Genomic DNA, 44,848 nt, shown 5'->3' with positions numbered 1-44,848 from the left:
GGGGTCGCCATCCCGCTTTCGCGGCCGATTCATCCATAGTCCGACAGGCTCCTAGGGGCCGCTCCTACGGAGTGTCGTGCCACACAATAATCCATAACATTCTAGGAAAAAGGGGACCCTCCCCAACCGGGCGCGCACCAGCGCGCCCGGTTGGGGAGGGTCCCCTTTCTCCTAGACGAGGATGAGATTGTCGCGGTGGATCAGCTCCGCCTCGTCCACGTAGCCGAGGCGCGCCTCGATCTCGCTGCTCGGGTGGCCGATGATGCAGCGGGTCTCCATCGCGCTGTAGTTGACCAGGCCGCGGGCCAGTTCGCGGCCGTCGGGGTCGAGGCAGGCGACCAGCTCGCCGCGGCGGAACTCCCCCAGCGCCTCCAGCACCCCCACCGGCAGCAGGCTCTTGCCCGACTCGCGCAGCACCCGCGCGGCGCCGTGGTCGAGGACCAGCCGGCCCTGCACGTGGAGCTGGCCGGCCAGCCACTGCTTGCGGGCGGCCAGCGGCTCGCTGGAGGGCTGAAACAGGGTGCCGATCTCTTCGCCGCGGGCGATCCGCGCCAGCACCTGCGGCTCACGCCCCGAGGCGATCACGGTGGCGGTGCCGGAGCGGGCGGCGCGCGCCGCCGCCCGTACCTTGGTGAGCATGCCGCCGCGGCCGAGTACGCCGCCGCCGCCGGCCATCCCCTCCAGCGCGGGGTCGCCCGCCCGCACTTCGTGCAGCAGTTTGGCCTCGGGGTTGTGGCGGGGGTCGCCGTCGAACATGCCGATCTGGTCGGTGAGCAGCACCAGCAGGTCCGCCTCCACCAGATTGCCGACCAGCGCGCCGAGGGTGTCGTTGTCACCGAGCTGGATCTCCTCCACCGCCACCGTGTCGTTCTCGTTGACCACCGGCACCACCCCCATCTCCAGCAGGGTGCGCAGGGTCGAGCGGGCGTTGAGGTAGCGCTGGCGATCCTTCAGGTCGTCGTGGGTGAGCAGTACCTGGGCGGCGTGGATGCCGTGGCGCTGAAAGGTGGATTCGTAGGCCTGCACCAGCCCCATCTGGCCCACCGCCGCGGCCGCCTGGAGTTCGTGGACCGCGTGGGGACGGCGCGCCCAGCCGAGGCGCTTCATCCCCTCGGCCACCGCACCGGAGGAGACCAGCACGATCTCGTGGCCCTGCGCGCGCAGGTGGGCGACCTCCTCGGCCCACGCCTCGATGGCGGCGAGGTCGAGGCCGCGCCCCTCGGCGGTGACCAGGGCACTGCCGATCTTCACCACCCAGCGGCGGGAGCGGCCCAGTTGTTCGCGGGACTTCGTCATATCATTTATGGGGACGGCGCACCAAGGCGAAAGGGCGCTAGATTACTACAGCGGGGGAGGTTCTTCATGCGTGACGAATGGATGGCCGAGGCGGTGCGCCTGGCGCTGGAATCAGTGGCGGCGGGCGGTGGGCCGTTCGGGGCGGTGGTGGTTCGCGATGGCGTGGTCATCGGCCGTGGCCAGAACCGGGTGACCCTCGATCACGATCCCTCCGCCCACGCCGAGGTGGTGGCGATCCGCGAGGCCTGTCGCACGCTCGGTACCCATGATCTGGCGGGTTGCGAGCTCTACGCCAGTTGCGAGCCCTGCGCGATGTGTCTCGCCGCGATCCACTGGGCGCACCTCGACCGCCTGTGGTATGCCGCCGGTGAGCAAGATGCCGCCGAGGCCGGTTTCGACGACGCTAGGATTCGCCATGCGCTTTGCGCGGGCGCGGAGCGAAGCGTGCCGGCCGCCCGTCTTGCGCCGGAGGGCGCGCGCGCGCCTTTCGAGGCGTGGCGGAATAAGGTGGACAAGACCCTGTATTGAGGTCGTCACCGGCAGGAAAGACGCGTGCTGCAAGCGCGTATCGCTCGTCAATGAATTCACTATTGCTTGTAGGTAAATTGCCCGAGTGCCGAGTTGTGTTGTCCGGGCGGCGATAAAATGCCGACGAGCGGCCGTTCCGGCGCCGTTCAAGGTCATCTTGCTGTGCTAGTTTCCCAAACGTAGGCCCACACAAAACAAACAAACGGCCGGTAGATGAGCGGGGCCGCCCGCCGGCCCTTCTGGAACCTCAAGGCATGGATGAATCATTCCCCCGACTTCTCCACCTTTTTCCCCTCGAACCCGATGTGGCCCGTGCGTCCTGTCGACCGACTGGTCGAGACCGAGTTCGCCACGACAAGGAGATCTTCATGAAGGCTCGTTTCAATCCCAACGCATCGCTACTGATGCTGCTCTTTCTGGCCCTGCTGTTGCCGTTCAGCGGCACGGCATCCGCGGCGGATCAAGCCACGCCGGTGGTGATCCCGTTACCCGGTGGTGTGTCGGCGGTGGCCGTCGAGGTGGGCTCCGGTAGCAGCTTGGTCTCCGCCGGCGACGGCCAGTTATACACCTGGGGTCTCAATATGAACGGTCGCCTCGGGGACGGGGCCACCGACAACCGCTCCTCTCCGGGGGTGGCGGCCCTGCCGGGGGGGGTATCCGCCACCTCTCAGCTCTCTTCCGCCAGCCACGGGCTGTTGCTCGGCGGCGACAACCAAGTCTACAGCTGGGGTGACAACAACAGCGGCCAGCTCGGTGACGGCACCACCGAGGATCACTGGACCCCTGCCGCGGTGACCCTCGCCAGCGGGGTGACGGCGCGGGCGGTGGCCGCCGGCGGTTACTTCAGCCTGGCCATCGGCAGCGACGGGCAGGTCTACAGCTGGGGCAACAACAGCTCGGGCCGCCTCGGTGACGGCACCACCGATCACCACCGCGCGACGCCCGCGGCGATTACTTTGGCAGAGGGGGTGACCGCGGCAGCGATTGCGGCGGGCGACGTCCATGCGCTGGCCATCGGCAGTGATGGTCAGCTCTACGCCTGGGGTGACAACTCCGCCGGACAGATCGGTGACGGCAGCCGGACCAAGCACCTGACGCCGGTGCAGGTGACCCTTGCCTCCGGCGTGACGCCGACGGCGGTCGCCGCCGGCGGTTACCACAGCTTGGCCATCGGCAGCGACGGAAGGCTCTACGCCTGGGGCTGGAACACCAAAGGCCAGTTGGGTGACGGTGCCACCGGGGATCGCCTGACGCCGCAGGTGGTGGAGCTGCCTGGTGGGGTATCGCCCGCCCTGATTGCCGCCGGGTACAGCCACAGCTTGGCGGTGGGCAGTGACGGCCGGCTCTACAGCTGGGGTTGGAACAACCACGGCCAGCTGGGTGACGGCTCGACCATCGACCGCCTGACCCCGGTGGCGGCGAAGGTGCCCACCGGTATCACCTCCATCTCCGCCGGCTTCTCCCACAGCATGGCGGCCGGCAGCGATGGCCGGGCGTACGGCTGGGGCGAGGACGGTTACGGCCAGGCGAGCGGCGGCAGCACCACGGTGGCGCTCAATCCGCCCACCGCGGTGGCCGGCGTGACCCCGCTCAGCGGCCGCGCGCCACTGACCGTGAGCCTCGACGGCAGCGCCTCGAGCGATGAGGACGGCTCCATCGCCAGCTACGCCTGGCACTCCTCGGACGGTCAGGATGCGAGCGGCGCGAGCGCCGAGCTGGTGTTCCAGAGCGGCGGCGAGTACACCATCACCCTGACGGTCACCGACAACGACGGGGCGACCGACAGCGCCAGTCAGACGATCACCGTGGGGGCCGCCAACCAGTTGCCGCAGGCGCAGTTCACGGCGACCCCCGAGAGCGGCCGCGCGCCGCTCACCGTGGCCCTCGATGCCGGTCAGTCGAGTGACCCCGACGGGCAGATCGAGGGTTATCTCTGGAGCCTCTCCGACGGTCGCACGGCGAACGGCGCGAGCACCGAGCTGACATTCACCCAGGCGGGCCAGTACGGCGTCACCCTGACCGTCACCGACAACGACGGCGGTACCGCGAGCGCCACCCGGACGATCACCGTGCAGTCCCCCTACGGGGCCCCCGAAGCGGTGATCGAGGCGACCCCGACGAGCGGCACGGCGCCGCTGGTGGTGAGCCTGGACGGTAGCGGCTCCAGTGCCGAAGAGGGGGCGATCAGCGCCTATCAGTGGCTCGCCAGCGATGGCCAGTCCGCCAGCGGGTCGAGCGCGACCCTGACCTTCGACGAGGCGGGAAGCTACACCGTAACCCTGACCGTCACCGACGAACGCGGCGCCCAGGGAACGGCCAGCCGGCAGATCGCGGTCCGCGAGGCCGACAACGAGGAGCCGGTGGCGGTGATCAGCGCCACCCCGGCGGCCGGCGAGACGCCGCTCACCGTGAGCGTCGACGGCGGCGCTTCCAGCGACCCCGACGGCCACATCGTGGAGTATCTCTGGAGCACCTCCGACGGGCAGAGCGCCCAGGGGGCCGAGAGTTCCTTCCAGTTCCTCTCCGCCGGGACCTACGTGGTGACCCTGGAGGTCACCGACGATGGCGGGGCGAGCGCCAGCGCATCGTACACGATCCGCGCCTACGCGCCCTTGAAGGTTGCCCCGGCGCAGTTGGAGATGGGGGTCGGCGAGGACGCGGTGCTGAGCGCCAGCGGCGGCGTCGAGCCTTATCAATGGAGCGCCAGCGCCGGTGAACTGCTCACCATCAACAGTCGTCAGGCACGCTACGTGGCGCCGTCGGAGGCGTGCCCGAGTGCCGGTCCCTGCTACACCGTGACGGTGACCGATAGCCTTGGCAACACCAAGGAGGTCGGCGTGGCGGTCACCTCCATGCTGCGGGTGACCCCCGAGACGGTCAGCGTGACGCTGAGCGGCGGGCAGGTGAAGCCGGTGCGGCTGGAGGCGGGCGGCGGCGTCGAGCCCTACCGTTGGGAGGCCGACGGGGGGCGGGTCAGCGGCCACGGTTCGTGGGTCAACTACACCCCGCCGGCGGAGGTGGGAAGCTGGCAGGTCATCGTCACCGATGCCCAGGAGAGCCAGGCGACGGCCCGCGTCGAGGTGGTGGAACTGCCGGTGATCAACCCCGATGCGGTCACCCTCAGCACCGGCGAGACGGTGACGCTGGAGCTCAGCGGCGGCGTCGATCCGGTGAGCTGGATCGTCAGCGGTGGTGAACTCTCCCCGACCTCCGGGCGCACCGTTACCTATACCGCGCCGCAGACTCCGGGGCGCTACCGGGTGATCGCCACCGACGGCGACGGCCGGACCGCCCGGGCGCTGGTGTCGGTAGCCGGTGACCTGCGGATCTCGCCGGCCGAGGCGACCGTGGGGGTCGGCGAGCCGCTGCACTTTGCGGCGGCCCGTGGCGAGCCCCCCTACACCTGGCCCGATGGACGCCATGGGCGGAGCTGGAATACCCGCTTCGACACGGTGGGCAGCCAGCAGGTGGAGGTCACCGACTCCACGGGTGCCACCGCCGTGGCGGAGGTGCGGGTGGTCAATGAGGGGCTGGAGGTGACCCCCGCCCACGCCGCGGTGCCGCCGGGTGACGTGGTGAAGCTCAGCGTCGCCGGTGGCGAGCCTCCCTACCGCTGGAGCGCCGACGCCGGCAGCCTGAACGCAGAGGAGGGGAGCGAAGTGACCCTGGTGGCGCCGTTCGGGCGCGGTGAGTACGCGGTGACGGCGACCGACAGCGCCGGGATCTCCGGTGTGGCACGGGTCCGGGTGACCGCGGCGATGGTGGAGAATCCGGCCTGTGCACCGCAGTGCGGCAGCATCGAAAGCGACATCAGCATCGACGGGGTGGAGCGTCCGGAAGGGGAGAGCCGTGCCGACGAGGACGCCGATCTGGATATCGGCTTCCGGGTCGAGGCACCGGACGACGGTCATCGCCACAAGGTCTACGCCGCCCTGGTGTGGAGCCTTCCCGACGGTCAGGTGCTGACCTTCTTCCACACCGGGGACCCGGAGCACCCGCTGCAACTTTGGGAGGGCGGCGAAATGCCGGCCTACGGAGAGAGCGGCGGGGGGGAGAGCACCGACGTGGAGTTCTACCAGGGGGGCGGATCGGGGCTGCACGGGGTGTTCGACTTCTTCGTCGGTCTCGCCCCTGCGGATGATCCGGGTGGTCTCTCCTACAACCAGCACCCCTACCGGGTGGAGCTGGAGTAGCATCGACGCCGACGGGGGGGCGATCCGGGCGGGGTCCCTACGCGGGGCCCCGCTCTTTTCGTCTGCGGCGGGGGTGGTTGCGAAGCGGCCAGCGAGTCCATACCCTTGCCGGAGTTCCCCCGTATTCGACCCCAGACGGTGCGCCCGCCCATGCTGACCCAGTTCGATCGCCTGCCGGAAGGCCTCCTTGATGTGACGTCGGAGGCGCTGTGCCGCCGCCTTCCCGGCCCGTCGCTGATTCACTTGGCGGGACGTCAGGAGCGACCGCTGTTCGTCTCGGTCCTCCTGCACGGCAACGAGCAGACCGGTCTGCAGGCGGTGCAGGCGCTGCTGCGCAAATACGCCGGGCGGGAGTTGCCGCGGGCGTTGTCGATCTTCGTCGGCAACGTCGCCGCGGCGGCGCAGGGGCATCGGCTGCTGGAGGGGCAGCCGGACTACAACCGGGTGTGGCCCGGTGGTGAGGGGCTCGATTCGCCGGAGGGGCGGATGATGGCGCAGGTGGTGGAGGAGATGGCGAGGCGGCGTCCCTTCGCCAGCGTCGACGTCCACAACAACACCGGCATCAACCCCCACTACGGCTGCGTCAACCGGCTGGAGCCGGCCTACCTCCATCTGGCCAACCTGTTCAGCCGCACGGTGGTCTACTTCCTCCGCCCAAAGGGGGTCTCCTCCATGGCGATGGCGGAACTCTGTCCGGCGGTGACCGTGGAGTGCGGCCAGCCGGGTCAGCCCCACGGCCGTGACCACGCCGCCGACTATCTCGACGGCTGCCTCCATCTCAGCGCCTTTCCGGAGCGCCATCCGGTCCACCACCAGGACATCGACCTTTTCCACACCGTGGCCACGGTGAAGGTGCCCGAAGAGGTCCGCTTCACCTTCGGTGGGGCGGAGGGGGGCGCGGCGATCGACTTCGTGCGTGACCTCGACCACCTCAATTTCCGCGAACTTCCGGCCGGCACCTTCCTCGGCCGTCTCGACGGCGGTCGGCTGGAGGCGTGGAGCGAGGCGGGGGACGAGGTGGCCAGGCGCTACTTCGACCAGCGTGACGGCGAGCTGCGCACCCGCATCCCGGTGATGCCGTCGATGTTCACCCTCAACGAGGAGGTGATCCGTCAGGACTGTCTGGGGTATCTGATGGAGCGCTATCCGTTGCCCAGCGGGGTGGAGTAGGCGCGATCTCCTCCAGCGCGGTGACCCGCACCCGCCCCCCCTCCATCCGCCACTTCACGTCGAGGTCGTAGAGGCGCATGCCGTAATCGCGGGGCGTCGCGTCGTCGCGGTAGGCGGGGCGGGGATCGAGGCGGAGCAGCCGTTCGATCAAGGCCCGCAGCTCGGGGTAGCGGGCCGTTTCCAGTTCGGTGCAGCGGTCTGCTGCGGCCTCACTGAAGATCACTTCCAACGTCTCCGTCGGCGGCTCCGGCGCGAAGCCCCCGCGGGCCCCCGGCAGGCAGTCGGCATAGGGCACGTAGGGCTTGATGTCGAGCACCGGGGTGCCGTCGAGCAGGTCGCCTCCGCGCACCTCCAGCAGCAGACGCCGCCCCTCCCGCCGCACCCCGACCAGCTCCACCACCGACAGCCCGATGGGGTTGGGGCGGAAGTTGGAGCGGCTGGCGAAGACCCCCACCCGCCGGTTCCCCCCCAGCCGCGGCGGCCGCACCATCGGCCTCCAGCCCTGCTTGGCGGTGCGGTCGAAGAGAAACAGCAGCCACAGGTGGGAGAACGCCTCGATCCCGCGTAGCGCCTCCTCCCGGTCATAGGGGGCGAGCAGCTCCACCGTCGCCCGCGCCTCCGGCACCAGCCCCGGCTGACGGGGCACCCCGAATTTGTCGGTGAACGGCGAACGGACGACGGCGACGGGCTCCAGGGTGATCTTGTTCATTGGGGAGCGTTGTTTACCACGACGGGTTTAATGGGCTGGGGCGGTTGTGGGGCGGTGGCGTCCGCTGCCATTCGTTTGGCGGCGGTGCTTTGGCCGGGCGGTGATTATTTAACACGAAGGGCACGAAGGAAGAGGCACGAAGAACACGAATCGCATTAAAAAATCGGCATTCGAAAGGGCCGTATCGTGGACGGTCTGCGCGGCCTCCTAAATCCCGTTCACCGCCGGACGCACCGGCGTGAAGGCCCAGCCGAAGGCGAGGGGCAGCAGGAAGGCGGGGGCGACGGCGTAGAGGTCGCCGGGGCCGTAGAGGCTCCACAGGTAGAAGGTGGCGGCACCGAGCACCAGGGTGGCGATGGAGACCCGCTCCGACGGCCGGCGGCCGAGGGCGAGCAGGGTGAGCAGCGGGCCGAAGGCGGCGGCGAGCACCCCCCAGGCGTCCATCACCAGGTCGAACACGCTGTGGTTGTCGGAGAGGGCGATGGCCAGCGCCATGGCGGTCACCGCCACAGTGCCGAATTTGGTCACCAGGTAGTGGTCCACCTTCTGGTGGTGGAAGTCGCGGGTGAGCGAGGCGGCGCAACTGAGGATCAGCGAGTCCGCCGTCGAGATGGTGGCGGCGAAGATCCCCGCCAGCACCAGCCCCACCAGCACCCCCGGCAACAGCTCCCGGGCCAGCGTGGGCAGCGCCAGCTCGGCGTCGAACTGGCTCGATTCCGGCAGCAGCACCCGCGCGGCCAGCGCGGTGAGGATGCCCAGCGTCCAGAACAGGGTGAACCAGCCGTAGTAGTAGATGCGCACCGCCCGCATCTGGTCGGGGGACTCCATGGCCATGAAGCGGATCATGATGTGGGGCTGGCCGACTACCCCGTAGCCGGCCACCAGCCAGCCGAGCAGGAAGCCGGCGCCGCCGAGCCATGGCCCCCAGGCGAAATCGCCGGGGAACCAGTCCATGTAGTGGGGGCCCACCCCGTGGAGCGCGGCGGTGAAGCCGCCCCAGCCCCCCAACTGATCGACCCCGATCCACATCATCAACCCCATGGCGAGGATCATCACCACCGCCTGGGCGGCATCGGTCCAGATCGAGGCGCGGATGCCGCCGGCGAAGGAGTAGGCGAGCACGATCACCGCGCCGATCACCGCCCCCGCCCACTGCGGCCAGCCGAACAGCACGCCGAGGGCCTTGGAGCCGGCGGTGAGCTGGGCGGCGGCGTAGGTGCCGAGAAAGAGCAGGGTGAAGACACCGGCGAGGCGGCGCAGCCAGGCGTGGTTGGCGTCGTGCCAGTGGGAGAGCAGGCCGCCGAAGGTGTGCACCCCGTTGCGCTCGCTCATCTCCCGCACCTTGCGGTGGACCAGCAGCGAGGCGACGAAGTCGCCGAGGATCCAGCCCACCGCCATCCAGATCGCCGACAGCCCGGCGGCGTAGGTGTAGCCGACCATGCCGATGAACATGTAACCGCTGTTGTTGGTGGCCACCGCCGAGAGCGCCACCAGCCAGGGGCGTACCGACTGGCCGGCGAGCAGGTAGTCGAGGCTCTCGCGGCGGCTCTTGCGCACCGCGCTGAGACCGATCACCACGAAAAGCAGGAGAAAAGCGAGGAAACTGACGAGCATTGGGACTTCCCGTTGGAGGACAACGGCGATTCACCCTACAGGGGGCGGTGGGGGCGGTGCAACCGGTGAGGGGGATTACGGCGGGAGGGGCGAAATAGTCCTCCCGGTTACGACGCCTTGCGTCGTAACCGGCTCCGTGGACGCTCTGCGTCCCTAGGAGCCTAGGCTGAGTCGGGCACGGTGGCGGCGGAGCCTTCGTTCGGCACGACGCGGAGCGTCGAAGAGAGACGTTTCCACGCAGCGCGTGGAAATGAGGGGGCAGCCCTTTCCGACGGGCGCGTCTCCTATCGTCGGCACGCACCCTACCCGGCTTTCATCATCCGGGGTGACTCACACGGCGCTACCGAAGGCGACCAGGGCGTCTTCGCGCAGGTCGGCGATCTCGTCGACGGAGAGCTTCAGTTCGGTGAGGATCTCCGGGTAGCGCTCCGCCCACTCGGCGGGGCTCAGCGGATCGGTCTCCAGGGTGCCGTCGCTCAGGCTGATGTACTCGGCGAGGATCAGCACCGCCTTGATCATCCGTGCCAGCGGATCGCTGTGCATGTCGAGACCGGGGTCGTGGTGGAACCAGATCGCCTCGGTGACCGCGTCGGGGAGTTTCCAGTTGCGGGCCACCAGGTGACCGACCACGCAGTGGTTGGTTTGGTAGCGCCGCTCCTCCTCCTCGACGCTCCATCCCCCCTGGGTGAGGTCGCCGACGAAGAGGTCCTCGTAGTCGGCGAAGCGCTGGCGAAAGAGCGGTACGGCGCAGTCGTGGAACAGCCCGGCGAGGTAGGCCGGGCTGGCGAATTCGCTCATCACCAGCACCTGGCGGGCGATCAGTTCGGCGCTGCGCGCGACCATCAGCGAGTGGCTCCAGAACTTCTCGTTGAGGGCGTCGCTCTCCTCGACCACCGCCTCCTGGAGGGCGCCGGTGATGATCAGGTCGCTGAGCTTGGTGATGCCGAGGGTGGCGATGGCGTGCTTGACCGACTCGACCCGGTGGGGGAGGTTGAACAGCGCCGAGTTGGCCAGCTTGAGGGTGCGTGCGGTGAGCGCGGGGTCGCTGGAGATGAGCTTGGCGATCTCGTCGAAATCGGGGTCGGGCATCGCCAGTTCGAAGTTGATGTCCACCACCACCTGGGGCTGAATCGGCACGCCGACGTTGGCGAGCAGGCGCTCGGCCTGTTCCACCAGGTCGCCCGAATCGGCGATGGCTGTCTGACTCTGCATGGGATCGATCTCTCGGTTGGGCCGGCATCCGTGCGCGGCGAGGATATCGGAATCCTAGAGGATTCCGCCTGTCGGGTCCACTGCGAAAATATCCGTGAAGCGCCCTCAATGAGAAGTAAAATTATTGAAAAACAAAGGGTAATGAGGGTTAGTGGGCCTCGTCCCAATTCGCCCCCACGCCGCTTTCGATTACCAGCGGGACCTTCAGTTCGGCCGCCCCCTCCATCAGCCCGGGGAGTGCCCCGAGGAGTTCGTCGAGGGCCTCCTCGCGCACCTCGAAGACCAGTTCGTCGTGGACCTGCATGATCATCCGCACGGCGGCGTCCCCCGCTTCGCAGGGGCCACCGAAGCGCTCGCCGATCCAGCGGTCCACGGCGAGCATGGCGCGCTTGATGATGTCGGCGGCGGTGCCCTGCATCGGCGCGTTGATCGCCGAGCGTTCGGCATACTGGCGCCGCGCGCCGTTGCGCGAGTGGATCTCGGGGAGGTGGAGGCGGCGGCCGAACACCGTCTCCACGTAGCCGTCGCTCTTCGCCTGCTCGCGGGTCCGCTCCATGTAGGCGGCGACCCCGGGGTAGCGTTCGAAGTAGCGCTCGATGTACTGCTGGGCGGTGCCCCGCTCGACGCCGAGCTGCTTCGCCAGACCGAAGGCGGACATGCCGTAGATCAGGCCGAAGTTGACTGCCTTGGCGGCGCGGCGCTGCTCCTTGGTCACCGCCTCGGTGGCCACGTTGAACACCTCGGCGGCGGTGGCGGCGTGGATGTCGAGGCCGGCGGCAAAGGCGCGCAACAGCCCCGCGTCGTCGGAGAGGTGGGCCATGATCCGCAGCTCGATCTGCGAGTAGTCGGCGGCGACCAGTTTGCTCCCGTCGGCGGCGATGAAGGCCTGGCGGATGCGCCGACCCGCTTCTGTGCGCACCGGGATGTTCTGCAGATTGGGATCGCTGGAGGAGAGGCGGCCGGTGGCGGCCACCGCCTGGTGGTAGGAGGTGTGGACCCGGCCGGTGACGGGGTTGATCTGGCCCGGGAGCTTGTCGGTGTAGGTGGACTTGAGCTTGGCCAGTCCGCGGTGCTCCATGATCAGCCGCGGCAGCTCGTACTCCAGGGCCAGCTCCTGGAGCACCCCCTCGGCGGTGGAGGGCTGCCCCTTGGGGGTCTTGCTCAGCACCGGTAGCCCCATCTCCTCGAACAGGATCTGCTGGAGCTGCTTCGGCGAGGAGAGGTTGAACGCCTTGCCGGCCACCTGGTGGGCCTCCGCCTCCAGGGATTGCAGGCGGGTGGCGATCTCCATGCTCTGCTCGGCGAGCATGCCGGCATCGACGCGCACGCCGTTGCGCTCGATGCGCGCGATCACCTCCAGCAGCGGTCGCTCGATCTCCTCGAACAGCGCGCGCAGCCTCGGCTCGGCGGCGACCCTCGGCCAGATCGCGTGGTGCAGCCGCAGGGTCACCTCGGCGTCCTCGGCGGCGTAGGGGGTGGCCCGTTCCAGCTCGATGCGGTTGAAGGTCTGCTGCTTCACCCCCTTGCCGGCGACCTCCTCGTAGGTGATGGTTTTGTGTTGCAGGTACTTCTCGGCCAGGGTGTCCATGTCGTGGCGGCCGGTGGAATCGGCGACGTAGGATTCCAGCATGGTGTCGTAGGCGATGCCGCGCAGCTCGATCCCGTGGTGCAGCAACACGCTGAGGTCGTATTTCAGGTTCTGGCCGACCTTGGGGCGCTCGGCGGATTCGAGGATCGGGCGCAGGCGGTCGAGGGTCTCGCGCAGCGGGAGTTGCGCTGGGGCCCCTGCGTAGTCGTGGCCCAGCGGCAGGTAGGCCGCCTCGCCGGGCTCCACGGCGAAGGAGAGCCCCACCAGGTTGGCCCTCATGTAGTCGAGGCTGTCGGTCTCGCTGTCCACCGCGATCAGCTCGGCGCGCGCCATCTTTTCGATCCAGCGGTCGAGGTCGGCCGCGTTGAGGATCGTCTCGTAGCGGGGTTCGGCGGTGGCGGGGACGTCGTCTTCCGGTGCGGGGGCGGTCTCGCCCGCCTCGCCCAGTTGGGCGAGCCAGCTCCTGAACTCCAGGCGGGTGAACCAATCGCGCAGCGCCTCGGTGTCGGGGGCGGTGATGGCGAGCTCGTGCGGGCCCTGTTCCAGCGCCACCTCGGTGTGGATGGTGACCAGCCGGCGCGACAGCGCCAACTGTTCCAGGGAGGCGCGCAGGTTCTCCCCCACCTTGCCCTTGATCTCCTCCGCGTGTTCCACGATGCCGTCCACCGAGCCGTACTCGGCGAGCCACTTCACCGCGGTCTTCGGCCCCACCTTGGGCACCCCCGGGACGTTGTCGGAGGCGTCGCCGACCAGCGCCAGCAGGTCGATGATCCGCTCCGGCGGCACGCCGAACTTGTCGACCACCCCCTGACGGTCGAGCAGGGTGTCGGTCATGGTGTTGATCAGGGTCACCCGCTCGCTGACCAACTGGGCCAGATCCTTGTCGCCGGTGGAGATGAGGCAGGCGATGCCGGCGGCGTCGGCCCGCCGGGCCAGGGTGCCGATGACGTCATCCGCCTCCACCCCTTCGACGCAGAGCAGAGGCAGGCCGAGGGCGCGGACGATGGCGTGGAGCGGCTCGATCTGGGCGCGCAGCTCATCGGGCATCGGCGGGCGGTGGGCCTTGTACTCGGCGTAGAGCTCGTCGCGGAAGGTGGGGCCCTTGGCGTCGAAGACCACCGCCATATGGCGGGGCTGCTCGTCGCGCAGCAGCTTCTTCAGCATGTTGACCACCCCGTAGACCGCGCCGGTGGGCATCCCTGCGGAGTTGGTCAGGTCCTTCATCACGTGGAAGGCGCGGTAGAGGTAGGAGGAGCCGTCCACCAGGATCAGCCGATCGGGTGTGGTCATGGGTTTTTGCCGCCGTCGAGGTAGGGAGTGGGGATGGTAATTCAGGGAGCGGGGCTCTTCCAGGGCGTCGGGGGGGCGGCAAAAACCCAAATTGTTTAATCAGGGATTGCGCCTGCGGGGCGCTGTGCTTGGTGGGTGGGAATGTGGTAAAAAGGCCGCTTTCCGCGGGGTTGTCCCGCGTCCCCAACCGACAGGTCCCGCCATGCGCTACTCGATGCTGGTTCTGCTGTTTGCCGCGGCCCCGCTGTTCGCCGCCGAAGATCCCGGCCCGATGGTCGCGCCGCCGCCGCCGGGGATGGCCGAGGGCGCCGCGCCGGCCGATGGGGGTTCCTCCCCCGCCTCCCGGCAGGAGGAGCTCACCGTCCGCGAGAACGCCGACGGTTCCACCACCATCACCCTGCCCGGAGGCGAGACCCTGGAGCCGGAGGTGACCATCCGCGAGAAGGGGGAGAAGACGATCACCGAGTACCGGGTCGCCGGCCGGCTCTACATGATCAAGGTCAAGCCCGCGGTGGGGCCCGCCTACTACCTCTCCGACACCGATGGCGACGGCAACCTGGAGACCCGCCAGAGCGAGCTCGATCCCGGTTTCATGATCCCCAAGTGGATCCTTTTTCAGTGGTGAGGGCCCGCGAGCCCTAGACCCGCGATCCCTAGGCCCGCGAGCCCTCAACGCCTTCTTCACCCCGACCCCAGCGAGTCACCATGTCCGTCTATACCGCCGTCGAGCGCGATGAGCTGGAGGCGTTCCTCGCCGACTACACCCTGGGCGAGCTGGACGACTACCAGGGGATCAGCGCCGGCATCGAGAACACCAACTTCTTCGTCACCACCACCCGCGGGCGCTACGTCCTCACCCTGTTCGAGCAGCTGCTGCCGCGGGAGATCCCCTTCTTCCTGGAGTTGACCCACTTCCTTTCGGAGGGGGGGATCCCGGCGGCCAATCCCCAGCGCAACCGCAGCGGGCGTTTCCTCTCCACCCTCAACGGCAAACCCGCCGCCCTGGTGGAGCGGCTCTCGGGGGCCAGCGTCGAGGCGCCCAACGAGGCCCAGTGCGCGGCCATCGGCGAGGGGCTGGCGCGGCTCCACGTGGTGGGGGCGGAGTTCGCCCGCAACCGCCACCGGGTCAACGATCGCGGTCCACGCTGGTGGAAGGTCACCGCCGAGCGGGTGATGCCGCAGATCCCGGCGGAGGAGGCGGAGCTGATCCGCGAGGAGATGCGCTTCCAGGCGGATCACCACTTCCCGGAGCTGCCCCGCAGCATCATCCACGCCGACCTGTTCCGCGACAACGCGCTGTTCGAGGGCGATACCCTCAGCGGCATCATCGACTTCTACTACGCCTGCAACAGCCTGCTGCTCTATGATCTGGCGGTGCTGGTCAACGACTGGTGCATCGCGGCCGACGGGACCCTCGACCCCGGCCGCTTGCGCGCGCTGCTCCAGGCCTATCATGGGATACGCCCGTTGAGCGCCGTCGAGCGGCAGGCGTGGCCGGTGATGCTGCGTGCCGCCGCGCTGCGTTTCTGGCTCTCCCGGCTGCAGGATGCCTGCTTCCCCCGCCCGGGAGAGATGACCCACATCAAGGACCCCGGTGCCTTCCGCGACATCCTCCGCGACCGTATCGCCCAACGGGAGTGGCTCCTCGCCGAGTGGGTCTGAGGCGGGGGCTCGTTCCGGCCGTTAACCACGGAGTGTTTTTTGGGGCGATCTCTTCGGCCCGCGGGGTGTACGGCGGTTCTGCCGCGGAGGCTTCGTTCGGCGGCAATTCTCTTTGGAACCACCGTTCGGTTCGTCGATAGGTGTCTTTACGCCTTTCCTTTACCCGGCTCGGGGCGTTTAATTACTCGATATCACGTCATTTGCTAGTGTCACGGTCATGCGCAAGGTCAAAGAGGATGAGGTCCTGGTGGGGCGTCCGCTGCTGTGGGCGGTCTACGACGCCGGCGGGGTGATGCTCGCCCCGGAAGGGAAGGTGTTCGAGGACCCCGAGGAGCTGGAGGCGTTCCGCGTCCGCGGCCTCTACACCCTCGGCGAGACCCGCGAGCAGCGCATCGCCCGGCTCAAGAGCGACAAGGAGCAGGCCGACGAGCGGGCCCATGTGGCGGTCTTCGACAAGGTGGCGGCGCTCCCCGCGCGGCTCAACCAGATCAACCGCACGCTGCTCGATGATGCCGGCGAGGACGTGACGATGCGGGTCGTCCGCCTCGCCGAAGAGATCCAGGTGCTCTGCGCCGAGGATTCCGACGCGGTGCTCGCCGCCCTCCACGTGCGCTACGACGAGGCCCTCGGGGTGGTGGAGACCCTCCACGCCGCGGCGCTGTGCGAGCTGCTCGCCGCCGCCAAGGGGCTCAACAAGGCGCAGCGCCTGCCGATCCTCTGCGGCGCGTTGACCCACGACGTCGGCTTCACCCGGCTGGCCTCCTCCCTCCATCGCCAGACCTCGCCGCTCACCGATGCCCAGTGGGCCGACGTGCGCGAGCACCCGCTGAAGAGCGAGGCGCTGCTGCGCAACGGCGGGGTGACCAACGAGGTGTGGCTCGACGTGGTGCGTCACCACCACGAGCGGCTCGACGGCGGCGGCTACCCCGACAAGCTGGCGGGGGAGGCGATCTCCCTGCCCACCCGCATCCTCGCCATCGCCGACATCTACGCCGCGATGATCAAGCCGCGGGGCTATCGCGAGGCGATCCTCGGCAAGGACGCGGTGCGCGAGATCTTTCTCGAACGGGGGGCGAGCGTCGACGAGGAGCTGACCCAGCTGTTCGTCCGCCGCATCGGCATCTTCCCGCCCGGCGCGTTCGTCAAGCTGCGCAACGAGGAGATCGGGGTGGTGATCCGTCAGAGCGACAACGCCGCCCACCCGCGCATTTGCTCGGTACTGAGTCCCCGCGGCGTTCCACTGCCCAGGCCACAGTTCCGCGATACCGCCGACAAGTCCTTCTCGGTCGTCGAGATGGTTCCCCACCAGCGCTACCGCTCCATCCTCGGCATGCTCCACGTCCTCTGGCGCAACGCCTGAATCGCGGGAGGGTGGTTTCCCATTCCGGGCGCAGCGCTCGCTCAATGATGAGAATCAACCGCAGATGAGCGCAGATTTCCGCAGATTGGACTGAGCATTCATCTGCGGTTCACGCAGAGGGGCGGGTCGTTGCCTCCGGGAGTTCCTTGGCACCGTCCTTCAAGGCGAGGATCGCCGGCAGCACCCGTTCGAATTCGCTGCGTGCGGCGGCGAGGCGCTCGTTGGCGCCGTCGAGCCGTCCCGCCTCCCCCTGTGCCTCCAGTTCGCGGCTGAGCGACGACAGGGTCCGGGCGCCGAGGGTGGCGCTCTGGGATTTGAGGCTGTGGGCGGCGTGGCGCAGCGCGTCGCTGTCCTGCGCATCGACCGCGGCGGTCAGCTTTTCCAGCGCCCGTTGGGCGTCCTCCAGGTAGGCGTCGACCACCTGCCGCAGCCCGTCGGGGATGCCTGCCAGACTGTCGCGCAGGCTCTCCACGGCCAGCGGGTCTAGCAAGGGGGCGGGCGCGTCGCCGCCACAGCCGCACTCCGCGGCCGGCGAGACGGTGGCAGGGGAGGTGGCCGGGGCGGACCGCGCCGTCGCCGGTGTGTCGACCTTCGGCGGACGCCGGAAGCGGCGGGCGATCAATTCCCGCAGGGCGTTGAACTGGATCGGCTTGGTCAGGTAGTCGTCCATCCCCGCCTCCAGGCACTTCTCGCGGTCGCCGGTCAGGGCGTGGGCGGTGAGGGCGACGATCGGCTGGTGGCCGCCACCCCCCTCGGCCTCGCGGGCCCGTTGGCGGCGGGTCGCCTCCAGCCCGTCGAGCCGCGGCATCTGGATGTCCATCATCACCAGATCGAAGGGGTCGTCGGCCATCCGTGCCAGCGCCGCCAGGCCGTCGCCCGCCTCCTCCACCACACACCCCAGTTGCTTGAGCATCGCCCCGGCCACCATGCGGTTGACCGCGTTGTCCTCCACCAGGAGCACCCTGCGCCGTTCGCCCTGCTCGGCGGCGGGGGGCGTCGGCGGGGACGCCGCGGTGGCGCCCGTGTTGCGGAAGAGGGTGGCGATGGCGTCGAGCAGCCGTGACGGACCGAGCGGCTTGGCGATGGCCAGATCGATGCCGTGATGGTCGAGACTCTCCCGGTCCGGGTGGAGGCCGGAGGTGAGCAGCAGGATCCGCGGTTGATGGATGCCGGGCTCGTCGCGCACCGCTCGGGCGAGCTGCAGGCCGTCGGTGTCGGGCATGTGCAGGTCGAGCAGCAGCAGGTCGAACGGCGCCCCGCGATAAGCGGTGTCGCACAGCCGGCCGAGGGCGGTGGCGGCGTCGGCCGCCGCCTCGTGCTCGACCCCCCAGGTGTCGAGGTAGCTGGCGAGGATCTCCCGGTTGGTGGCGTCGTCGTCGACGATCAGGCAGCGGTGGTCGTGCAGGTCGGCCCCCTTGATTGGGCAGATCCGTGCGGTGGGGGCCAGCGGCACGGTCACGCGGAAGCGGGAGCCCTGGCCGGGACGGCTGTCGGCGTCGATGGTGCCGCCCATCGCCTCCACCAGTTGGCGGCAGATGACCAGACCGAGGCCGGTTCCGCCGAAACGGCGGGTGGTGGAGGCGTCGGCCTGGGTGAAGGGCTGGAACAGCCGTTCCAGCATCTCGGGGGCGATGCCGATGCCGCTGTCCTCCACCGAGAAGCGGGTCGCCCCCCCTGCCTCGGGCTCCACCGCCACCCGGATCGCCCCCGTCTCGGTGAACTTCACCGCGTTGCCGATCAGGTTGGCGAGCACCTGGCGCAGCCGGATGGGATCCCCTTCGACGCAGCAGGGGAGATCGGGGTGGAGGAAGGTGGAGAACTCCAGCCCCTTGCCGTAGGCCTGTTCGGCGAGCAGGGTGCCGGCGGTCTCCACCGCCTCGGCCAGGGGGAACTCGATCCGTTCCAGGACGAGTTTGCCGGCCTCGATCTTGGAGAAGTCGAGGATGTCGTTGATCACCGTCAGCTGGAGATCGGCGGAGTTGAGCGCGGTGTGCAGGAAGTTTCGCTGCTCGTCGCTGAGCGCGGTGTTGTCGAGGATCTGCAGCATGCCGATCACCCCGTTCATCGGGGTGCGGATCTCGTGGCTCATGTTGGCGAGAAAGGCGCTCTTGGCGCGGCTCGCCGCCTCGGCCGCCTCACGCGCCTCGATCAGCGACGCCTCCTTGGCCTGGAGGGTGGCGCGCATCCGCTCGAAACTGCCGATCAGGGCGCCGATCTCATCACCGGAATCGCGCGGCAGGCGGGCGCGGTAGTCGCCGCCGGCGAGCCGCTCGGCGACGCCGGCCAACTGGCGCACCGGGCGGCCGACGATGGCGTCGAGGAACAGCGCGATGAACAGGAAGGCGGCGGTGAAGACGCCGATGAAGACGCCCCCCAGGGTGAGGTTGCGGTGGCGCTGCGCCGCCTCCAGGGCCGTGGCGTCGAAGTCCAGTGCCAGGCGGGCGAAGAGGCGGCCGCGGAACTCGATCGGCTGCTCGAAGTGGTAGAGGGGAGCGGCCTCGTCGCGGTCGGTGGGGAACAGCGGGTAGAGACGTCTGCCGTCGCGGTCGTAGAGGATCAGCCGTCGCCACTGGGGGAGTCGCTCCAGCATCACGTCGAGGGTTTCGTAGACCGCGGCGATCTGGTCCTGGATCAGGTAGGGGAGTAGCGCGTCGCCGAGGGTCACCAGGTGTTCGGCGACGTGGCGCTTCTGCTCCTCGATATCGACGCGCTGCTGGCGGGGGATCCAGCCGAGGAAGATGTAGCCGCCGGCGACCAGCGCCACCATCAGCAGGAAGGCGGTGACGCGGGTGCGCAGGGAACGGGGGATGACGTGGCTCACCAACTAGGGCGCTTCGACGAAATAGCGCTCCAGCCCCCACGCCGTGAGCGGCCGGTAGTCGTCGGCGTCGGCGGCGATCAGCTGCTTGATCGGCACCTTGGCGAGCAGCGCCGCCCCCGCCTCGGTGGCCGCCATGTCGAGGAAGGCGCGGCGCACCGCTTGCCGGTCGGCGGCCGGCACCCGCGGGTGGGCGACCACCGGGTGGGGGGCCATCTCGCGGGTCTTGTAGAGGACGCGCAGGGCGTCCCGCACCTCCGGCTTCTGCTGCCGGAGGGTGGACATCACCCCGCCGCCGGCGGCGGCGCGGCCGAGCAGCACGTTGGTGTAGACCGAGGAGTGGGTCTTCACGTAGAGCGGCTCGACCGCCACCCCGTGGAGCTGCTCCAGGTCGGCGCGTATCAACAGCGAGGCGCCCAGGGCGTTGGGGGCGGGGAAGGCGACGGTGCGCCCCTGGAGTTCGGCGAGCGTGTGGATCGGACTCTCTTTCGGCACCACCAGGATGCCGTAGAGCGACCGCCCGCCGTCGCGTACCAGGGGTTCGTAGCCCTGGGTCTCGGCGGCGACCAGCGAATGGTAGGGGTTCATGTAGGCGAAGTCGAAGCGGCCCCGCCGGAAATCACGCTCGAAATCGGGGATGCGTGGTGAGCCGCTCATCACGAAGTCGAAGCCGGTGCGCCGCTCCAGCTCCTCCAGGATCGGCACCCAGATGGCGGCGAGGTGGCGCGGCTCGAATTGCGGCACCACGCCGAATTGGTACTCGGTCCCGCCGCGGGCGCCGAGGGTGCAGGCGGCAAGGGCCGCAGCCGCCAGGATTTGCACGAGGAATTTCAAGCGTCTTTGCTCCCGTGTCGGATCGTGGGGGAGGATTCCGGTAGCCCCCATACCCCACAGGCTCCAGGCCTCGACACTTCTTTACCCAAGCGGTGACCGGGCCCGGTACACTAGTGTACTGCATCGTCCGGAGCGAACGGCCGCACCACGGGATCGAACGCGCGTTCACGTACCGGGGGCGGTGGGGGGCGATGCGTTAACATACCCTTCCCCTCTGCATGGACCGTGTTCGATGAGTTCCGCGCTGCTCTCCTCGCTCTTCTCCCGCCGCAAATCCTCGCCGGCCGAACCGGCCCCGCGCAAGCGGATCGCCGTGCGGCCGCCTCCGTCGGCGGTTGACGACGGGATGATGGCGCGGCGGCGCGAGGCGGTGCTGCGCATCGTCGCCGACAACCACAACCTCGATTCCGCCATCGTCCGCCTGCGCGAGGAGATCCGCGCCGCCCTCGGCGCCGACAAGTGCATCGTCTATCGCAAGAAGAACAGCATCCTGCTCAACCCCTTTGCCGGCGGAACCAGCGAAGACCCCCGCTTCGAATACAACACCCTGCGCATCGCCGCGGAGTCCGACCTGGCCGGTTTCGTCGCGGTCAACCGTCAGGCCCTGGTGATCCTCAACGTCTACGACAGCGGTGAATTGGCACGGCTCGGTGCCGGGCTGCGCTTCGACGGCCAGTGGGACGAGAAGCACGGGGTACGCACCCGCTCCGCCCTCGTCGCGCCCGCCTTCGCCCCCGACGGCGGGCTGATGGGGGTGGTCCAGGTGCAGAACATGGAGGGCAGCCGCCTCTTCACCAAGGCGGACCTGGAGGTGCTGACGATGCTCGCCGCGGCCCTCGGCGAGGCGCTCTACCTGAAGGTGGGCCAACTGCCGGAATATCTCCGTCACCTGGTGCCGCGGCACATCGAGGAGGAGAAGCTGCGCGCGATGGTGGTCGCCGACAACGACCCGTGGGCCCTCTATGACCTGCTGATGGAGGAACACGGGGTGCCGCTGGAGGCGATCGGCGAGGTGCTCAGCCGTCGCTTCGACTGCCCCTTCGTCGCCTACCGGGCGGGGCGTACGCCGCCGCGGATTGCCGCCATCAACCCCGCCTTTCTGCGCAAGAACCGCTGGGTGCCGGTGGAGGAGGGGGCGGACGGCAGCGTGGTGGTGGCCATCGACGACCCCCGCGACCCCAACCGCACCAGCGAGGTGACCCTGCTGCTGCCGGGACGGCGGGTGGAGTTCCGGGTCGCGCTACGCAGCGATATCCAGCGCTTCATCGACGCCCTCGAAGGGGTCGGTGGCGACGGCGCCCTGCCCCAGGGGGACATCGCCGGTGCCCTGGAGCGGCTGGAGTTCGTCACCGAAGAGGATGAGGAGCGGGCCCAGGGGGAGGACGTTTCGCTCACCGGCCTGGCCAGCGACAGCCCGGCGATCCGGCTGGTGGACTCGATCATCCTCGAAGGGGTGCACAAGAGCGCCTCGGACATCCACATCGAGCCGGTGGAGGTGGAGGAGCGCGGCGCACGCAAGCGGGTGCTGCGGGTGCGCTACCGGATCGACGGCGAGTGCACCAGCGCCACCGTGCTGCCGATCCAGGTGGCGCGCGCGGTGATGGCGCGGCTGAAGATCATGTCGCGCCTCGACACCTCCGAGCGGCGGCTGCCGCAGAGCGGCAAGATCAAGATCAAGGGGATGAACATCGAGCTGCGCATCGAGATCTGCCCGACCAGCCTCGGTGAGGAGAAGGCGGTGCTGCGCATCCTCGCCTCCAAGCTGATCACGCTGGAGAAGCTGATCACCCACGAGGAGCAGTACCGCCGCTTCCGCCGGATCATCCAGCGTCCCCACGGCATCGTCCTGGTGGTCGGCCCCACCGGCTCGGGCAAGACCACCACCCTGCACGCCGCGCTGCACGCGCGCAACGAGCCGGGGGTCAACATCATCACCGCCGAGGACCCGGTGGAGATCACCCAGCCGGGGATCACCCAGGTGCAGGTCAACTACGACATCGACCTCACCTTCCCGGCGATCCTGCGCTCCTTCCTGCGCCAGGACCCGGACATCGTCATGGTCGGCGAGATCCGCGACGGCGAGACCGCGCGCATCGCCTTGGAGGCGGCGCAGACCGGCCACCTGGTGTTCAGCACGCTGCACACCAACAGCGCGCCGGAGACGGTGACCCGGCTGTTCGACCTGGGGCTGGACCCCTACTACTTCGCCTCGGCGATCTCCGGCATCCTCGCCCAGCGGCTGGTGCGGCGGTTGTGCGAGAAGTGCAAGCGGCCGCGGGTGATGGGCGGCGAGGAGCTGGAGGCGATGGCCGGGCAGTTCGGCGAGGAGGAGTTCGCCGCGGTGCTCGCCGGGCACGACGCGCTGAGCGTGTATGAGGCGGTGGGCTGCGAGGCGTGCGGGAAGACCGGCTACAAGGGGCGGCTCGGCATCCACGAGATCCTCGACAAGAGCCCGGCGATCGTCGAACAGATCCAGGGGAAGGCGGCGACGCCGGAGTTGAAGGCGCAGGCGATGCGGGATGGGATGCGGACGTTGTTTCAGGATGGGATGAGGAATGTGATCGAGGGGCTTACCTCCTGGGAGGAGGTGGTGAGGGTTTGTTCTTCGGAGGATTGATTTGGGTATAACCATGGTTATACTTCGGGTCATGAAAACCGCAATCTCCATTCCCGACCCGCTGTTTCAAGCCGCCGAAGAGTTTGCCCACGCTCGTGGCCTGACGCGCAGCCAGCTCTATGCTCGGGCGATGAGCGAGTATTTGGAAGGGCACCGTGACGATCGGGTCACCGAACGGCTTGATTACGTTTACGGGGCAGCCGGCGCCGATTCGTCTGTGGAACCCGAATTGGAGGAGATGCAGCGGCGTTCCATTCCGCAAGATGGCGAATCGTGGTGATTCGGCGTGGCGAGGTCTGGTGGGCCTCCCTGGATGAGCCGCGAGGATCGGAACCGGGTTTTCGCCGGCCCGTAGTGGTGGTACAGGCGGACTCCTTCAATCGAAGCCGCATTCAAACCGTTATCGTCGCCGTCATCACCAGCAATCTCCGTCTTGCCGAAGCGCCCGGTAACTTCCCGTTGTCGAAGCGGGAGTCGGGTCTGCCCAAGGATTCGGTCGTTAACGTTTCCCAGCTTCTTACGCTCGACAAGGGCTATCTCACCGATAAGGTCGGTGGCCTTTCCGGTGACGGTCTGCGCAAGCTGGATGAGGGGATTCGGTTGGTTACGGGGTTGGGTGGTGAATTCTGACGTTGGTATCGATTGAGCGCGCTATCGCGCGGGTGATTGAATCGGGTTCTCGCACCCGAAGGCGAGTTACTTTCTTTTGGCTATGTCTGATTACGTGTTGCGATCGGTCGATAGCGCCGCGGTTCATTGTAGGAGCGGCCCCTAGGCCGCGATCACGACGGAGTGAGGCACCTCGATTTGGCAAGTGGCAGGAACGGACATGGCGCCATCGCGGCCTAGGGGCCGCTCCTACATTCAAGGAATGTCGCAACAGCCAACTCAGGCATGGCCTCTCTTGGTTACTTTTATTTGGCCGCGCAAAGAAAAGTAACTCGCCTTCGGGTGCGAGAACCCGATTAGAATAATTGTGCAATAGCGCAATCCTTAAATTCGATTGGCGGGGAATGTATATGGAAATTCTAGATAGATTGAAGAACGGATGGATTCAGCTTCTTGGTGTTGTATCGTCTTTGTTATTGTTGGTTTTTTGGTTAATGGAAATAGAAAATACCTTCAAAGTAGAGGCAAGAATGGTAGATCTAGTGATAGGAGTGTTGCCAGCTATTGTTTCCCTGTTTACATCTTTTTTTCAGCGATATTGGATTGTCTTTGTTGTCGGATTATGGTTTGTCTTCGCTGGGACTATCGTGAATATTGGGAAAGTCGGAGTGCTCTTCCTATTGTTTTCGTTAATCCTTGTATTGCTACCGTTTTTGAAGATGATTTTTGTAAGGAAAACGTGAACTAAAGCGTCGGAAGCGGGTGCGTTTGAATAGGTGCAAGTTGAGCGATCAGTAAACCTTGTTCTTTTCCCCGAACTCGTAGGGCGGATTAGCGATAGCGTAATCCGCCAGATCGAAGCTGCCTACGGCGGCGGTGCCTCCGATCCGGCGGATTACGCTGCGCTAATCCGCCCTACGAATTCGATGAGTCGTGAAAGAGAGGGGGCTCGTTTCAGCGCCCGCGCTTGGCTCCAATCCGCAGCCGAAGTGCATTCAGCTTGATGAACCCCCCGGCATCCTTCTGATCGTAGGCCCCGGCATCATCCTCGAACGTCGCGATCTTCTCATCGAACAACGAATCGGTCTCGGATTTGCGTCCGGCGATGATCACATTGCCCTTGTAGAGCTTCATCCGCACCACCCCGTTGACCACCTTCTGCGACTCGTCGATCGCCACCTGGAGCATCTTGCGCTCCGGGCTCCACCAGTAGCCGTTGTAGATCAGCTTGGCGTAGCGCGGCATCAGTTCGTCCTTCAGGTGCATCGCCTCGCGGTCGAGGGTCAGCGACTCCATCGCCCGGTGGGCCTTGAGCATGATCGCGCCGGCGGGGGTCTCGTAGCAGCCGCGGGACTTCATGCCGACGTAGCGGTTCTCCACCAGGTCGTCACGGCCGATGCCGTTGGCACCGCCCACCTTGTTCAGATGCTCCATCACCGTGGCGGGGCTCATCGGCTGGCCGTCGATGGCGACGATGTCGCCCTGCTCGAAGGTCAGCTCGACGTAGGTGGGCTGGTCGGGGGCCTTCTCCGGGGAGACGGTCCAGCGCCACATCCCCTCCTCTTCGGGCTCGCTCCACGGATCTTCGAGCAGGTCGCCCTCGTAGGAGATGTGCAGCAGGTTGGCGTCCATCGAGTAGGGGGACTTCTTGCTCTGCTTGGCGAAGTCCACCGGGATGCCGTGCTCTTCGGCGTATTTCATCAGCTTCTCGCGGGAGAGCAGGTCCCATTCGCGCCACGGGGCGATGATCTTGACGTCGGGCATCAGGGCGTAGGCGCCCAGCTCGAAGCGCACCTGGTCGTTGCCCTTGCCGGTGGCGCCGTGGGAGATGGCATCGGCGCCGGTGGCCTTGGCGATCTCCACCAGGCGCTTGGCGATCAGCGGGCGGGCGATCGAGGTGCCGAGGCGGTATTCGCCTTCGTAGAGGGCGTTGGCGCGGAACATCGGGTAGACGTAGTCGCGGGCGAACTCCTCGCGCAGGTCCTCGATGTAGATCTCCTTGATGCCCATGGCCTCGGCCTTGGCGCGAGCCGGTTCCACCTCTTCGCCCTGGCCGATGTCGGCGGTGAAGGTGACCACCTCGCAGTGGTAGGTCTCCTGCAGCCACTTGAGGATGACCGAGGTGTCGAGGCCGCCGGAGTAGGCGAGGACCACTTTTTTCACGTCAGACATGGTTCGCTCCATTGAGGATGAGGGTTGGGCGTCGGGCGCCGCGGGACCGGGAATTCTGCCACCGCGCTCAGGGGCGTGTCGAGGGGTGGGGGAGAGATCACGCAGAGCTCGCAGCGGAGCAGAGATCGCGGAGTTTTTTTCTCTCTCGTTTCCACGCTCTGCGTGGAAACGCCGCTCTTCGACGCTCTGCGTCGTGTCGAGCGAGGGCGCAGGGGATTCGGTGTGTCTCCCTCCGCTTGAGGACGCAGAGCGTCCAAGGTGGCCGGTTACGACGCGGAGCGTCGTAACCAGAGGGGGGGGCGGGAGGGGACGGGGCTTGCTCTCGTTTCCACGCTCTGCGTGGAAACGCCGCTCTTCGACGCTCTGCGTCGTGTCGAGCGAGGGCGCAGGGGATTCGGTGTGTTTCCCTCCGCTTGAGGACGCAGAGCGTCCAAGGTGGTCGGTTGAGACGCGGAGCGTCGTAACCAGAGGGGGGGGCGGGAGGGGATGGGGCTCGCTCTCGTTTCCACGCTCTGCGTGGAAACGCTGTTCTTCGACGCTCTGCGTCGTGCCGAGCGAGGGCACCCGGGTTTCGGTGCGGTTCCAAGGACGCAGAGCGTCCAAGGTGGCCGGTTACGACGCGGAGCGTCGTAACCAGAGGGGGGGCGGGAGGGGATAATAGGGCTCTTCATCTGCGCGCTCTGCCCCTCTGCGCGCTCTGCGTGAGCGGTGGGCCCTCAGGTGGGCGGATGGGTCACGCGCATCGCCTCGCCGAGGTCGGCGAGCGGGCGGCCGAGGTGGTAGCCCTGGGCGTAGTCGATGCCGCAGCGGGCCACCGCTTCGAGGATCTCGCCGTCTTCGATGTATTCGGCTACGGTGCGGATGTCCAGCTCGCGCGCCAGGGTGGCGATGGAGTTGACGAAGGCGCGGTCGCGCTCGTCGCGCAGCATGTTGGCGATGAAGTCGCCTTCGATCTTGATGTAGTCGATGGGGAAGCGCTTGATGTAGTGGAACGAGGAGAAGCCGGAGCCGAAATCGTCGATGGCGAACTTGAACCCTTCCATCTGCAGGTTGGCGACGAACTTCTCCAACACCTGGAGGTTGGTGACGGTCTCCCGCTCGGTCAGCTCGAAGACCACGTTGCTCGGCTCGATCCCCTGGTCGCCGACCATCTTGCGCACCTTGGGGAAAAACTCGGAGAGCACCAGGGCGCGCGGCGAGATGTTGATGAACAGCGTCCCCCGGTAGTTCACCGCGCGGGCGGCGGCGAAGGCCTTCTCCATCACCGCGAAGTCGAGGTTGTGGATCAGTCCCATCCGTTCGGCGGCCTCGACGAACTCGCCGGCGGCGGCGACCCGGCCGCCCTCGGTGTGGATGCGCGAGAGCACCTCGCAGGCGTGCAGCTCGCCGCTCTTGGAGCGCAGGATCGGCTGGAAGAAGGGGACCACCCGGCTCTCGTCGAGGGCCTTGGAGACCATGGTGCACTTCTCGGCGATCTCGCGGAAGGCGGTGAGCACGTCCGACTCGCCGGGGAAGGCGGCGCGGTTTTTTCCCTCGGCCTTGGCCCGGTACATCATGTTGTCGGCGAACAGGAAGAGGTCGCGGCCGTTCTGGGCGTGGTCGGGGTAGACGGCGACGCCGACCGAGCTGCTCGCCTTGATCTCGCTGCCGTCGGGGGCGGGCAGCAGCACCGTGCCGGCGGTGCGGACGATGGCGTCGGCCAGCTTGATCACCTCCTCGCCGTCGATCTCCGACATCAGCACGACGAATTCGTCGCCGCCGTAGCGGGCGAGTACGTCACCCTTGCGCAACAGCTCCTTGATCGCGTCGGCGAAGGCGCGCAGCAACTGGTCGCCCATGGCGTGGCCGTGGCTGTCGTTGACCGCCTTGAAGTTGTCGAGGTCGATCACCAGCAGGGCGAATTTGTGGCCGTAGGCCTCGGAGCGGGCTGTCTCGTGGTCCATCAGGTCCCAGAAGACCCGCTGGTTGACCAGGTCGGTGAGCGGGTCGCGGGTGGCGTAGTACTCCAGATCCTTGGTGTACTTGGAGATCGCCTTCACCGAGCCGACCACGTTGAGCAGGGTGGAGAGGATGCTCTCGACCACCAGCAGCTTGACCGAGTCCTCGGTGGTGCCGGCCTGCACGCCGATGCCGACGATGCCGCCGATCTTCGGCGCCTCCACCAGCAGCGACTTGGTCTGCACCCGGATCTCGTCGACGGTGAGGCTGAGTTCGGGGCCGTCGGGGTCGGCGATGTGGTGGTGGATGGTGGCGTCGAGGGCGGGGGTGAGCTCGTTGTGCTGACTGATCTTCTCGCGTACCACCTCCTCGAACAGGCGGACGGTCTCGCGGCTCGGCGGGTGGTGCCAGAACACCTCCAGGTCGAACAGCTCCTCGTCCACCTTGAACATGGAGAAGAGCGAGTAGGCCTCGATCACCGCGTTGATGTCGAGGAGCAGCCGCTTGACGTATTCGCGCCAGTCGCGCACCACTTCGGAGGTGATGACGAAACGCTCCAGCAGGCGGATCTCGAACTCCAGCAGCTCCTTGTCCACGGCGAAGGTGCGCAGCTTCTTCACCAGGGTGGAGACCTCGTCGAGCACCACCTGGAGTTCGCTGAACACCTGGCGGTCCTCGGGCATCTCCAACTGTTGCAGGTCGGAGACCCGGTTGACCCGGGCGATGCCCTGGCGCAGCCGGCCGATGGAGCGATCCAGCCGCCGGTTGATGAACAGCGCCACCAGCAGGGCGACGATGAACGGTGCGGGGGCGATCAGACCGAGGGTGGAGAGGAACTGGCCGCGCGCCTTCTCCAGCATCGGTCGCAGGTCCTGGCGCACCTCGATGACGCCGAGGGTGTCGCCGACCCGGGCGTTGACGTGGCAGCGCAGGCATTCGTCGCGGGCGACCAGCGGATGGAGGTAGCGCAGGCCGCGCTCCTCGGCGATCTTGTGTTCCTTGCCGTCGGCCAGGGCGGTGCGCAGCGGGCTGTCCAGGGGTGGCTGCTCGATCGGCCCGAACAGCGCCTCCACCCGCGGGCCGCGGTAGATCTCCAGCTCGTAGGGGGTGTCGCGGAAGGTCTCGCGCATGGAACCGAGGAAGCCCTCGACGTCCTGGCGCGACCAGCCGCGGCGCATGATCTGGAACATGGCGGTGAAGGTCTGCTGGGCGAGGGCCGAGGAGACCGCCTCGGCGTCGGCGCGGGCGCTGTGGTCGTAGAGGGCTGAGATCACCGCGTAGAGGCCGCCGAAGAGCAGCAGGGAGACCAGCAGGGCGGCGGCGAGGATCAGATGTTTGATGCTGTTGAATCGGGGCATGCGTCGGGGCAGGTCTGGACGGCGATGATGAGCAACAAGCCCCGGGGCCGGGAAGATAGGGAGCATGCTCGGGGTTCTACTTATGGTTCGAGTGTATCCCTACCGGCGGGGGGTTGGAATACCCTCGCCGGCTTGCCGATTGGGTACGCATTCTCCAGCGCTGGAAAATAAGCGCTTGCTAATACTGTTTTTGGGGCCTAGACTGGTTCGCGTCCTCAGGGATACCACCGAAAAACAATCCGAATTACCAAATAGGAAATAGACATGACCAAGATCACCAAGATCCTCGTCGCCGCCGGCGCCCTCGCCATCTCCGCCTCTGCCAACGCTTGGTGGGGCTGGGGTGGTCCTTGGAACAACGGCGGCAATGGTTGGGGCAACGGCAACGGTGTTGGCGACGGCTCCTTCGACATGTCCTTCAGCGGTCGCGGCAACAGCAACATGTACAACGGCTACAACGGCTACGGCTACGGCGCTCCCTACGGCTACGGCTACGGCGCTCCTTACGGCTACGGCGCCCCCTACGGCTACGGTGCCGCCCCCTACGGTGCCGCCCCCGCCCCCTACGGCTACGCCCCCTACGGCGCCGCCCCGGTTGCTCCCGCCGCTCCCGCCGCTCCCGCCGCCAAGTAAGGTGATCGGATAGCGCCTCCCCTTTTCCAAGGGGGGATGCGGACGAAGCCGGTCCAGGTTCTCCTGGGCCGGCTTTTTTTTATTGCCTGTGGAGTGCTCGAGAAGAAGAGTTTTCAACGCAAAGGCGCGAAGACGCAAAGGCCGCAAAGGGGGGGGTGGGGTTTGTTGCGGTGCCGCGCGGCAACCGCCTGCCTCGATTCCTTTGCGTTCTTTGCGCCTTCGCGCCTTTGCGTTGGATGTTCTTCTTCTCCGATCAGCCTTTGAGGCGGTACTCGGCCGAGCGGGCATGGGCGGTGAGGCCTTCGCCGCGGGCCAGCACCGAGGCGGTGCGGCCGAGGTCGTCGGCGCCGTCGGCGGAGCAGAAGATCAGGCTGGAGCGCTTCTGGAAGTCGTAGACCCCGAGCGGCGAGGAGAAGCGTGCGGTACGTGAGGTGGGCAGCACGTGGTTGGGGCCGGCGCAGTAGTCGCCCAGCGCCTCGGCGGTATAGCGGCCCATGAAGATGGCGCCGGCGTGGCGGATCTTCGGCAGCAGCGCCTCCGGGTCCGCCACCGACAGCTCCAGGTGCTCGGGGGCGATGTGGTTGCTCACCTCGGCCGCCTCGTCCAGATCCTTGACGGTGATCAGCGCGGCACGGTCGGTGAGCGACTTTTCGATGATCTCGCGCCGCTCCATGGTGGGCAGCAGCCGGTCGATGCTCTCGCGCACCTTGGCGACGAAGCCGGCATCGGGGCTGACCAGGATCGGTTGGGCGTCCTCGTCGTGCTCGGCCTGGGAGAAGAGGTCCATGGCGATCCAGTCGGGGTCGGTCTGTCCGTCGCAGATCACCAGGATCTCCGAGGGGCCGGCGATCATGTCGATGCCCACTGCGCCGAAGACGTGGCGCTTGGCGGTGGCGACGTAGATGTTGCCGGGGCCGACGACTTTGTCCACCCGGGGCACCGTCTCGGTGCCGTAGGCCAGTGCAGCCACCGCTTGGGCACCGCCCAGGGCGAAGGCGCGGTCGACGCCGGCGATGGCGGCGGCGGCGAGCACCAGCTCGTTCATCTCGCCGCCGGGGGTGGGCACCACCATCACCAGCTCGGGGACGCCGGCCACCTTGGCGGGGATGGCGTTCATCAGCACCGAGGAGGGGTAGGCCGCCTTGCCGCCGGGGACGTAGAGGCCGACCCGGTCGAGGGGGGTGACCTGCTGGCCGAGCAGGGTGCCGTCGGCTTCGGTGTAGGACCACGACTCACTCTTCTGACGTTCGTGGTAGGCGCGCACCCGCTCCGCGGAGTGCTCCAGCGCCTCGCGCTGTTCGGCGGGGATACGGGTCAGGGCCTGTTGCAGTCGCTCCCGGGAGATCTCCAGGTCGGCCATGCTTGCCGCGCTCATGCGGTCGAAGCGGTTGGTGTACTCCACCACCGCGGCATCGCCGCGTTCGCGGATGTTCTTGATCACGTCGAGGACGACGCCGTTGACCGCGTCGTTGGAGACCGACTCCCATGCGAGAAGCTCATCCAATTTTTTCCAAAAATTGGAATTTGAGGAATCGAATGTGCGTATTTCAGTCATGGCGTCGATCTCTGTTGGTTGGGCCCAATGTCGTCAAATCACGCGAGACTCGTTGGGCGTAGGGCGGATTGGCGATGGCGTAATCCGCGGGATCGGAGCCGATTTCGGCGAACGCGCCTTCGTTCCCGGCGGATTACGCTGCGCTAATCCGCCCTACGAGGTTCCGCAGCTACGATTTGGAATCGCGTTCGGATTCAATCGGCGACGGCGTCGCCGATTACGCGAATCAACTCTTTGATTCGCGCATGCTTCATCTTCATGGAGGCCTTGTTGACGATCAGCCGCGAGCTGATGTCCATGATGTGCTCCTGCGGCTCCAGGCCGTTGGCGCGCAGGGTGTTGCCGGTGTCCACCACGTCGACGATGCGGTGCGCGAGTCCTACCAGCGGGGCCAGCTCCATGGAGCCGTAGAGCTTGATCACCTCCACCTGTTCACCCCGCTCGGCGAAATAGCGACGGGTGGTGTGGATGTACTTGGTGGCGATGCGCATGCGCCCCTCCACGGGAGGCGCCTGGGTCGGGTCGGCGTGGCCGGCCACCATCAGCTTGCACTTGGCGATCTTCAGGTCGAGTGGCTCGTAGAGTCCTTCGCCGCCGTGTTCGAGCAGCACGTCCTTGCCGGCGACGCCGAGGTCGGCGGCACCATGCTGGACGTAGGTGGGGACGTCGGAGGCGCGTACCACCAGCAGCTTCACGTCGGGCAGGTTGGTGCCGACGATCAGCTTGCGGCTGCTCCCCGGTGCCTCCTCCGGCTCGATCCCCGCGGCGGCCAGCAGCGGCGCGGTCTCGTCGAAGATCCGGCCTTTGGAGAGGGCGATGATCAGCGGGGTGTTGCCGGTTTCAGCGGAGGTCATGGACGGGGGCCTTTTCGCTATAGGTCGGAACGGTGGTGAAGGATGAGCGCCGGGTAGAGTATGTCTGTGACCAAGGGGAGGTCAAAGGTGAAAGGCAAAAGGTTAAAGGGGGAAGGGCTCTGCCAATCCAATGCCCCCCTGCTCTCCGGCCAACGTGGCATCAGCGATTGGGTGGGCGCCAAACGGAGGCCCTTTGACCTTTTGCCTTTCACCTTCTCTATTCCGGCACCCGCCGGATGCTCGCGCCGAGCTGCGCCAGCTTCTCCTCGATGCACTCGTAGCCGCGATCGATGTGGTAGATGCGGTCCACCTTGGTCTCCCCCTCGGCCACCAGGCCGGCCAGCACCAGGCTGGCCGAGGCGCGCAGATCGGTGGCCATCACCGGGGCGCCGGTCAGTTTGTTGACCCCGGTGGTGATCGCGGTGTTGCCTTCGAGGCGGATGTCGGCGCCCATCCGCTGCATCTCCTGGACGTGCATGAAGCGGTTCTCGAACACCGTCTCGGTGATCGTGCCGGTGCCCTCGGCGACGATGTTGAGGGCGGTGAATTGCGCCTGCATGTCGGTGGGGAAGGCGGGGTAGGGGGCGGTGTGGACGCTCACCGCCCTGGGCCGCCGGCCGCCCATGTCCAGTTCGATCCAGTCCTCGCCGAGGGTGATCTCGGCGCCCGCCTCGCGCAGCTTGGCGAGCACCGCGTCGATGTTCTCCGGGCGGGTGTCCTTCACCTTCACCCGGCCGCCGGTCATCGCCGCGGCGACCAGGAAGGTGCCGGTCTCGATGCGGTCGGGGAGCACCTCGTAGCGGGTGCCGCGCAGCCCCTCCACCCCTTCGATGGTGATGGTGTCGCTGCCGGCGCCGCGCACCTGGGCGCCCATCGCGTTGAGGCAGTTGGCCAGATCCACCACCTCCGGTTCGCGGGCGGCGTTCTCGATCACCGTTTCGCCATCGGCCAGGGCCGCGGCCATCATCAGGTTTTCGGTGCCGGTGACGGTGACCATGTCGAGTACCAGCCGCGCCCCCTTCAGCCGCTTCGCGCGGGCGCGGATGTAGCCCGACTCCACCTCGATCTCGGCGCCTAGCGCCCGCAGTCCCTCCAGGTGGAGGTTGACCGGGCGGGAACCGATGGCGCAGCCGCCGGGTAGCGAGACGTCGGCGCGGCCGTAACGGGCGAGCAGCGGGCCGAGCACCAGGATCGAGGCGCGCATCGTCTTCACCAGTTCGTAGGGGGCGAAGAATTCGCGGATCGAGTCGGCGTCGACCTCGATGTTGAGCCGCTCGTCCACCGTCAGGCCCACCCCCATGCGGCCGAGCAGCTCCATGGTGGTGGTGACGTCGTGGAGATGGGGGACGTTGCCGATGGTCACCGGCCCTTCGGCGAGCAGGGTGGCCGCCATGATGGGGAGGGCGGCGTTTTTCGCCCCGGAGATGCGGATCTCGCCCTGGAGGGGGCGGCCGCCGGTGATCAGCAGTTTGTCCATGCGGTGGGAGCTCTAACCCGTGATTGCGTACGGTGTCGTGGTGTCCGGCGGGGGGGTGTCCGGTCCCGGCGGGGCGGGGAACCGCGCATCATATATAAAAAAGGGGTCTAAGCGCCAGCCTTCGTTTTCCGCCAGGATGGCGGGAATGGGCGGGTGCGGCGAGGGGCGGCATTCATTCGGTTCCGTCAGGCGCCATCGCCGCGGAGGATCTCCGCCACCCCGCTCAGGCGCGCCATCGCCAGCAGTTGCGGCGGGAGGTGGTCGAAACGCAGCTGGCGTCCGCGGCGGCGGGCCTCGCGCAGCCACTCGGTGAACAGCGCCAGGGCGGAGCTGTCGGCCCGCTCCACCCCGGAGAGGTCGACGTGGATCGGGCCTTCGCCGTCGAACAGCCGGTCGTCGATCGCCAGCAGGCGGGGGACGCTGGAGAAGTCGAGGGGGCCGCGCAGCCGCAGTCGGCCCTGTTCGTCCCGTTCCAGCCGCGCTGCGGTGCGGTACACCTAGTTCCCCTGCCGGTTGCGCTCGGAGAGCTTGGTGATGAGACCGTCGACGCTGCTCTCGCGGATCTCGCTGGCGAAGCTGGAGCGGTAGTTGGTGACCAGGCTGAGGCCGTCGATCGCCACGTCGTAGACCTTCCATTCGCCCCCCTCGAGGTGGAGCTTGTAGTCCACCGGTACCGGCAGGCCGCCGGCCACCTCGGCCTCGGTGCGCACGGTCACGTCGTCGGCTTCGCCGGCGGCGCGCAGCGGCAGATAGCTGATGGTGGTATCGGCGTATTCGTTGAGGGCGGTGGCGTAGGTGCGCACCAGCAGGGTGCGGAACTCGTTGGTGAAGCGCTCGCGCTGCCTTTCGTCGGCACGGCGCCAGTGCTTGCCGAGGACCCACTGGGCCATCCGTTTGAAGTCGAAGTGGGGCAGGACGATTTTCTCCACCAGGCCGTAGATTCGCTCCGGCTTGTCCTGGATGGTCTCCTTCTCCGCGCGCAGGGTGGTGAGCATCTGCTCGGAGGTGGAGCGGACCAACTGCTGGGCTTCCTGCGGCGTGGCCGCCCGGACGGTGGTGGCGAGCAGCGCCAGCGCGCCGGCCAGGAGCGCCAGCCAGGGGGTGAAGCGGGACCGGTTGGCGCTCATTCGTAGCCTCCACTGGTATAGAGCAGCTTGGCCACCGCCATGTTGTAGTCGTTGATGGCGGCGAGGTAGTCGGTGTGGGCGAGGACGTAGCCCTGGAAGGCGTCGGCCAGCTTGTTGGCCTCCTCCAGACCGGCCTCGAAGTCGGCGTAGCTGGCGATCATCCAGCGGCGGCCGGAGCGGCTGCCGTCGTACAGGGTCTGCACGCTGTCGTTGAGGGTGGTCGCCTGGTGGTACTGCTCGGCCACCTCGAAGGGGATCCCGCGGCGGGCGAAGGAGGCCTTCTCCACCAGGGCGTTGAGTTCCGACTGGGCGCGGGCCACCCGCGCCGAGGTGACGCCCCCCTCCCAACGCCAGTTGATGCCGACCACCGGCGTGGCGCCGGCATGATCGAAGGGGTCATAGACGTAGGGGCTCTCCAGTCCGTCGCGGCCGGAGCCGGAGACCGAGCCGACCACGCCGGCGTAGAGGTTGGGCATGCCGTCGGCCTTCTTCGCCGCGACCAGGGCGCGGCGGGCGCGCAGGCCGGCCTCCAGCTGGGCCACCTCGGGGCGCTTTTCGAGGGCGGCGGCCTGCAGTTCGGCGAGGCTCTGGGCTGGCATCTCCACCGGGCGGATGTGGCGCTCGGCCACCTCCAGCCCATCGCTCAGCGGAGTCGCGGTGAGCACTTTGAGTCCGTCGAGGGCGATCGCCTCCACCGCCTTGGCGCGGTTGAGGTACTTCACCAGGATGGACCGGCCGGTCTGCAGGGCGAAGAGGTCGGACTGCTTGGCCTTGCCGCGGCCCTTCTTCAGCCAGCGCTCCACCAGGGCCACCGCCTTGTCGGCGCGCTCGACCACGTCCTCCAGCAGGGCGCGGGTGTCGCGGGCGGCGAGATAGCCGTTGTAGGCGCGGACCACCTCCAGGCGGGTGTCGGCACGGCGAATGCGCACGTCGCCCTCCTTCACCTCCACCTGGCCGCGGGCCGCATCGGCGTAGTTTTCGATCTTGCCGAAGGTGTAGAGGGGCTTGATCAGCTTGAATTCGATGTTGCCCCAGGCGCTGACCCCGTCGAGGGAGTCGTCACGATTCACCGAGCAGGGGAGGGTGCTGCAGGTGTGGGTGCCGTTGCTGAAAAAGCCGCCGTTGTCGTCGGGGGCGAGGCCGAGGAAGGCGTTGACGTCGAGGGTCAGGTCGCCGGAGGCCTGCGCCTCCTCCACCAGGGTGCGGGCGGCCTCCACCAGGTGGCGGGTCTCACTGATTCGCGGGTCGGCGGCGAGTGCCTTCTCCACCGCCTGGTCCAGGGAGAGGGCGGCGGCGTCGGCCGCGATCGGGGAGAGCGCGAATCCCCCCAGCAGGAGGCCGGCCATCGCGGCGGCGAACGGTTTCTTGCTCATTTGGAATCACTCCCCTCTTGCGCCTTGCTGAATAGGAATTGCCCCACCACCTGCTCCAGTACCAGGGCGGGCTGGGTCAATTTGATCTCGTTGCCGTCCTTGAGGTAGGCGTCGGCCCCGCCCGGCTCCAGGGCGATGTACTGCTCGCCGAGCAGCCCGGCGGTGTAGATGCTGGCCGAGGTGTCCTTGGGCAGCCGGTCGTAGCCGGGTTCGATGGCCAGCTCCACCACCGCCTCGTAGAGCGTCTGGTCGTAGTCGATCCGTGCCACCCGGCCGATCTTCACCCCACCCATGGTCACCGGCGAGCGCACCTTGAGGCCGCCGACGTTCTCGAAGTGGGCCTTCAACCGGTAGCCCTCGTCGCCGTTCATCTCGCTGAGGTTGCTCACCCGCATGGCCAGCATGAACAGCGCTGCCATGCCGGTGGCGACGAACAGGCCCACCATGATCTCGATGTTTCGTGTGCTGGTCATATTCTACTTGAACATCAGTGCGGTCAGGACGAAATCGAGGCCCAATACCGACAAAGCGGTATGGACCACGGTACGGGTGGTGGCGCGGCTCACCCCCTCGGAGGTGGGGATGGCGTCGTACCCCTCGAAGAGCGCGATCCAGGTGGCGACGAAGCCGAAGACCACGCTCTTGACGACGCCATTGTAGACGTCATCCATCAAATCCACCTTGCTCTGCATCTGCGACCAGAAGGCGCCGTCGTCCACCCCGAGCAGGCCGACGCCGACGAACCAGCCGCCCACCACCCCCACCGCGCTGAAGGTGGCGGCGAGCAGCGGCAGCGAGATCAGTCCGGCGAGGAAGCGCGGTGCGACCACCCGCCGGATCGGGTCCACCGCCATCATCTCCATCCCGGAGAGCTGCTCGGTGGCCTTCATCAGGCCGATCTCGGCGGTCAGCGCCGAGCCGGCCCGGCCGGCGAACAACAGGGCGGCCACCACCGGTCCCAGCTCGCGCACCAGCGACAGCGCCACCACCACCCCGAGCGACTCCTCGGCGCCGAAGTCCACCAGGGTGTTGTAGCCCTGCAAACCCAGCACCATGCCGACGAACAGCCCGGAGACCAGGGTGATCACCAGCGACAGCACGCCGACCGCGTAGAGCTCCTTCACCAGCAGCCCCGGCCGCGGCGCCACCGCCGGCAGACCGCCGAGCACCCGCAGCAGGAACAGGTGTCCCCGCCCGAGCCGTTGGAAGACGTTGAGGGCGTTGTGCCCCCACTGTTGCAGCACGTTCAGCATTTCAATCCCGCCCCGCCAGCAGGTCCTCGGCGTAATCGGGTGCCGGATAGTGGAATGGCGCCGGCCCGTCGGGCAGCCCGCCCATGAACTGGCGGGTCCACTCCGAGCCGCCGCGGCCGAGGGCCTCCGGCGTGCCGTGCTCGACCACCTTGCCCTCGGCGATCAGGTAGACGTAATCGGCGATCGCCGCGGTCTCGGCGACGTCGTGGGAGACCACGATGCTGGTCAGTCCGAGGGCATCGTTGAGGTCGCGGATCAGCTTCACCAACACCCCCATGGAGATCGGGTCCTGGCCGGTGAAGGGCTCGTCGTACATCACCATCGTCGGGTCGAGGGCGATCGCCCGGGCCATCGCCACCCGCCGCGCCATGCCGCCGGAGAGCTCGCTCGGCATCAGCCGCCGCGCCCCGCGCAGCCCCACCGCCTCCAGTTTCATCAGCACCAGGTCGCGAATCATCGACTCCGGCAGCGCGGTGTGTTCGCGCAGCGGGAAGGCGACGTTGTCGAAGACATCCAGGTCGGTGAGCAGCGCACCGCTCTGGAACAGCATCCCCATCCGCCGACGCAGGGCGTAGAGCTCGCTACGGCCGAGGCGGGTCACCTCCTCGCCATCCACCTCGATGGTCCCGGCGTCGGGACGCAACTGGCCGCCGATCAGCTTCAGCAACGTGGTCTTGCCGGTGCCCGAAGGCCCCATCACCGCGGTGACCCCGCGGCGGCGGATGTCGAGGTCGATGCCGTCGAAGATCACGCGCGCGCCCCGCGCGAAGCGCAGCCCACGGATCCTCACCAGCGTTTCGTTGCGATCGACCAAGGGCCACCCGTATCAATATAGTGAATGGAATCCGCGCAGAATTGCGGGCAGTGCCGCCGGGAGTCAACCGGTGACGGGAAAAAAAATTCAGCGCCCTCGGGCACATGATCGAATCTCCAGTGCCGCGAGCCCTCACATCCCCAGCAGATCGCGTAGCGTCACCAGCGTACGCAGGGTCTCGTGGTCCGGTGGGGTTCCCTCCAGAAAGAGGAAACGCTCCCCCTCAGGGGCCTGGGCGATGAAGGGCTCGACCATCCCGCGCAACGCCCGCGGCCCGTGGGGGCCGGCGGGGAGGAGTCCGGCGCGGAGCGGTGCCGGGTGTCGGCCCGGGCGCCATAGCGCCGCCGTTGCCACGAAGCCGCCGAATCGCCCGCCGAGGGCCGCGGCGGCGGCCCGTCGCTGCGCCGCCGGGGCGCCATCGACCTCCAGCACGAAGCGGAAGTCGCCGTGGACCTCCTCCGCCCACCCGGCCAGGTTCTCCTGCGTCGTATCGATCCATCCCTGCGCCGGTACCAGCAGTGTGGCGAACTCGTTGGCGTAGTAGGCCAGGCGCCACTCCTCCGGCAGGTCGTCGGGGTAGAAGGTGCCGCGCCAGGCGGGATGCCTCCAGTCCCGCGCGCCGATTCGCAGCGGCCCGTCACCGGCCGGAGCAGACAGCAAATTTTCCTCAGTCGTTAGGGTCATGGGAATAAAGGCCGGGTCAAAAGGGCGGTTTCCCGCTTCCCGCATGGACCACCAGGGGGAGCGTACCCTATCATATGCGGCCTCCGTCTCCGTACGTCCGGATTTTCCATGCTGCTCTCCATCACCGCCGTGCTGATCGGCTTCGCCCTCCTGGTGTGGGGGGCCGACCGCTTCGTCGCCGGCGCGTCGGCCACCGCCCGCAACCTGGGGGTGTCGCCGCTGGTGATCGGGTTGACCATTGTCGGTTTCGGCACCTCCGCCCCGGAGATGCTGGTCTCGGGCGTGGCGGCGATGGACGGCAACCCGGGCCTGGGGATCGGCAACGCGGTCGGTTCCAACATCACCAACATCGGCCTGGTGCTGGGGACCACCGCCCTGATCTATCCGCTGAGCGTCCACTCCCAGGTGCTGAGCCGCGAGTTCCCGGTGCTCTTCGTGATCATGATGGTCTCCCTGCTGCTGCTCGCCGACGGCGATTTCAGCCGTATCGACGGCTTGCTGCTGCTCGCCGGCATGGGGGTGTTGGGCTACTGGATGGTGGCCACCGCGCTACGTTCCCGCGAGGGGGCGGCAGAGAGCGATCCGCTGGCCGACGAATATGAGGCGGAGATTCCCGCCGACATGTCCATGGCGGTGGCGCTGATCTGGCTGGCGGTGGGGCTGCTGGTGTTGCTCGGCAGCTCCAAGCTGCTGGTCTGGGGGGCGGTGGCGATCGCCCACTCCTTCGGCGTCAGCGACCTGGTGATCGGTCTGACCATCGTCGCCATCGGCACCAGCCTGCCGGAGCTGGCCGCCTCGGTGATGGGGGCGATGAGGGGGGAGCACGACGTTGCCATCGGCAATGTCATCGGGTCAAATATGTTCAATCTGCTGGCGGTGCTCGGCCTGCCCGGTGCCCTGGCGCCGGGTGCGGTGGACCCCGATGTGCTCGCCCGCGACTATCCGGTGATGATCGGCCTGACCATCGCGCTGTTCGCCACCGCCTACGGCTTCCGCGGGGCCGGCAGGATCAATCGCATCGAAGGGGCACTGCTGCTCGCCGTGTGGATCGGCTACCAGGGGTATCTTTATCATACGGTATGATTTTTTTGTCGGGTCAAAGGTGAAAGGCTAAAGGCTAAAGGCTAAAGGCTAAAGGGCCTTCGTTTGGCTCCACCCGGGACCTCGCTGCTGTTTCGGTCGTCGAGGTTTTGTTGCGCCAGAGTGGCACGGCCCTCTTTCCTATTGCCTTTTGCCTTTAACCTTTGGCCTGAGCTCGGTGAACTTCGGAGATTGGTCTCCGTGGGTGTCAGGTGAGACTGGAAGCGTTCAATGTACAACACCAAGGTGGGAGCACCCCCAACCCTCGGAGCGCGCCCCGCGGATGAATGACGAGGCGAAGATCCTCCAGCTGGCACTGGCGGTGATCGACAACGAGGCCCGCTCGGTGGCCCGGCTGGCCGAGCGGATCGATGAGCGGTTCGTCGCGGCGTGCCGCTACATGCTCGCCTGCGAGGGGCGGATCGTGGTCACCGGCATGGGCAAGTCGGGGCACATCGGCAACAAGATCGCCGCCACCCTCGCCTCCACCGGCACCCCCGCCTTCTTCGTCCACCCCGGCGAGGCGAGCCACGGCGACCTGGGGATGATCACCCCCAAGGACGTGGTGCTGGCGCTCTCCAACTCCGGCGAGACCGACGAGCTGCTGACCATCGTGCCGCTGATCAAGCGCCAGGGGGTGCCGATGATCGCGATGACCGGCAACCCGCGCTCCAACCTGGCGCGCAACGCCACCGTCCACCTCGACGTCAGCGTCGAACAGGAGGCCTGCCCGCTGGGGCTCGCCCCCACCTCCAGCACCACCGCGGCGCTGGCCATGGGGGACGCGCTGGCGGTGTCGCTGCTGGAGGCGCGCGGCTTCACCGCCGAGGATTTTGCCCGCTCCCATCCCGCCGGCTCCCTCGGCCGGCGGTTGCTGCTGCACATCGAGGACATCATGCACACCGGCGAGCGGGTGCCGCGGGTGAGCGAGGATGCGCTGCTCAGCGAGGCGCTGGTGGAGATGAGCGACAAGGGACTGGGGATGACCGCGGTGGTCGATGCCGGCGACCGGGTGGTGGGGCTCTTCACCGACGGCGACCTGCGCCGCGCCCTGGACAAGGAGGCCGACGTCCACGTCACCGGCATCCGCGAGGTGATGACGCCCAACCCCACCAGCATTCATCCCCACCTGCTCGCCGCCGAGGGGCTGCAGATGATGGAGGCGCGCAAGATCAACGGGCTGCTGGTGGTGGACGAGGCGGGGGTGCTGGTGGGGGCGCTGAACATGCACGACCTGCTGCGGGCGGGAGTGGTCTGAATACTCAATGCTGAATGCTGAATGAGGGAGTCGCTGCGCGACAGGCTGGTTGGACTTTCCGACTGCTGCCAGCTTCCTCCAATAAACGTTCAACATTCGTCGAAAAACGATAACGAAGGCAGCGGGGGTGGGGATGCAGGATATTCTGGAGCGGGCAGCGAAGGTCAAACTGGTCATTTTCGACGTGGACGGCGTGCTCACCGACGGCAGCCTTTTCTACGGCGACGACGGCCAGGAGTACAAGGCGTTCAACTCCCGCGACGGCCACGGCATGAAGATGCTCCAGGCCGGCGGGGTGAAGGTGGGGATCATCACCGGCCGCACCTCCAAGGTGGTCAGCCACCGGATGGAGAACCTGGGGGTGGCCCACGTCCATCAGGGGCAGCTCGACAAGGTGCCGGCCTTCGAACAGATGATCACCGAGCTGGGGGTGGCCGCCGAGGAGGTGGCCTACGTCGGTGACGACGTGGTGGACCTGCCGGTGATGCGCCGGGTGGGGCTCGCCATCGCGGTGGCCGACGCCCATCCGCTGGTCAAGGAGCACGCCCACTGGAGCGCCCCCCACGGCGGCGGCCGCGGGGCCGCCCGCGACGTCTGCGAATTGATCCTGAAGGCGCACGGCGCGCTCGACCGGATGCTGGAGCGCTATCTCCGATGAGCCTCGACCTGCGCACCTGGCTGCCGCTCCTCGCCCTGCTGGCGCTGGCCGCGTTGACCACCTGGTGGCAGCGCAGCCTGGAGGTGGAGCATTCCCGGCGCGGTGCCGGCGACGGTCCCGACTCGGTGATGGAGGGTTACCGCGCCACCCTGATGGACCTCCACGGCAACCCCCGCCACCGGCTGTGGGGCGAGGTGCTGACCCACCAGCCCGGCGACGACAGCACCTCCCTGCAACAGCCGCGGCTGCTGGTCTTCCGTGACCACGGCGAGCCGTGGCTGATCGCCTCGGAGCAGGGGTGGGTCTCCTCGGACAACGAGCTGGTGCTGCTCACCGGCGAGGTGCGCATCCGTCGCGAGTCGTCCCCCGACGAGGGGCCGGTGGCGGTGGACACCCGCGATCTGCGGGTGCTGCCGAAGGAGGATTTCGCCGAGACCGACCAGCCGACGGTGATCGTCACCGATGATCTGAACATGGCCGGTGTCGGCATGCGGGCCTATCTGAAGGATGGGCGGTTACAGTTGTTGAATCAGGTGCGGAGCCGTTATGAACCGAAGAAATCCTAAGGGCGCGGTGGCGTCCGCCGCCTATCTGCTGCTCGCCCTCTCCTCCAGCGCGCCGCAGCTCGCCCTCGCCCTGCCCGGCGACCAGGAGCAGCCGGTGGACCTGGAGGCCGACTCCGCCGACCTCGACGACAAGCGCGGGATCAGCATCTACCGCGGCGACGTGCGCTATGCCCAGGGCTCGATCCGCATGTCCTCCAAGGTGATGACCATCTACAACCCCGACGGCGAGCTCTCCAAGGTGGTGCTGGAGGACGGCCCGGCCCGCTACAGTTGGCTGCCGAAGAAGGGCGACGAGCGGGTCAAGGCCCGCGGCAAGACCATCGAGTACTACGCCGACAAGGATCAGGTGGTGGTGGTCGGCGACGCCGAGGTGGTCCAGGCCGGCGACACCTTCCGCGCCGAGCGGATTGTCTACGACATGAAGAACGACCGGGTGAAGGCCGGCACCGCGGCGAAGCCCGCCAAGGGCGCGGCGAAGGGTGCCGCCGACAAGCCCCGCTCCCGCGTGCGCATGACCTTCCAGCCGAAGGCGAAGAAATGAGCACGCTCTCGGCCCTCCACCTCTCCAAGCGCTACCGCGCGCGCGCGGTGGTCGACGACGTTTCCTTCCAAGTGGAGAGCGGCGAGGTGGTGGGGCTGCTCGGCCCCAACGGCGCCGGCAAGACCACCAGCTTCTACATGATCGTCGGCCTCGCCGCCTGCGACGACGGGCGGATCCTCATCGACCGCGAGGAGGTGACTCTGGAGCCGATGCACGAGCGGGCCCGCCGCGGCGTCGGCTACCTGCCCCAGGAGGCCTCGGTGTTCCGCAAGCTCACCGTGGAGGAGAACCTGCTGGCGGTGCTGGAGGTGCAGCCAGCGCTCGACGAGACCGCCCGTCAGAAGCGCCTGGAGGAACTGCTCCACGAGTTCCACGTCGGCCACCTGCGCGACGCCCTCGGCATCAGCCTCTCCGGTGGCGAGCGACGCCGGGTGGAAATCGCCCGTTCGGTGGCCGCCCGTCCCCGCTTCATCCTGCTCGACGAACCCTTCGCCGGGGTCGACCCCATCTCGGTGGTCGACATCCAGCAGATCATCGCGCATCTCAAGGAGCGCGGCATCGGCGTGTTGATCACCGACCACAACGTCCGCGAGACCCTCAACATCTGCGACCGCGCCTACATCCTCAACAACGGCCGGGTGATCGCCGACGGCCAGCCGGAGACGATCCTCGCCGATCGGCAGGTACGCGAGGTCTATCTGGGCGAACACTTCCGTATGTAAATAGGAGGCTATCCGGCCCGCGCGGTTGGGTGTTGTGCCCGCCGACGGGGCGGCGCGCGCGCGGGCCGGATAGCCTCCTATCATTGGCTCCGACACCCCCTCGTTCCCACGCTCCGCGTGGGAACGTCTTCCCTGACGCTCCGCGTCATGCTGAACGCAGGCACCACCCGTTCGGCGCCGTGCCGCTACCTGGAGGTAGAGCGTCCCGGGAGCGATTGCGGCGCTGAACGTCGCAATCAGAAGTAAGGTGTTGCGTGGGATTCCAGTTCTGCTGTGAGTTTCGAATTGCGCAATATGCGGGCTGAAGTTTCAGGAAGAATGTCATGACAAATATTATCGATTGGATGTCCGAAAATTTCGGTTTGCTTGTCATAATGCTGGAAGCGATGGTGATCGCATCATCTGTTGTGATGATGGTTGTATTGTATGTTCGCCGGCACAATAAGAGGAAGCAAAAGAGAAAGCGCTATGGTATGAAGAAAGGGGCCGTTTCCGTGGGAAGACGTTCGGCCGGAGAAGATGATCACGAACAAGGGGAAGGGCAAGAGGTTGAGGTGTTGATGTCTGAGGCGTTGACCCCGCCAGGGAAAGAAGGTGGCGAGGGGCGTGGGGTCGCTGAGTCCGGCTCAGGAGTGGAGGGGGAATATGAGAGGAATCGCTCTCTGTTTGAGGATCTGGCGAGCGTACCGGCGGGTTCAGGGGAGGTGAGGGAGCGCCCAAGCCAATATTCGAAGAATGAAAAGGTGGATTTTTCGGTGTTTTCTCCGGAAGCCATTGAGCCCATGTCTACATTTCTGCTGGATCTATGGGTATATCTGTCTCATCAGTACGCCTACGTCGTGGAGGCGGCGAAGACAACCGGCAAGACAAGGGCCGTGGGTAGAAAAGCAGGGGTGGCGGTGGAGCGAGGCTCGGTGCTGACAATACAGGCCGAAATTGCCGGATTGAATGTGTTGGAACCTGCAGAGTCGATTGTTTGGGATGGTGAGCCCACCAATGCGTCTTTTGTCGTCAATGTGCCCGAAGGTGTGTCGAGCGGCCATCATCATGGAAAAATAATAGTAAGGTATGAAGGGGTTGCGGTTGCGAAAATTGTTTTTTTGATCGAAGTGGCTTCCTGTAAGAGTCAAGAGCGCTCGGAGCGGTCCAGTAATGTTGTATATCCAAAGAACGCCTTTGCCTCTTATGCCAGTCAGGATAGGGGTGAGGTCTTGTCGAGAATACAGGGGATGAAGAAAATCGTGCCCGATCTCGATGTCTTCGTGGACGTGCTCTCCTTAAGGTC

General features: G+C 67.2%; 36 protein-coding genes. 17 read left to right on the top strand and 19 right to left on the bottom strand.

The annotated features are described in order from the left end of the window. Positions 1–171 precede the first annotated feature (171 nt). Complete coding sequence (proB, locus tag ACYQ2W_RS12325; protein WP_459867220.1) at positions 172–1,296, bottom strand: glutamate 5-kinase; 1,125 nt, start codon at positions 1,294–1,296, stop codon at positions 172–174. 66 nt (positions 1,297–1,362) lie between these two features. Here proB and ACYQ2W_RS12320 point away from each other — a divergent pair, with 66 nt between their 5' ends. The 3 genes from ACYQ2W_RS12320 (at position 1,363) to ACYQ2W_RS12310 (ending at position 7,187) form a co-directional block, all read left to right on the top strand. Then, positions 1,363–1,824, top strand: coding sequence for a nucleoside deaminase (locus ACYQ2W_RS12320; protein ID WP_459867217.1), 462 nt, complete (start codon positions 1,363–1,365; stop codon positions 1,822–1,824). A gap of 368 nt (positions 1,825–2,192) precedes the next feature. Continuing rightward, positions 2,193–6,017: an RCC1 domain-containing protein gene (locus ACYQ2W_RS12315; protein WP_459867214.1), complete on the top strand. Its 3,825-nt coding sequence runs from the start codon at positions 2,193–2,195 to the stop codon at positions 6,015–6,017. Positions 6,018–6,167: 150 nt separating this feature from the next. Further along, the gene (locus tag ACYQ2W_RS12310) at positions 6,168–7,187 is read left to right on the top strand and encodes a M14 family metallopeptidase (RefSeq protein ID WP_459867211.1); all 1,020 of its coding nucleotides are present in this window, start codon (positions 6,168–6,170) and stop codon (positions 7,185–7,187) included. Here ACYQ2W_RS12310 and tsaA read toward each other — a convergent pair. The 4 genes from tsaA to polA all read right to left on the bottom strand — a co-directional run bounded on the left by tsaA (position 7,111) and on the right by polA (position 13,600). Further along, positions 7,111–7,896: a tRNA (N6-threonylcarbamoyladenosine(37)-N6)-methyltransferase TrmO gene (tsaA, locus tag ACYQ2W_RS12305; protein WP_459867208.1), complete on the bottom strand. Its 786-nt coding sequence runs from the start codon at positions 7,894–7,896 to the stop codon at positions 7,111–7,113. The two genes, ACYQ2W_RS12310 and tsaA, sit on opposite strands and share 77 nt — an antisense overlap. 207 nt (positions 7,897–8,103) lie before the next feature. Further along, entirely contained in the window at positions 8,104–9,510 is a 1,407-nt protein-coding gene (locus ACYQ2W_RS12300) for a sodium/proline symporter (RefSeq protein WP_459867205.1), read from the bottom strand. A 330-nt stretch (positions 9,511–9,840) separates the two neighbouring features. Then, a complete protein-coding gene (locus ACYQ2W_RS12295) occupies positions 9,841–10,722 on the bottom strand; it encodes an HDOD domain-containing protein (RefSeq protein WP_459867202.1) in 882 nt (293 codons plus the stop codon). A 148-nt stretch (positions 10,723–10,870) separates the two neighbouring features. After that, complete coding sequence (gene polA, locus ACYQ2W_RS12290; protein WP_459867199.1) at positions 10,871–13,600, bottom strand: DNA polymerase I; 2,730 nt, start codon at positions 13,598–13,600, stop codon at positions 10,871–10,873. 202 nt (positions 13,601–13,802) lie between these two features. Here polA and ACYQ2W_RS12285 point away from each other — a divergent pair, with 202 nt between their 5' ends. From ACYQ2W_RS12285 to ACYQ2W_RS12275, 3 genes are all read left to right on the top strand, one after another. Further along, positions 13,803–14,225, top strand: a complete 423-nt coding sequence (locus tag ACYQ2W_RS12285; protein WP_459867196.1) for a DUF2782 domain-containing protein — start codon at positions 13,803–13,805, stop codon at positions 14,223–14,225. An 80-nt stretch (positions 14,226–14,305) separates the two neighbouring features. Then, complete coding sequence (locus tag ACYQ2W_RS12280) at positions 14,306–15,262, top strand: homoserine kinase (protein ID WP_459867193.1); 957 nt, start codon at positions 14,306–14,308, stop codon at positions 15,260–15,262. A gap of 217 nt (positions 15,263–15,479) precedes the next feature. Beyond that, complete coding sequence (locus tag ACYQ2W_RS12275; RefSeq protein ID WP_459867190.1) at positions 15,480–16,622, top strand: HD-GYP domain-containing protein; 1,143 nt, start codon at positions 15,480–15,482, stop codon at positions 16,620–16,622. Positions 16,623–16,731: 109 nt separating this feature from the next. Here ACYQ2W_RS12275 and ACYQ2W_RS12270 read toward each other — a convergent pair whose 3' ends face one another. Together ACYQ2W_RS12270 and ACYQ2W_RS12265 are read right to left on the bottom strand one after the other, a co-directional pair. Beyond that, positions 16,732–19,443: a hybrid sensor histidine kinase/response regulator gene (locus tag ACYQ2W_RS12270; protein WP_459867187.1), complete on the bottom strand. Its 2,712-nt coding sequence runs from the start codon at positions 19,441–19,443 to the stop codon at positions 16,732–16,734. 3 nt (positions 19,444–19,446) lie between these two features. Then, entirely contained in the window at positions 19,447–20,274 is an 828-nt protein-coding gene (locus ACYQ2W_RS12265; protein WP_459867184.1) for a phosphate/phosphite/phosphonate ABC transporter substrate-binding protein, read from the bottom strand. A 232-nt stretch (positions 20,275–20,506) separates the two neighbouring features. On the opposite strand from ACYQ2W_RS12265, the gene ACYQ2W_RS12260 reads away from it, so the two are divergent. Genes ACYQ2W_RS12260 through ACYQ2W_RS12250 form a run of 3 tightly spaced genes read left to right on the top strand, consistent with a single transcriptional unit; the run spans position 20,507 to position 23,521 of the window. Next, positions 20,507–22,891, top strand: coding sequence for a GspE/PulE family protein (locus ACYQ2W_RS12260; RefSeq protein ID WP_459867181.1), 2,385 nt, complete (start codon positions 20,507–20,509; stop codon positions 22,889–22,891). 31 nt (positions 22,892–22,922) lie between these two features. Then, the gene (locus ACYQ2W_RS12255; RefSeq protein ID WP_459867178.1) at positions 22,923–23,171 is read left to right on the top strand and encodes a hypothetical protein; all 249 of its coding nucleotides are present in this window, start codon (positions 22,923–22,925) and stop codon (positions 23,169–23,171) included. Next, complete coding sequence (locus tag ACYQ2W_RS12250; RefSeq protein ID WP_459867175.1) at positions 23,165–23,521, top strand: type II toxin-antitoxin system PemK/MazF family toxin; 357 nt, start codon at positions 23,165–23,167, stop codon at positions 23,519–23,521. Before ACYQ2W_RS12255 ends, ACYQ2W_RS12250 begins: the two co-directional genes overlap by 7 nt. A gap of 933 nt (positions 23,522–24,454) precedes the next feature. Here the strand turns inward: ACYQ2W_RS12250 and ACYQ2W_RS12245 are convergent. Further along, the gene (locus tag ACYQ2W_RS12245) at positions 24,455–25,672 is read right to left on the bottom strand and encodes an argininosuccinate synthase (RefSeq protein ID WP_459867172.1); all 1,218 of its coding nucleotides are present in this window, start codon (positions 25,670–25,672) and stop codon (positions 24,455–24,457) included. A 716-nt stretch (positions 25,673–26,388) separates the two neighbouring features. Beyond that, positions 26,389–28,968, bottom strand: a complete 2,580-nt coding sequence (locus tag ACYQ2W_RS12240; RefSeq protein WP_459867169.1) for a putative bifunctional diguanylate cyclase/phosphodiesterase — start codon at positions 28,966–28,968, stop codon at positions 26,389–26,391. Between the two features lie 264 nt (positions 28,969–29,232). Here ACYQ2W_RS12240 and ACYQ2W_RS12235 point away from each other — a divergent pair, with 264 nt between their 5' ends. Further along, positions 29,233–29,601: a sulfur globule family protein gene (locus ACYQ2W_RS12235; protein ID WP_459867166.1), complete on the top strand. Its 369-nt coding sequence runs from the start codon at positions 29,233–29,235 to the stop codon at positions 29,599–29,601. A gap of 253 nt (positions 29,602–29,854) precedes the next feature. On the opposite strand, the gene hisD is transcribed toward ACYQ2W_RS12235, so the two are convergent. The 10 genes from hisD to ACYQ2W_RS12185 all read right to left on the bottom strand — a co-directional run bounded on the left by hisD (position 29,855) and on the right by ACYQ2W_RS12185 (position 38,714). After that, positions 29,855–31,156: a histidinol dehydrogenase gene (hisD, locus tag ACYQ2W_RS12230; protein ID WP_459867163.1), complete on the bottom strand. Its 1,302-nt coding sequence runs from the start codon at positions 31,154–31,156 to the stop codon at positions 29,855–29,857. Between the two features lie 194 nt (positions 31,157–31,350). Beyond that, complete coding sequence (hisG, locus tag ACYQ2W_RS12225) at positions 31,351–32,010, bottom strand: ATP phosphoribosyltransferase (protein ID WP_459867160.1); 660 nt, start codon at positions 32,008–32,010, stop codon at positions 31,351–31,353. 217 nt (positions 32,011–32,227) lie between these two features. After that, positions 32,228–33,487 (bottom strand): UDP-N-acetylglucosamine 1-carboxyvinyltransferase, encoded by a 1,260-nt coding sequence (murA, locus tag ACYQ2W_RS12220; RefSeq protein WP_459867157.1) that lies wholly within the window; start codon positions 33,485–33,487, stop codon positions 32,228–32,230. Between the two features lie 185 nt (positions 33,488–33,672). After that, positions 33,673–33,984: an STAS domain-containing protein gene (locus tag ACYQ2W_RS12215; protein WP_459867154.1), complete on the bottom strand. Its 312-nt coding sequence runs from the start codon at positions 33,982–33,984 to the stop codon at positions 33,673–33,675. Beyond that, complete coding sequence (locus ACYQ2W_RS12210) at positions 33,985–34,614, bottom strand: MlaC/ttg2D family ABC transporter substrate-binding protein (RefSeq protein WP_459867151.1); 630 nt, start codon at positions 34,612–34,614, stop codon at positions 33,985–33,987. Beyond that, positions 34,611–35,987: a TolC family protein gene (locus ACYQ2W_RS12205; RefSeq protein ID WP_459867148.1), complete on the bottom strand. Its 1,377-nt coding sequence runs from the start codon at positions 35,985–35,987 to the stop codon at positions 34,611–34,613. The genes ACYQ2W_RS12210 and ACYQ2W_RS12205 overlap by 4 nt, the downstream gene beginning before the upstream one ends. After that, positions 35,984–36,460 (bottom strand): outer membrane lipid asymmetry maintenance protein MlaD, encoded by a 477-nt coding sequence (gene mlaD, locus ACYQ2W_RS12200; RefSeq protein WP_459867145.1) that lies wholly within the window; start codon positions 36,458–36,460, stop codon positions 35,984–35,986. Before mlaD ends, ACYQ2W_RS12205 begins: the two co-directional genes overlap by 4 nt. A gap of 3 nt (positions 36,461–36,463) precedes the next feature. After that, positions 36,464–37,240 (bottom strand): lipid asymmetry maintenance ABC transporter permease subunit MlaE, encoded by a 777-nt coding sequence (gene mlaE / locus ACYQ2W_RS12195; RefSeq protein ID WP_459867142.1) that lies wholly within the window; start codon positions 37,238–37,240, stop codon positions 36,464–36,466. A gap of 1 nt (position 37,241) precedes the next feature. After that, complete coding sequence (locus ACYQ2W_RS12190) at positions 37,242–38,054, bottom strand: ABC transporter ATP-binding protein (RefSeq protein WP_459867139.1); 813 nt, start codon at positions 38,052–38,054, stop codon at positions 37,242–37,244. 132 nt (positions 38,055–38,186) lie between these two features. After that, positions 38,187–38,714 (bottom strand): DUF72 domain-containing protein, encoded by a 528-nt coding sequence (locus ACYQ2W_RS12185; RefSeq protein ID WP_459867136.1) that lies wholly within the window; start codon positions 38,712–38,714, stop codon positions 38,187–38,189. 132 nt (positions 38,715–38,846) lie between these two features. On the opposite strand from ACYQ2W_RS12185, the gene ACYQ2W_RS12180 reads away from it, so the two are divergent. From ACYQ2W_RS12180 to ACYQ2W_RS12150, 7 genes are all read left to right on the top strand, one after another. Next, positions 38,847–39,821, top strand: a complete 975-nt coding sequence (locus ACYQ2W_RS12180; RefSeq protein ID WP_459867133.1) for a calcium/sodium antiporter — start codon at positions 38,847–38,849, stop codon at positions 39,819–39,821. 280 nt (positions 39,822–40,101) lie between these two features. Then, complete coding sequence (locus ACYQ2W_RS12175) at positions 40,102–41,076, top strand: KpsF/GutQ family sugar-phosphate isomerase (protein WP_459867130.1); 975 nt, start codon at positions 40,102–40,104, stop codon at positions 41,074–41,076. Positions 41,077–41,209: 133 nt separating this feature from the next. After that, positions 41,210–41,734 carry a 3-deoxy-manno-octulosonate-8-phosphatase KdsC gene (kdsC, locus tag ACYQ2W_RS12170; RefSeq protein WP_459867127.1) on the top strand — a complete coding sequence of 175 codons (525 nt, stop codon included), beginning with the start codon at positions 41,210–41,212 and terminating at the stop codon, positions 41,732–41,734. After that, complete coding sequence (gene lptC / locus ACYQ2W_RS12165) at positions 41,731–42,300, top strand: LPS export ABC transporter periplasmic protein LptC (protein ID WP_459867124.1); 570 nt, start codon at positions 41,731–41,733, stop codon at positions 42,298–42,300. The genes kdsC and lptC overlap by 4 nt, the downstream gene beginning before the upstream one ends. Continuing rightward, on the top strand, positions 42,281–42,841 hold the full coding sequence (gene lptA, locus ACYQ2W_RS12160) for a lipopolysaccharide transport periplasmic protein LptA (RefSeq protein ID WP_459867121.1): 561 nt from the start codon (positions 42,281–42,283) through the stop codon (positions 42,839–42,841). The genes lptC and lptA overlap by 20 nt, the downstream gene beginning before the upstream one ends. Next, the gene (gene lptB, locus ACYQ2W_RS12155) at positions 42,838–43,563 is read left to right on the top strand and encodes an LPS export ABC transporter ATP-binding protein (protein WP_459867118.1); all 726 of its coding nucleotides are present in this window, start codon (positions 42,838–42,840) and stop codon (positions 43,561–43,563) included. Before lptA ends, lptB begins: the two co-directional genes overlap by 4 nt. A gap of 323 nt (positions 43,564–43,886) precedes the next feature. Then, on the top strand, positions 43,887–44,848 hold a 962-nt coding region (locus tag ACYQ2W_RS12150), incomplete at its 3' end, for a hypothetical protein (RefSeq protein WP_459867115.1).

The organism is Endothiovibrio diazotrophicus, from assembly GCF_054657215.1.
The sequence above is the reverse complement of the archived record's forward strand: the minus strand, read 5'-3'. Positions and strand labels throughout refer to the sequence as shown.

Coding starts and splice junctions, on each gene's coding strand:
- ACYQ2W_RS12240 (WP_459867169.1), bottom strand. CDS start 28,968: ATGCCCCGATTCAACAGCATCAAACATCTGATCCTCGCCGCCGCCCTG.
- lptB (WP_459867118.1), top strand. CDS start 42,838: ATGAGCACGCTCTCGGCCCTCCACCTCTCCAAGCGCTACCGCGCGCGC.
- mlaD (WP_459867145.1), bottom strand. CDS start 36,460: ATGACCAGCACACGAAACATCGAGATCATGGTGGGCCTGTTCGTCGCC.
- ACYQ2W_RS12175 (WP_459867130.1), top strand. CDS start 40,102: ATGAATGACGAGGCGAAGATCCTCCAGCTGGCACTGGCGGTGATCGAC.
- ACYQ2W_RS12280 (WP_459867193.1), top strand. CDS start 14,306: ATGTCCGTCTATACCGCCGTCGAGCGCGATGAGCTGGAGGCGTTCCTC.
- polA (WP_459867199.1), bottom strand. CDS start 13,600: ATGACCACACCCGATCGGCTGATCCTGGTGGACGGCTCCTCCTACCTC.
- ACYQ2W_RS12255 (WP_459867178.1), top strand. CDS start 22,923: ATGAAAACCGCAATCTCCATTCCCGACCCGCTGTTTCAAGCCGCCGAA.
- ACYQ2W_RS12315 (WP_459867214.1), top strand. CDS start 2,193: ATGAAGGCTCGTTTCAATCCCAACGCATCGCTACTGATGCTGCTCTTT.
- ACYQ2W_RS12275 (WP_459867190.1), top strand. CDS start 15,480: ATGCGCAAGGTCAAAGAGGATGAGGTCCTGGTGGGGCGTCCGCTGCTG.
- proB (WP_459867220.1), bottom strand. CDS start 1,296: ATGACGAAGTCCCGCGAACAACTGGGCCGCTCCCGCCGCTGGGTGGTG.
- lptC (WP_459867124.1), top strand. CDS start 41,731: ATGAGCCTCGACCTGCGCACCTGGCTGCCGCTCCTCGCCCTGCTGGCG.
- ACYQ2W_RS12310 (WP_459867211.1), top strand. CDS start 6,168: ATGCTGACCCAGTTCGATCGCCTGCCGGAAGGCCTCCTTGATGTGACG.
- ACYQ2W_RS12210 (WP_459867151.1), bottom strand. CDS start 34,614: ATGAGCGCCAACCGGTCCCGCTTCACCCCCTGGCTGGCGCTCCTGGCC.
- ACYQ2W_RS12245 (WP_459867172.1), bottom strand. CDS start 25,672: ATGTCTGACGTGAAAAAAGTGGTCCTCGCCTACTCCGGCGGCCTCGAC.
- ACYQ2W_RS12180 (WP_459867133.1), top strand. CDS start 38,847: ATGCTGCTCTCCATCACCGCCGTGCTGATCGGCTTCGCCCTCCTGGTG.
- kdsC (WP_459867127.1), top strand. CDS start 41,210: ATGCAGGATATTCTGGAGCGGGCAGCGAAGGTCAAACTGGTCATTTTC.
- ACYQ2W_RS12260 (WP_459867181.1), top strand. CDS start 20,507: ATGAGTTCCGCGCTGCTCTCCTCGCTCTTCTCCCGCCGCAAATCCTCG.
- ACYQ2W_RS12285 (WP_459867196.1), top strand. CDS start 13,803: ATGCGCTACTCGATGCTGGTTCTGCTGTTTGCCGCGGCCCCGCTGTTC.
- mlaE (WP_459867142.1), bottom strand. CDS start 37,240: ATGCTGAACGTGCTGCAACAGTGGGGGCACAACGCCCTCAACGTCTTC.
- tsaA (WP_459867208.1), bottom strand. CDS start 7,896: ATGAACAAGATCACCCTGGAGCCCGTCGCCGTCGTCCGTTCGCCGTTC.
- ACYQ2W_RS12320 (WP_459867217.1), top strand. CDS start 1,363: ATGCGTGACGAATGGATGGCCGAGGCGGTGCGCCTGGCGCTGGAATCA.
- hisD (WP_459867163.1), bottom strand. CDS start 31,156: ATGACTGAAATACGCACATTCGATTCCTCAAATTCCAATTTTTGGAAA.
- ACYQ2W_RS12205 (WP_459867148.1), bottom strand. CDS start 35,987: ATGAGCAAGAAACCGTTCGCCGCCGCGATGGCCGGCCTCCTGCTGGGG.
- ACYQ2W_RS12295 (WP_459867202.1), bottom strand. CDS start 10,722: ATGCAGAGTCAGACAGCCATCGCCGATTCGGGCGACCTGGTGGAACAG.
- murA (WP_459867157.1), bottom strand. CDS start 33,487: ATGGACAAACTGCTGATCACCGGCGGCCGCCCCCTCCAGGGCGAGATC.
- ACYQ2W_RS12300 (WP_459867205.1), bottom strand. CDS start 9,510: ATGCTCGTCAGTTTCCTCGCTTTTCTCCTGCTTTTCGTGGTGATCGGT.
- hisG (WP_459867160.1), bottom strand. CDS start 32,010: ATGACCTCCGCTGAAACCGGCAACACCCCGCTGATCATCGCCCTCTCC.
- ACYQ2W_RS12235 (WP_459867166.1), top strand. CDS start 29,233: ATGACCAAGATCACCAAGATCCTCGTCGCCGCCGGCGCCCTCGCCATC.
- lptA (WP_459867121.1), top strand. CDS start 42,281: ATGAACCGAAGAAATCCTAAGGGCGCGGTGGCGTCCGCCGCCTATCTG.